Annotated in this window: 60 protein-coding genes, 1 tRNA gene and 3 pseudogenes (2 of these 64 cut by a window edge); 32 read left to right on the forward strand and 32 right to left on the reverse strand. The window is 65.4% G+C overall.

All coding sequences use genetic code 11. The annotated features are described in order from the left end of the window. Together AC5P9L_RS12405 and thrA are read right to left on the reverse strand one after the other, a co-directional pair. A protein-coding gene (locus tag AC5P9L_RS12405; protein ID WP_062605932.1) for a homoserine kinase crosses the window boundary here: on the reverse strand, positions 1-791 show its 5' portion. 124 nt of this gene lie to the left of the window's left edge; the window shows 791 of its 915 coding nt (coding positions 1-791); its start codon is at positions 789-791; its stop codon lies off the left edge, out of view. Next, positions 788-3,292, reverse strand: a complete 2,505-nt coding sequence (thrA, locus tag AC5P9L_RS12410) for a bifunctional aspartate kinase/homoserine dehydrogenase I (protein WP_279915485.1) — start codon at positions 3,290-3,292, stop codon at positions 788-790. Before thrA ends, AC5P9L_RS12405 begins: the two co-directional genes overlap by 4 nt. Before the next feature lie 27 nt (positions 3,293-3,319). Between thrA and AC5P9L_RS12415 the strand changes: the two genes are divergently transcribed. Continuing rightward, a complete protein-coding gene (locus AC5P9L_RS12415) occupies positions 3,320-3,640 on the forward strand; it encodes a hypothetical protein (protein ID WP_162292024.1) in 321 nt (106 codons plus the stop codon). Positions 3,641-3,649: 9 nt separating this feature from the next. Here the strand turns inward: AC5P9L_RS12415 and AC5P9L_RS12420 are convergent, their stop codons facing one another. Both AC5P9L_RS12420 and AC5P9L_RS12425 read right to left on the reverse strand, forming a co-directional pair. Beyond that, complete coding sequence (locus AC5P9L_RS12420) at positions 3,650-4,600, reverse strand: DMT family transporter (RefSeq protein ID WP_099485200.1); 951 nt, start codon at positions 4,598-4,600, stop codon at positions 3,650-3,652. A 133-nt stretch (positions 4,601-4,733) separates the two neighbouring features. After that, positions 4,734-5,426: pseudogene (locus AC5P9L_RS12425) on the reverse strand (helix-turn-helix transcriptional regulator); the annotation flags it as partial. Positions 5,427-5,507: 81 nt separating this feature from the next. Between AC5P9L_RS12425 and AC5P9L_RS12430 the strand changes: the two are divergent. Then, positions 5,508-6,287 carry a DUF6491 family protein gene (locus AC5P9L_RS12430; protein ID WP_099473053.1) on the forward strand — a complete coding sequence of 260 codons (780 nt, stop codon included), beginning with the start codon at positions 5,508-5,510 and terminating at the stop codon, positions 6,285-6,287. On the opposite strand, the gene AC5P9L_RS12435 is transcribed toward AC5P9L_RS12430, so the two are convergent. From AC5P9L_RS12435 to AC5P9L_RS12445, 3 genes are all read right to left on the reverse strand, one after another. Continuing rightward, positions 6,284-7,336, reverse strand: coding sequence for a linear amide C-N hydrolase (locus AC5P9L_RS12435; protein ID WP_227415218.1), 1,053 nt, complete (start codon positions 7,334-7,336; stop codon positions 6,284-6,286). The two genes, AC5P9L_RS12430 and AC5P9L_RS12435, sit on opposite strands and share 4 nt — an antisense overlap. 69 nt (positions 7,337-7,405) lie before the next feature. Continuing rightward, positions 7,406-7,819 carry a DUF6691 family protein gene (locus tag AC5P9L_RS12440; RefSeq protein WP_227415219.1) on the reverse strand — a complete coding sequence of 138 codons (414 nt, stop codon included), beginning with the start codon at positions 7,817-7,819 and terminating at the stop codon, positions 7,406-7,408. Further along, positions 7,816-8,253: a YeeE/YedE family protein gene (locus tag AC5P9L_RS12445; protein ID WP_227415220.1), complete on the reverse strand. Its 438-nt coding sequence runs from the start codon at positions 8,251-8,253 to the stop codon at positions 7,816-7,818. The genes AC5P9L_RS12440 and AC5P9L_RS12445 overlap by 4 nt, the downstream gene beginning before the upstream one ends. Before the next feature lie 86 nt (positions 8,254-8,339). On the opposite strand from AC5P9L_RS12445, the gene AC5P9L_RS12450 reads away from it, so the two are divergent. Next, positions 8,340-8,660, forward strand: coding sequence for an ArsR/SmtB family transcription factor (locus tag AC5P9L_RS12450; protein ID WP_005409412.1), 321 nt, complete (start codon positions 8,340-8,342; stop codon positions 8,658-8,660). A gap of 204 nt (positions 8,661-8,864) precedes the next feature. On the opposite strand, the gene AC5P9L_RS12455 is transcribed toward AC5P9L_RS12450, so the two are convergent. From AC5P9L_RS12455 to AC5P9L_RS12470, 4 genes are read right to left on the reverse strand one after another with little or no spacing between them, the layout of a single operon-like run. Next, positions 8,865-9,998 (reverse strand): hybrid sensor histidine kinase/response regulator, encoded by a 1,134-nt coding sequence (locus AC5P9L_RS12455; RefSeq protein WP_005409410.1) that lies wholly within the window; start codon positions 9,996-9,998, stop codon positions 8,865-8,867. Next, the gene (locus AC5P9L_RS12460; RefSeq protein WP_227415221.1) at positions 9,995-10,570 is read right to left on the reverse strand and encodes a chemotaxis protein CheB; all 576 of its coding nucleotides are present in this window, start codon (positions 10,568-10,570) and stop codon (positions 9,995-9,997) included. The genes AC5P9L_RS12455 and AC5P9L_RS12460 overlap by 4 nt, the downstream gene beginning before the upstream one ends. Next, a complete protein-coding gene (locus tag AC5P9L_RS12465) occupies positions 10,570-11,394 on the reverse strand; it encodes a CheR family methyltransferase (protein ID WP_005409408.1) in 825 nt (274 codons plus the stop codon). Before AC5P9L_RS12465 ends, AC5P9L_RS12460 begins: the two co-directional genes overlap by 1 nt. Continuing rightward, positions 11,391-14,492 carry a hybrid sensor histidine kinase/response regulator gene (locus AC5P9L_RS12470; protein WP_099479024.1) on the reverse strand — a complete coding sequence of 1,034 codons (3,102 nt, stop codon included), beginning with the start codon at positions 14,490-14,492 and terminating at the stop codon, positions 11,391-11,393. Before AC5P9L_RS12470 ends, AC5P9L_RS12465 begins: the two co-directional genes overlap by 4 nt. 151 nt (positions 14,493-14,643) lie before the next feature. Between AC5P9L_RS12470 and AC5P9L_RS12475 the strand changes: the two genes are divergently transcribed. Together AC5P9L_RS12475 and AC5P9L_RS12480 are read left to right on the forward strand one after the other, a co-directional pair. Then, positions 14,644-15,807 carry a two-component system sensor histidine kinase NtrB gene (locus tag AC5P9L_RS12475; protein WP_414715599.1) on the forward strand — a complete coding sequence of 388 codons (1,164 nt, stop codon included), beginning with the start codon at positions 14,644-14,646 and terminating at the stop codon, positions 15,805-15,807. Beyond that, positions 15,797-16,156: a response regulator gene (locus AC5P9L_RS12480; protein ID WP_005409405.1), complete on the forward strand. Its 360-nt coding sequence runs from the start codon at positions 15,797-15,799 to the stop codon at positions 16,154-16,156. Before AC5P9L_RS12475 ends, AC5P9L_RS12480 begins: the two co-directional genes overlap by 11 nt. Positions 16,157-16,187: 31 nt before the next feature. Here the strand turns inward: AC5P9L_RS12480 and AC5P9L_RS12485 are convergent, their stop codons facing one another. After that, positions 16,188-16,754 carry a TetR/AcrR family transcriptional regulator gene (locus tag AC5P9L_RS12485; RefSeq protein ID WP_005409404.1) on the reverse strand — a complete coding sequence of 189 codons (567 nt, stop codon included), beginning with the start codon at positions 16,752-16,754 and terminating at the stop codon, positions 16,188-16,190. 172 nt (positions 16,755-16,926) lie between these two features. On the opposite strand from AC5P9L_RS12485, the gene AC5P9L_RS12490 reads away from it, so the two are divergent. Continuing rightward, positions 16,927-17,757: a universal stress protein gene (locus AC5P9L_RS12490; protein ID WP_005409403.1), complete on the forward strand. Its 831-nt coding sequence runs from the start codon at positions 16,927-16,929 to the stop codon at positions 17,755-17,757. On the opposite strand, the gene AC5P9L_RS12495 is transcribed toward AC5P9L_RS12490, so the two are convergent. The 4 genes and pseudogenes from AC5P9L_RS12495 to AC5P9L_RS12510 form a co-directional block, all read right to left on the reverse strand. Further along, the gene (locus tag AC5P9L_RS12495) at positions 17,705-18,598 is read right to left on the reverse strand and encodes an AraC family transcriptional regulator (protein ID WP_181453521.1); all 894 of its coding nucleotides are present in this window, start codon (positions 18,596-18,598) and stop codon (positions 17,705-17,707) included. The two genes, AC5P9L_RS12490 and AC5P9L_RS12495, sit on opposite strands and share 53 nt — an antisense overlap. A gap of 117 nt (positions 18,599-18,715) precedes the next feature. Next, positions 18,716-19,180, reverse strand: a pseudogene (locus AC5P9L_RS12500) (GNAT family N-acetyltransferase). 383 nt (positions 19,181-19,563) lie between these two features. Continuing rightward, complete coding sequence (locus AC5P9L_RS12505) at positions 19,564-20,016, reverse strand: hypothetical protein (protein ID WP_049430985.1); 453 nt, start codon at positions 20,014-20,016, stop codon at positions 19,564-19,566. A gap of 584 nt (positions 20,017-20,600) precedes the next feature. Further along, complete coding sequence (locus AC5P9L_RS12510) at positions 20,601-21,023, reverse strand: hypothetical protein (protein WP_065183935.1); 423 nt, start codon at positions 21,021-21,023, stop codon at positions 20,601-20,603. An 858-nt stretch (positions 21,024-21,881) separates the two neighbouring features. Here AC5P9L_RS12510 and AC5P9L_RS12515 point away from each other — a divergent pair. Further along, complete coding sequence (locus AC5P9L_RS12515; RefSeq protein WP_143568313.1) at positions 21,882-22,847, forward strand: hypothetical protein; 966 nt, start codon at positions 21,882-21,884, stop codon at positions 22,845-22,847. Between the two features lie 333 nt (positions 22,848-23,180). Here AC5P9L_RS12515 and AC5P9L_RS12520 read toward each other — a convergent pair whose 3' ends face one another. Then, positions 23,181-23,609 (reverse strand): hypothetical protein, encoded by a 429-nt coding sequence (locus AC5P9L_RS12520; protein ID WP_180849171.1) that lies wholly within the window; start codon positions 23,607-23,609, stop codon positions 23,181-23,183. A 607-nt stretch (positions 23,610-24,216) separates the two neighbouring features. Here AC5P9L_RS12520 and AC5P9L_RS12525 point away from each other — a divergent pair. After that, positions 24,217-24,867, forward strand: a complete 651-nt coding sequence (locus tag AC5P9L_RS12525) for a hypothetical protein (protein ID WP_146257112.1) — start codon at positions 24,217-24,219, stop codon at positions 24,865-24,867. Between the two features lie 5 nt (positions 24,868-24,872). On the opposite strand, the gene AC5P9L_RS12530 is transcribed toward AC5P9L_RS12525, so the two are convergent. From AC5P9L_RS12530 to AC5P9L_RS12540, 3 genes are all read right to left on the reverse strand, one after another. Next, positions 24,873-25,406 (reverse strand): hypothetical protein, encoded by a 534-nt coding sequence (locus tag AC5P9L_RS12530; RefSeq protein ID WP_062605940.1) that lies wholly within the window; start codon positions 25,404-25,406, stop codon positions 24,873-24,875. A gap of 57 nt (positions 25,407-25,463) precedes the next feature. Continuing rightward, the gene (locus AC5P9L_RS12535; RefSeq protein ID WP_227415237.1) at positions 25,464-25,817 is read right to left on the reverse strand and encodes a phage major capsid protein; all 354 of its coding nucleotides are present in this window, start codon (positions 25,815-25,817) and stop codon (positions 25,464-25,466) included. A gap of 259 nt (positions 25,818-26,076) precedes the next feature. Beyond that, positions 26,077-26,760, reverse strand: a complete 684-nt coding sequence (locus AC5P9L_RS12540) for a hypothetical protein (RefSeq protein ID WP_062605942.1) — start codon at positions 26,758-26,760, stop codon at positions 26,077-26,079. A 61-nt stretch (positions 26,761-26,821) separates the two neighbouring features. Between AC5P9L_RS12540 and AC5P9L_RS12545 the strand changes: the two genes are divergently transcribed. Both AC5P9L_RS12545 and AC5P9L_RS12550 read left to right on the forward strand, forming a co-directional pair. Next, complete coding sequence (locus AC5P9L_RS12545) at positions 26,822-27,031, forward strand: hypothetical protein (protein WP_227415223.1); 210 nt, start codon at positions 26,822-26,824, stop codon at positions 27,029-27,031. Next, on the forward strand, positions 27,028-27,831 hold the full coding sequence (locus AC5P9L_RS12550; RefSeq protein ID WP_146257106.1) for a hypothetical protein: 804 nt from the start codon (positions 27,028-27,030) through the stop codon (positions 27,829-27,831). The genes AC5P9L_RS12545 and AC5P9L_RS12550 overlap by 4 nt, the downstream gene beginning before the upstream one ends. 521 nt (positions 27,832-28,352) lie before the next feature. On the opposite strand, the gene AC5P9L_RS12555 is transcribed toward AC5P9L_RS12550, so the two are convergent. The 3 genes from AC5P9L_RS12555 to AC5P9L_RS12565 all read right to left on the reverse strand — a co-directional run bounded on the left by AC5P9L_RS12555 (position 28,353) and on the right by AC5P9L_RS12565 (position 30,259). Then, positions 28,353-28,652: a hypothetical protein gene (locus tag AC5P9L_RS12555; protein ID WP_188246264.1), complete on the reverse strand. Its 300-nt coding sequence runs from the start codon at positions 28,650-28,652 to the stop codon at positions 28,353-28,355. Between the two features lie 147 nt (positions 28,653-28,799). Next, positions 28,800-28,985 carry a hypothetical protein gene (locus AC5P9L_RS12560; protein WP_146257105.1) on the reverse strand — a complete coding sequence of 62 codons (186 nt, stop codon included), beginning with the start codon at positions 28,983-28,985 and terminating at the stop codon, positions 28,800-28,802. A gap of 317 nt (positions 28,986-29,302) precedes the next feature. After that, positions 29,303-30,259, reverse strand: a complete 957-nt coding sequence (locus tag AC5P9L_RS12565; protein WP_146257174.1) for a hypothetical protein — start codon at positions 30,257-30,259, stop codon at positions 29,303-29,305. 243 nt (positions 30,260-30,502) lie between these two features. Here AC5P9L_RS12565 and AC5P9L_RS12570 point away from each other — a divergent pair, with 243 nt between their 5' ends. Genes AC5P9L_RS12570 through AC5P9L_RS12585 form a run of 4 tightly spaced genes read left to right on the forward strand, consistent with a single transcriptional unit; the run spans position 30,503 to position 31,507 of the window. After that, complete coding sequence (locus tag AC5P9L_RS12570; RefSeq protein WP_062605950.1) at positions 30,503-30,745, forward strand: hypothetical protein; 243 nt, start codon at positions 30,503-30,505, stop codon at positions 30,743-30,745. Continuing rightward, positions 30,745-31,035, forward strand: a complete 291-nt coding sequence (locus AC5P9L_RS12575) for a hypothetical protein (protein ID WP_049431006.1) — start codon at positions 30,745-30,747, stop codon at positions 31,033-31,035. Before AC5P9L_RS12570 ends, AC5P9L_RS12575 begins: the two co-directional genes overlap by 1 nt. After that, entirely contained in the window at positions 31,032-31,253 is a 222-nt protein-coding gene (locus AC5P9L_RS12580) for a hypothetical protein (protein ID WP_049431011.1), read from the forward strand. Before AC5P9L_RS12575 ends, AC5P9L_RS12580 begins: the two co-directional genes overlap by 4 nt. Continuing rightward, a complete protein-coding gene (locus AC5P9L_RS12585; RefSeq protein ID WP_049431013.1) occupies positions 31,250-31,507 on the forward strand; it encodes a hypothetical protein in 258 nt (85 codons plus the stop codon). Before AC5P9L_RS12580 ends, AC5P9L_RS12585 begins: the two co-directional genes overlap by 4 nt. A gap of 5 nt (positions 31,508-31,512) precedes the next feature. Here the strand turns inward: AC5P9L_RS12585 and AC5P9L_RS12590 are convergent, their stop codons facing one another. Both AC5P9L_RS12590 and AC5P9L_RS12595 read right to left on the reverse strand, forming a co-directional pair. Then, on the reverse strand, positions 31,513-32,202 hold the full coding sequence (locus AC5P9L_RS12590) for a hypothetical protein (RefSeq protein WP_111118520.1): 690 nt from the start codon (positions 32,200-32,202) through the stop codon (positions 31,513-31,515). A gap of 199 nt (positions 32,203-32,401) precedes the next feature. After that, complete coding sequence (locus AC5P9L_RS12595; protein WP_049431021.1) at positions 32,402-32,995, reverse strand: hypothetical protein; 594 nt, start codon at positions 32,993-32,995, stop codon at positions 32,402-32,404. Between the two features lie 197 nt (positions 32,996-33,192). On the opposite strand from AC5P9L_RS12595, the gene AC5P9L_RS12600 reads away from it, so the two are divergent. The 5 genes from AC5P9L_RS12600 (at position 33,193) to AC5P9L_RS12620 (ending at position 35,244) form a co-directional block, all read left to right on the forward strand. Next, a complete protein-coding gene (locus AC5P9L_RS12600; RefSeq protein ID WP_171968965.1) occupies positions 33,193-33,333 on the forward strand; it encodes a hypothetical protein in 141 nt (46 codons plus the stop codon). A 4-nt stretch (positions 33,334-33,337) separates the two neighbouring features. Continuing rightward, the gene (locus tag AC5P9L_RS12605; RefSeq protein WP_196757850.1) at positions 33,338-33,757 is read left to right on the forward strand and encodes a DNA N-6-adenine-methyltransferase; all 420 of its coding nucleotides are present in this window, start codon (positions 33,338-33,340) and stop codon (positions 33,755-33,757) included. Positions 33,758-33,866: 109 nt separating this feature from the next. After that, a complete protein-coding gene (locus AC5P9L_RS12610; protein WP_062605956.1) occupies positions 33,867-34,049 on the forward strand; it encodes a hypothetical protein in 183 nt (60 codons plus the stop codon). Between the two features lie 11 nt (positions 34,050-34,060). After that, complete coding sequence (locus AC5P9L_RS12615; RefSeq protein WP_227415225.1) at positions 34,061-34,396, forward strand: hypothetical protein; 336 nt, start codon at positions 34,061-34,063, stop codon at positions 34,394-34,396. An 8-nt stretch (positions 34,397-34,404) separates the two neighbouring features. Beyond that, positions 34,405-35,244, forward strand: coding sequence for a tyrosine-type recombinase/integrase (locus AC5P9L_RS12620; RefSeq protein WP_495230629.1), 840 nt, complete (start codon positions 34,405-34,407; stop codon positions 35,242-35,244). A 111-nt stretch (positions 35,245-35,355) separates the two neighbouring features. On the opposite strand, the gene AC5P9L_RS12625 is transcribed toward AC5P9L_RS12620, so the two are convergent. Continuing rightward, positions 35,356-35,432, reverse strand: a tRNA-Arg gene (locus AC5P9L_RS12625). A 183-nt stretch (positions 35,433-35,615) separates the two neighbouring features. Between AC5P9L_RS12625 and amaB the strand changes: the two genes are divergently transcribed. From amaB to AC5P9L_RS12660, 7 genes are all read left to right on the forward strand, one after another. Further along, complete coding sequence (amaB, locus tag AC5P9L_RS12630) at positions 35,616-37,148, forward strand: L-piperidine-6-carboxylate dehydrogenase (RefSeq protein WP_005413146.1); 1,533 nt, start codon at positions 35,616-35,618, stop codon at positions 37,146-37,148. Continuing rightward, the gene (locus AC5P9L_RS12635) at positions 37,148-37,987 is read left to right on the forward strand and encodes an SDR family NAD(P)-dependent oxidoreductase (RefSeq protein WP_495230630.1); all 840 of its coding nucleotides are present in this window, start codon (positions 37,148-37,150) and stop codon (positions 37,985-37,987) included. Before amaB ends, AC5P9L_RS12635 begins: the two co-directional genes overlap by 1 nt. Positions 37,988-38,166: 179 nt before the next feature. Beyond that, a complete protein-coding gene (locus AC5P9L_RS12640; protein ID WP_005413144.1) occupies positions 38,167-38,451 on the forward strand; it encodes a DUF4190 domain-containing protein in 285 nt (94 codons plus the stop codon). Positions 38,452-38,455: 4 nt separating this feature from the next. Beyond that, complete coding sequence (locus tag AC5P9L_RS12645) at positions 38,456-39,226, forward strand: class I SAM-dependent methyltransferase (protein WP_049396305.1); 771 nt, start codon at positions 38,456-38,458, stop codon at positions 39,224-39,226. Between the two features lie 8 nt (positions 39,227-39,234). After that, positions 39,235-40,290, forward strand: a complete 1,056-nt coding sequence (locus tag AC5P9L_RS12650) for a quinone-dependent dihydroorotate dehydrogenase (protein WP_005409365.1) — start codon at positions 39,235-39,237, stop codon at positions 40,288-40,290. Positions 40,291-40,298: 8 nt separating this feature from the next. Next, on the forward strand, positions 40,299-41,360 hold the full coding sequence (gene murB, locus AC5P9L_RS12655) for a UDP-N-acetylmuramate dehydrogenase (RefSeq protein WP_005409364.1): 1,062 nt from the start codon (positions 40,299-40,301) through the stop codon (positions 41,358-41,360). A 32-nt stretch (positions 41,361-41,392) separates the two neighbouring features. After that, the gene (locus tag AC5P9L_RS12660; RefSeq protein ID WP_032966688.1) at positions 41,393-42,280 is read left to right on the forward strand and encodes a DMT family transporter; all 888 of its coding nucleotides are present in this window, start codon (positions 41,393-41,395) and stop codon (positions 42,278-42,280) included. A gap of 153 nt (positions 42,281-42,433) precedes the next feature. Here the strand turns inward: AC5P9L_RS12660 and AC5P9L_RS12665 are convergent, their stop codons facing one another. The 3 genes and pseudogenes from AC5P9L_RS12665 to AC5P9L_RS12675 all read right to left on the reverse strand — a co-directional run bounded on the left by AC5P9L_RS12665 (position 42,434) and on the right by AC5P9L_RS12675 (position 45,195). Next, positions 42,434-43,474, reverse strand: coding sequence for an aminoglycoside phosphotransferase family protein (locus AC5P9L_RS12665; protein ID WP_171968863.1), 1,041 nt, complete (start codon positions 43,472-43,474; stop codon positions 42,434-42,436). Between the two features lie 99 nt (positions 43,475-43,573). Beyond that, a pseudogene (locus AC5P9L_RS12670) lies at positions 43,574-44,608 on the reverse strand (DUF418 domain-containing protein). Beyond that, entirely contained in the window at positions 44,605-45,195 is a 591-nt protein-coding gene (locus tag AC5P9L_RS12675; RefSeq protein ID WP_024956902.1) for a TetR/AcrR family transcriptional regulator, read from the reverse strand. The pseudogene AC5P9L_RS12670 and the gene AC5P9L_RS12675 overlap by 4 nt, the downstream one beginning before the upstream one ends. Before the next feature lie 143 nt (positions 45,196-45,338). Here AC5P9L_RS12675 and AC5P9L_RS12680 point away from each other — a divergent pair, with 143 nt between their 5' ends. After that, the gene (locus AC5P9L_RS12680; RefSeq protein ID WP_099497622.1) at positions 45,339-45,764 is read left to right on the forward strand and encodes a DoxX family protein; all 426 of its coding nucleotides are present in this window, start codon (positions 45,339-45,341) and stop codon (positions 45,762-45,764) included. On the opposite strand, the gene AC5P9L_RS12685 is transcribed toward AC5P9L_RS12680, so the two are convergent. Then, positions 45,737-46,540 carry an APH(3')-II family aminoglycoside O-phosphotransferase gene (locus AC5P9L_RS12685; protein ID WP_171968861.1) on the reverse strand — a complete coding sequence of 268 codons (804 nt, stop codon included), beginning with the start codon at positions 46,538-46,540 and terminating at the stop codon, positions 45,737-45,739. The genes AC5P9L_RS12680 and AC5P9L_RS12685 overlap by 28 nt on opposite strands. 40 nt (positions 46,541-46,580) lie before the next feature. Beyond that, positions 46,581-47,084 carry a DUF2938 domain-containing protein gene (locus tag AC5P9L_RS12690; RefSeq protein WP_012479998.1) on the reverse strand — a complete coding sequence of 168 codons (504 nt, stop codon included), beginning with the start codon at positions 47,082-47,084 and terminating at the stop codon, positions 46,581-46,583. 55 nt (positions 47,085-47,139) lie between these two features. Between AC5P9L_RS12690 and AC5P9L_RS12695 the strand changes: the two genes are divergently transcribed. The 3 genes from AC5P9L_RS12695 to AC5P9L_RS12705 are packed head-to-tail and all read left to right on the forward strand — an operon-like array spanning position 47,140 to position 49,293. Next, complete coding sequence (locus AC5P9L_RS12695; RefSeq protein ID WP_005409356.1) at positions 47,140-47,805, forward strand: ArsR/SmtB family transcription factor; 666 nt, start codon at positions 47,140-47,142, stop codon at positions 47,803-47,805. Positions 47,806-47,819: 14 nt separating this feature from the next. After that, complete coding sequence (locus tag AC5P9L_RS12700) at positions 47,820-48,548, forward strand: GNAT family N-acetyltransferase (protein WP_065184102.1); 729 nt, start codon at positions 47,820-47,822, stop codon at positions 48,546-48,548. A 28-nt stretch (positions 48,549-48,576) separates the two neighbouring features. Then, positions 48,577-49,293 (forward strand): SDR family NAD(P)-dependent oxidoreductase, encoded by a 717-nt coding sequence (locus AC5P9L_RS12705; RefSeq protein WP_495230632.1) that lies wholly within the window; start codon positions 48,577-48,579, stop codon positions 49,291-49,293. Here the strand turns inward: AC5P9L_RS12705 and AC5P9L_RS12710 are convergent. Beyond that, positions 49,287-50,714, reverse strand: coding sequence for an MFS transporter (locus AC5P9L_RS12710; RefSeq protein WP_323162949.1), 1,428 nt, complete (start codon positions 50,712-50,714; stop codon positions 49,287-49,289). The genes AC5P9L_RS12705 and AC5P9L_RS12710 overlap by 7 nt on opposite strands. 204 nt (positions 50,715-50,918) lie before the next feature. Here AC5P9L_RS12710 and AC5P9L_RS12715 point away from each other — a divergent pair, with 204 nt between their 5' ends. Both AC5P9L_RS12715 and AC5P9L_RS12720 read left to right on the forward strand, forming a co-directional pair. Next, complete coding sequence (locus tag AC5P9L_RS12715) at positions 50,919-51,821, forward strand: LysR substrate-binding domain-containing protein (protein WP_227415230.1); 903 nt, start codon at positions 50,919-50,921, stop codon at positions 51,819-51,821. A 63-nt stretch (positions 51,822-51,884) separates the two neighbouring features. After that, positions 51,885-53,350, forward strand: the 5' portion of a protein-coding gene (locus tag AC5P9L_RS12720; protein WP_005409351.1) for an EAL domain-containing protein. It continues 481 nt past the right edge of the window; the window shows 1,466 of its 1,947 coding nt (coding positions 1-1,466); its start codon is at positions 51,885-51,887; its stop codon lies off the right edge, out of view.

Here is a 53,350-nt window from a genome sequence, read left to right on the forward strand (position 1 = left end):
CAGGCGAACACGCTGGGTCCGGCACCGGAGATGCCCGCACCCATTGCATGGGCCGACAGCGCCGCATCGCGGGCTGCTTCGAAACCTGCAATCAGGCCGGCCCGCCGTGGTTCCACCAGCACATCGCGCAATCCAGCCCGCACCAGCGCCGCATCACTACGATGGCAACCACTGAGTACCAGCGCGAGGTTCGCACTCTGTGCCACGAATTCACCCAGCGCGTAGCTGCCCTGCAGCACCTGGCGCGCACGGCGTGTTTCCAGCACCGCGTGCGGATGCACCAGCAGGCTGTGCCAGGTCGCCGGCACCGGAATTGGCAGCAGGCGATCGGCCGTACACAGCGCAAGACCACCCAGCAGCAGCGGCCCCACGTTGTCGCCGTGGCGGCCACCGCTGGCCACCGCCTCGCCATCGAGCGCAAACGGATACAGCGCCTCGCGCGACAGCGGTACATCCAGCAGCGCGTTGGCGGCAACCAGCGCCGCAACGCATGACGCTGCCGAACCGCCCATGCCGGAACCGAACGGAATGCCCTTGTCGATCTCCACCGCGAATCCGAAATCCAGGCCCAGGCCTTCGCGCAGTGACATCAGCGCAGCGCCGGCGGTGTTCCCGGCGGCCTCCAGCGGCAGCTCGACCGCACTGCCACGGATCGCTTCGATGCAGACCACCGGTTCCTCGATGCGGCGCACGGTCACGGTATCGCCAACACCGGCGATGGCATGACCAAGAATGTCGAAGCCCACCGCCACGTTGGCCACCGAGGCCGGCGCGAACGCACGTGCGATCACAGGCGTGCTCCTTCACCGGCCGCGACCCGCAGCAGGTCGGCAAACACACCGGCGGCGGTGACTTCCGGGCCGGCGCCCGGACCCTGCACCACCAACGGGTTGTCGCAGTAGCGACGGGTACGGAATTGCACCACGTTGTCGGTCAACCGAAGGTTGGCGAAGGCGTGGTCGGCGGGCAGTTCCTGCAGGCCCACCGAGGCACCGTCAGCGCCCAGCTGTGCCACGTAGCGCAGCACCGCGCCACGCGCCCGCGCGTCCTGCAACCGCTGCAACAGGCTGGCATCGGACTCGCCCAGCCGCGCCATGAAGTCATCCACGCTGCCATCGCGCAGCAGCGCCGGCACCAGGCTTTCCACCTGTACCTGTTCCAGGCTGAGCGCGTGGCCGGCCTCGCGGGCGAGGATCACCAGCTTGCGCGCCACGTCCACGCCCGAAAGATCATCGCGCGGGTCCGGCTCGGTGTAGCCCATCGACCGCGCCTGCGCGACTAGCTGCGAGAACGGCTGACTGCCGTCGAAGCGGTTGAACAGCCACGCCAGCGTGCCGGAGAAGATGCCTTCGATCGCCAGCACCTCGTCGCCCGTATCCACCAGATCACGCAGCGTGGTGATCACCGGCAGGCCCGCGCCCACCGTGGCTTCGTAGCGGAAGCGCGCACCACTGGCCGCCGCAGCAGCGCGGATGCGCTGGTAGCGCGGCAGCGGGCCAGCACCGGCCTGCTTGTTCGGGGTCACCACGTGGATGCCGGCTGCCAGCCAGCCCTCATAGCGCTCGGCCACGTCGGCGCTGCCACTGCAGTCGATCACCACCGCATGCGGCAGGTGCGCGGCCAGCAGGTGTTCGGTGAATCGATCCAGGTCGCTGGACTCGCCCGCTTCCTGCAGAGCCTCCCGCCAGTCGGCGTGCAGGCCGTCCACTTCCAACCGCATGCGCGAGCGCGAGGCCAGTGCACGCAGGCGCAGGTCGACATTGGCCTTGGCCAGCAGCTGCGGGCGGGCCACCAGCAGCTGGTCCAACAGTGCGGCACCGACATTGCCCGGCCCGATCACACCCACCGCGAAGGTCTGCGGCGACAGCCAGAAACCGGCATGCGCCGCGCGCAGCGCACGGGTGGCATCGGCACTGTCCACCGCCACCGAGATATTGCGCTCGGACGAGCCCTGCGCGATCGCCAGGATGTTCACCTGCGCGCGTCCCAGCGCCTCGAACAGGCGCGCCGCCACACCGGGCTGGCCGGCCATGCCGTCACCCACTGCCGCCAGCACGCTGACGCCCTCACTGACCTGCACGCGCTGCACCTGCCCTACCGACAGTTCATGCGCGAACGCGTGCAGCAGTGCCTCACGGCCACGCGCCGCTTCGGCAGCGCGCACCACGCAGCAGATCGAATGCTCTGACGAACCCTGCGAGATCATCACCACCGACACCTGCGCCTGGCGCAGCGCCGCGAACACGCGCTCGGCGGTACCGGGCACGCCGATCAGGCCGGTGCCTTCCAGGTTCAACAGGGACAGCCCGGGGCTCAGGGTCAGGCCCTTCACCGGCCCGCGCGGCGAGCGCTCGGCGCTGATGCGCGTCCCCGGATGCGCCGGCTGGAACGTATTGCGGATGAAGATCGGCAGGCCGAGGCGGATCGCCGGCGACATCGTCTGCGGGTGCACCACCTTGGCGCCGAAATAAGCCAGTTCGCAGGCCTCGTCGTAGCTCAGTGACTCCAGTTGCACCGCCTCGGGCACCAGCCGCGGGTCGGCCGACAGCACGCCGTCGACGTCGGTCCAGATGTGCAGTTCATCGGCATTGAACAACGCGGCGAAGATCGCGCCGGAATAGTCGCTGCCATTGCGGCCGAGCGTGGTGATGCGGTCATGGCGGTCACGGGCAACGAAACCGGTGGCGACCAGGCGCATCTGCGGATGCCGCAGGCGCCACTTGGCCAGGCGGTCCGCGCTGGACTCCCAGTCGACATCCACGCCCAGTTCGCCATGCCCGACCACCAGCACGTCGCGTGCATCGAGTACCGCACAGTCTTCGCCCAAGGCACGCAGGTGGGTGCCAAGCAGCTGCGCGGAGAATACTTCGCCCAGGCCCTGCACGCGGTCGAGCACTTCGCGCGGCAGCTCGCCGATCACCGCCAGCGCCGCCAGCACTTCGGCCAGTTGATCGAAGCGGGCGTCGATCCACTCGACGGTCTCGCCCACCTGCTCGCCCAGCAGGGCCACGGCGGCGCCACGGTGACGCGCGCGCAGCGCATGCCAGGCCTCGCGCCAGGCTTCGTCGCCCTTGGCCGCCAGCTGGGCCAGCTCGATCAGCGCGTCAGTAACGCCCTTCATTGCCGAAACGACAGTGACCTGCAGCGATTCGGGACGGGCCAGCAGCAGGGCCGCAACATGGCGGTAGCGTTCGGCATCGGCCACCGAGGTGCCGCCGAACTTGTGCACGACGATGGACGGTGCAGCCAGATCGGCCGGGGCAACGGGATGAGTGGGGGCGTGGGAAGACATGCAGACCTCGGCAGGAGGCCCCGTCGCATGCAGGTGTCGAGTTTCCCCGCCACCTGTATGGTGCGGGGCCGTGGTTTTCGGGAGTTACACGAAGACGACGGGCCGCACCAGGGCAGTGGTGACGGTGGTGGTGGTAATGGTGGTGGTGGCGACCGGCGCAGTCGAACGGCCCGCGGTAGCGGGAGCGATCAGGCTGGCGTGGGCGGCATCAAGAACCATGACGCACAGAAAACACTGTGCGCCGGCCTGCTGTCAAGTGCTGCGATGCAAAAAACCAGTGCCGCGATCATCGCTCAACGTGCCGGCATTTGGTTGCATCTGAGACCAAGGCAGCATCAGCACGCTTGACGCACGCATTCAGCCGGCATGTTCGGCGATCGCCCGTGGACTACGATGGGCATGCGCGCACAGCATCACGCCGGCCACCAGGAACACGATCGCCAGCGCTTCCAGCAGCGAAGGCCAGCGCTGCTGCCAGGCGAAGGCATACGCCAGCGCGAACAGCGTCTCGAACACGATCATCTGGCCGGTCAGGGTCAGCGGCAGCAGGCGGCTGGCGCGGTTCCAGAACGCATTGCCGAGGATCGAGGCCACCACCGCCACACCGGCACTGATTGCCCAGAAACCACTCCACTGCGCCGCCGTGTGCCCGCTGGTGTGGCCGATGAAGGCCATCGGCACCAGCAGCAGGGCCAGGCCGCCGGTGGTGACGCCGGTCAGCAGCGACCAGTTGTGGCTGGACAAGTCCGGTCGACGCGCCAGCCAGCGGCTGTTGCCGATCGAGTACAACGCCCACGAGAACAGCGCGCCGAACGCGCACAGCAGGCCGATCAGGCGCTGCCGCCACGGGGTTGCCAGGTGCTCGGACATCAGTGCTTCCCAACCAACCAGGGCCACGCCCAGCACGCACAGGCCCAGTGCCGGCAGCAGCTGTTTCAAAGGCACTGCACCCTGTTCGCGCACGCCGACCAGGGTGACCACCACCGGAATCAGGCCGACAATCAGCGACGCCGCCGCACCGCCAGCCCACTGCACCGCCGTGGCCAGCAGCAGGAAGTACACCAGGTTCCCGGCCAGGCTCAGCCACAGCAGCCCGATCCATTCGGCGCGACCCAGCTGCGGTGCCAGCCGCTTCCAGCGCGGGAGCAGCAGTACTACGGCGATCAGGCCGTAGACCAGATAGCGGCCGGCCGACAATTGCAGGGCGTTGAACGACTGCAGCACGGCGGGCGCGAGGAAAACCACGCCCCACAGCGCGCCAGCGGCCACGCCATTGGCGATGCCCAGGGCCATCGGGTTGTTGCGCATTCGGGTTCTTCGGGGGGAGAGAACAGGCCGCGCAGTGTAAGCGCTGGCCAGCGGGCGCTCTTGACCGAGGCTATTGCCCTGACCGGCCGCGCGTGCGCAAAGCCGAGCGTGGCTCGACCCTACAGTCCGGCGCCCCGGCGCCCCGGCGCCACGCTGCGGGAGTCTGGCCGCACTCGCGGCGCAGCGCACGGGTCAGTGCGCTCTGCTCGGAATAGCCCGCGGCCAGCGCGATATCGCTGATCGGCGCCACGCTGGTGCGCAGCTGGTGCTTGGCCCAACGCAACCGGCTTGCACTGAGCCAGGCCTGCGGGCTGAGCCCGAACTCCTGCCGGAACAGCGCATGCAAACGGCTCTCGCTGACCCCGACGAACCCCGCCATGCGCGCCACCGGCCACGCCTGCCCGGGGTCGGCCTGCACCGCCGCACACAGACCCTGCATGCGCGCGCCACTGCCGGCAGGTGCAAATACCTGCAGCAACTGCGGCAGCAGCGCCGGCATTGACTGCCCTGCCTGCACCTCAGCCAGGCGTCGGCGCAATGCCAGCGGCAGATGCAGCCAGCGCTGCCGGCACAGATGCTCCTGCGTGCCGTCATCAAGTACGCCCGGAGGACAGTCAACGATCACGAAACCATTGGGACCATCAGCCATCTGGTCATGCGCCTCACCGGCGGCCACGAATGCCCCCTGCAGCACGTCCAGCCGACCTCCGCGACCTTCCATTTCGAACTGCAGTTCACCCTGCACTGGCAGCACCCACTGCGCGTAGTCATGGCGGTCCAGGCCGGTGGCCTGGCCGTAGTGCCGCAGATGGAAGATGGCGCCCATCCGGGCAGTGTGCGCGTGTAACAACGGCCGTGCAAACCGTTGCTATAGTCGATCCGTCATCCAACGCAGGGAGTGCAGGACATGACCCATCAGCAGGTGTCCCTGGCGCTCGCCACCGGCCTCGGCCTGGCGCTCGCCGCTTCGGTCTCCGCACAGGAGCGTACGCCACCCGCTCCGCACTGCATGGACGCTGTCGGCGTACAGGAAGTGGAGCAGGCATCACCGCGCTCGATTGCACTGCGCGCCGCCTCCGGCCAGGCCTTTCGGATCGACTTCAACGAAGATTGTCCCGGCGTCCGCGGTGCCACTTCGCTGAAACTGGAAGCCCCCGCCGGCTGGGCCTGCGGCCGCCCCAGCGAACGCGTCGTGGTCGACGGCCGCCGATGCACCATCAGCGCGGTCACTCCGCTGCAGAATCGCGACTATGCCAGCGTCGCCCGCGACAGCGACCGCCTGCGCACCGCTACCCTACCTGCCGTGACCATCCGCGAACGCAAGGAGGTGCGTCGCAGCTTCGGCGGCTCACCGTCCTACTGCTTTGCCACGCGCAACGTGCGTGCCTGGTCATCCGACCCGCAGGGCATGCTGGTGGAGACCAATCCGCGCCGCAATGGCGGCCATCGCTACTACCGGGTCGAACTCGGCAGCCACTGCCGCCAGCTCGACCGCGCGCCGCAGCTGAGCTTCCACTCGGGCCTGCAGAACGGCCTGATCTGTGGCAATCCCGGCGATCGGATCATGACTGCCGAATTCGAGACAGACGATCTGCGCGGTGAAGGCATCGCCCCGCTGCCGCAGTACACCCGCGGCAGCTGCACGATCCAGGCGGTCTACCCGGCCTCCAGCCAGGCGTCGAACTAACCGTCGACGCCGAGGAAGGCGAACGGTGCGCTGGGCACGAACTGGTCCAGTGCATCACCGGCGAAGGTATTGCGCTGGTCCTTGCCGAGGTCGAGCTTGAGCACCTTGCCGGCGAAATCGACCTTGTTCAGATCGACCCAGAAGGTGTTCGGGGTCAATGCCGATTCGAAGAAGTACAGCCGCCGCTTGTGGTCGGCCACGGTGCGCCAGCGCGTGGATGAGATGTTCGGCTCACCCGGCGTGGTGATGCCATACGGCACCGACGCGTTGCGGATCACGCTGAACACACTGGCCAGGGCCTCCACCGGATCCTCGGCCTTGGGAATGGCGTTGATGTAGAACGAGGCGCGCGCGAAACGGTCAGCAGAGCGGTTGGTGCCCGGCAGCATCACCGTGCCGCCGATCTGCTGCCAGTAGCTGTTGAGCGCCAGCTGCTGCTCGAAGATCGGCGAATTGGTCATCACCTGGTAGCGCCGGTCATGGTGGATCACCTGGCGGCCGCCGATGTACTCGACGATGGCACTGTCGCCGCTGGCATCGGACAGCGACAGGTGCAGCGTCGCCTGCCGATCTTCACCGGGCACCTTGTCGGTGACGATCGCGTACGGCTCGCGCTTCAACGCGGCGACCGCCTCTTCCACGGTAGCGAAGTTGTCCAGCACATACTGCGCCCACAGCGAAATCGCCAGGCCCGGCTTGTTGCCACGCTGCTGCGGATACTCCGATTCGACCAGCCACAGCAGGTTGGCCACCAGGCCCTTTTCGTTCATGCCATCGGTGGTCGACACGTCGTAGCCGGTGGCCACCACCGAGCCGTAGCGCGCGGTCCACGCCAGCGACTTCGGGCCGGCCTGGCCGGTGCGCGCAATGCCGCGCGGCAGTATGTAGAGGTTGGTCGCCACATCGACCTTCCAGTCCATCGAGCGCGCGGTGATCACATCGCCGTTGTCACCCAGGTACACCGCGCGCGTGCAGGCCAGTGCCGGTGCCACGGCTGCGGCCAGCGCGACCGCCAGCATTCCCCTTCCCATCCACTTCATCCGTGCCATGTCGTTGCACTCCTTTTCCCCGTGATCCGAAGATAGGACCCCAGGCAGGGTGAGACAGGGGTGAAAGCCTCAACGGACGAAGCGGTCGTGCAGCCAGAATCCTGCAAGCATCGAAGGCACGAACCACAGGGCTTCGCGCGACGCCACGGCCACCCCGGCGATGGCCGGGCCTGGGCAATAGCCCGCGCAGCCCCAGCCGATCCCGAACAGCGCGGCACCCAGCAGCAGGCGAGCATCCACACGCCGGGTAACAGGCAGCCGGAAGCGGTCTGCGTACAGCGGCTGCTGTCGCCGCAACACCCACCGCTGCCCGATCGCGCTGACCAGCAGCGCCGAGCCCAGCACCCACAGCAGCGTGGGATCGAAGTCACCGGTGATGTCGAGGACGCCGAGGACACGACGCGCGTCGGTCATTCCCGAAAGCGCCAACCCCATGCCAAACAATGCGCCCGCCGCGCCGGCGGCCCAGACTGCGCGGCTCATGTTGGGCCTCCGCCATGACGGACCAGGAAGGTGGTCAGCATCGCGCAGGCCATGAACACCAGCACGGCCGCCAGCGATCGCTTCGAAGCGCGGGCCATGCCGCACACACCGTGACCGCTGGTGCAGCCATTGCCCAGCCGCGTACCGAAGCCGACCAGCAGGCCGGCTCCCATCAACTGCCATGCCGGCAGCGCATCACGCAGCAGCGCACGCGGCGATGCCTCGGGCACCGATTGCCACCACAGCACCAGCCCCGCCGATGCGGTCAGGCCGGCCAGGAAGGCCCAGCGCCAGGCACGCTCGCCCTTGCCTGCGCGCAGGCTGCCTGCGGTGATGCCGCTGATGCCCGCCACGCGTCCGATGGTGGCGAGCAACAGCACCACGGCGGCGCCGATCAACGCACCACCTGCCGCCGCACTCCATGGCAGGTTCATGCCCTGCCCTCTTCGCTGCCGTACATGGGATTGCCCATTGGTTTAGATTATTCTAAATTAGATCATTCTAAATAAACTGGTCAACCATGGCCCGGACCCAGCTCGACAGCGCCGCGATGGCCGAACACGCGTCGCAGGCAGCCACGCTGCTCAAAAGCCTGGCCCACCCGGCCCGGCTGCGGGTGCTGTGCCGCCTGGTGGAAGGTGAAGCGCCGGTACCGGAACTGCAGGCACTGACCGGCCTGAGCGCATCGGCATTGTCACAGCATCTGGCGGTGCTGCGCGGACTGGATATCGTGGCGACCCGGCGCGAAGCGCAGGCGATCCACTACCGGATCCTTGAAGGGCCCGCACTGGGCGTGCTGCAGGCGCTGCATGCGGCGTACTGCGGTGCTGCTTCGCGCTGAATCCGGCGCAGACCATCAGCCTGCGTGCAGCGCCGGCTGCACCACCTGATCGAGCAGGTCCACTGGCGTCGGTGCCGAACGATCGCCCTGCAGGCGCCGGGAGAATCCGGACCAGTCACTGCAGGAAAGCTGGCGAGAATAGGCGCCCACGCTGGCAGTTGCGGACCAGTCCGTCTCAGTCCGCCGGGATGCTGGCTGAAGCGTTCAGGTTGCCGCCAAGACCGTGCCGTCGCAGCGCCGTGGCAGCATTGCCTCGAACACCACCTGGCCCGCTTCGTTGCGGGCCGCAATGCGCCCGCCGTGCGCGCGGACGAACTGATCGACGATGTACAGGCCCAGGCCCAGGCCCTTGCTCTGGTGGAAGCTGGCCTTGAACGGTTCGAACAGTCGCGGCAACAGCGCGTCATCGATCCGGCCGGCGTTGCTGACCCGCAGCAGTACGCCGCGCGGGTCGCGCCCATCCACCTCCACCCTCGCCTCGCTGCCATGGGTCAGCGCATTGCCGACCAGGTTGGCGGCGACCTGGCCAAGGCGATCCAGATCGCCCTGCAGCCGCGTGTCTCCCTGCAGGTCCAGGTGGATCCGGTCCGCCCCATGCGCGCTGCCCGCCTCGGCGACTACCGCGCGCGTCACGTCGGCCAGATCGCAGGCACTTGCCTCCAGCCTCAGGCCACCGCTGCGGATCCGCGAGAAATCCAGCAGCTGCTCGACCATCCGCGCCATCCGCAGGGTGCTGGCTTCCAGGTACTGCAGGGTCTGCTGCGCGCCTGCGTTGTCTTCCGGAAGCTCCAGCGCCAGCTTGTCGGCACACAGCAGGATCGCCGACAACGGCGTGCGCAGGTCGTGGGTCAAAACGGCAGCCATCGTCTCGTTGAGCTTCAGCGCCCGCTCCAGTGCCTCGTTGCGCGCCTTCAGCAGCTGCCGCTGCTGGTACAGCTCGATGAAGACGTTGACCTTGCTCAGGATCACCTGCGGCGCCACCGGCTTGTGCAGGAAATCGACCGCACCGCTTTCGTAGCCCTTGAACACGCGCAGGGGATCATCCGGAGAGGCGGTCAGGAAGATGATCGGCACGTCGCGGCTGCGATGCGAACCGCGCATCAGTTCGGCCAGGGTGAAGCCATCGATCTCCGGCATGTGCACGTCAAGCAGGGCCAATGCCACCTCGTGCTCGAGCAGCAGCTCCAACGCCTGCGCGCCCGAGCCGGCCAGCAGCAGGTTGACCCCTTCGCGCTGCAGCAGGGCCTGCATGGCTACCAGGTTCTGCGGCACGTCATCGACGATCAGCAGGTTGACCGGGGTCTGCGACTGCGCAGGTTCCGGTGGCAACAGGTTCATGCAAACAACTCCTTCAGGCGGCGACACATCAGTTCAAGGGGCAGCACGGCATCGGCGCCGGCGTACTGCAGGGCGGAAGCGGGCATCATCGACGCCTCGGCTTCCTCGGGACATTGCAGCCAGGCATGGCCACCGGCACGGCGCACGGCGGCAACGCCCTCGCTGCCATCACTGCTGGCACCGGTCAGCAGCAGGGCCAATACCTGCGCGCCGAACACCGCAGCAGCGGAATCGAACAGCGGATCGATGGCCGGACGGGAAAACAGCACCGGTGCATCCACCGACAACGCCAACGCCCCCTCGTCCTCCACCAGCAGGTGGTAATCCGGCGGCGCGAACGTCACCGTGCCCGGCTGCAACGGCTGCTTGTCTTCGGCTTCGCGCACCGGCAACGCGCAGTGCGGCGCCAGCACCTCGGCGATGCGGCTGGTGCGGTCTCGCGGCAGGTGCAGCACGGCCAGTACCGGTACCGGCAGCTTCGCCGGCAGTGCGCCGAGCACCGCCTGCAGGGCCGCCACGCCACCGGCGGACGCGCCGATCACCAGCACGGCCGGGCGCACCGGCAGCGTCATCAGGCCACCTTCCGGTACAGGCGGTGCTCTCGCGAACAGACCTCGAAGGCATCGTGGTGACACCCGAACTGCAGCGACTCCTTGCTGCCCAGGCCAAGGAAGCCCCGGTGCACCAGCGCTTCGCGGAACAGGCCGACGGCACGATCCTGCAGGTCGCGGTTGAAATAGATCAGTACGTTGCGGCACGACACCAGGTGCACTTCGGAGAACACGGTATCGGTGGCCAGGCTGTGGTCGGCGAACACCACGTTGCGGCGCAGTTGGCGGTCGAACACCGCACCATCGTAGGCGGTGGCGTAGTAGTCCGACAGCGACGCGGTGCCACCGGCGGCCAGGTAGTTGCGGCTGAACTGGGCCATCCGGTCGATGCCATAGGCGCCCGCCTCGGCGGTGGCCAGCGCGGCCGGATTGATGTCGGTGGCATAGACGATGCTGCGCTCGAGCAGGCCTTCCTCATGCAGCAGGATCGCCAGCGACCACACTTCCTCGCCCGTGCTGCAGCCGGCCACCCACAGCTTCACCGAGGGATAGGTACGCAGCACTGGCACCACCTGCTCGCGCAGCTCACGGAAATACGCAGGGTCACGGAACATCTCCGAGACCTGCACAGTGAAGAACTGCATGGCCTGGGCGAACAGGTCCGGCTCGTGCAGCAGCCGGTACTGCAGGTCGACCAGCCGCTCGCACTCATAGCGCTGCATCGCCTGGCGCATGCGTCGGCGCAGCGACGACACCGCATAGCTGCGGAAATCGTAGTGGTAGCGCTGGTACAGCGCCTCCAGCAGGACCTTCAGTTCGAGGTCGAACAGCGCCTGTTCGTTCATTGCCGCGAGCACCAGACCCGGCACAGCGAGACCAGCTTGTCGACGTCGATGGGCTTGGCGATGTAATCGTTGGCGCCCGCCTGCAGGCAACGCTCACGGTCGTCCGGCATGGCCTTGGCAGTCAGCGCGATGATCGGGAGGTCCTGCAGGTGACGCTGCGCGCGGATCTCGCGCATCGCGGCCAGGCCATCCTTCTCCGGCATCATGATGTCCATCAGCACCAGGTCGACTTCGCGCTCGGCCAGGCGGTCCACTGCCTCCTGCCCATTGCGCGCGATCTCCAGCGTCACGCCCAGCGGCTCGAGCACGCTGGACAGCGCAAAGATGTTGCGCACGTCGTCCTCGGCCAGCAGCACGGTGCGTCCATCAAGCACGGTGTCGCGACGGCGCGCCTCGCGCAGCAGGCGCTGCTGGTCGGTGGGCAGGCTGGCTTCCACGCTGTGCAGGAACAGGGTGACTTCATCCAGCAGGCGTTCGGGCGAACGTGCGCCCTTGATGATGATGCTCTTGGAATAGCGACGCAGGCGCTGTTCTTCCTCGCGACCGAGCGCGCGACCGGTATAGACGATCACCGGCGGGAAGCCGACGTCATCGTTGCCGGCCATGTGTTCGAGCAGGTCGTAGCCGCTGCCGTCAGGCAGTGACAGGTCCATCACCATGCAATCAAAGGTGACCGTGCTGAGCTGCTCCAGCGCGCCAGCAAGCGTTCCCACGGCGACGATCTGCAGCTGATCACGGCCCAGCAGCAGTTCCAGGTTGTGGCGCAGTTCGCTGTCGTCCTCGACGATCAGCAGGCGCCGCACGTCGCGCTGGCTGGTCTGTTCCAGCTGCTCGATGGCGCTTACCAGGCGCTCGCGCGTGGTCGGCTTGATCGCAAACCCGATCGCGCCAAGCTCGCGCGCCACCTGGCTGCGGTCCGTTGCCGAGACCACGTGCACAGGAATATGGCGGGTATCGGGGTTGCGCTTCAGGCGCTCCAGCACGCTCAGGCCGGACACGTCCGGCAGGCCGATATCGAGCAGGATGCCGTTCGGTCGAAGTTCGCCGGCCAGGGCCAGCGCCTCTTCGGCCGTCCCGGCCACCACGCAGTCGAAATCCAGTTCATGGGCCAGGGCCACCAGCGCTTCGGCGAACGTGGCGTCGTCCTCGACGGCCAGGATCAGGCGGCCCGGGTGCTGGCGACGACCGCGGTCGTCGGCCACGCTGGGCACCGTCGTCGTCGGCGCCACCGGAGCCCTTGCTGGCACCTGCATCGCCGGCACAGCGGCCGCGACAGGCGAAGCCACGGGGGCTGCGGCGATGTCAGCGGCGTTCGAGGCGGGCGCGCCCTGCAACGGCAGTTCCAGAATGAAGCAGCTGCCACGGCCCGGTTCGCTGTCGACCTGGATGCTGCCGCCCATGCGCTCGGCCAGATCGCGCGAGATCGACAGCCCCAGGCCGGTGCCACCGTAGCGGCGACGGGTGCTGCCATCGGCCTGGCGGAAGGCTTCGAAGATGACCTGCAGCTGCTCGCGGGCAATGCCGATACCGCTGTCGCAGACCTCGAAACGGATGCGCCCCTGGCCGGCCGCGCGCACGTGCAGGCTGACCTTTCCATGCTCGGTGAACTTCACCGCATTGGCCAGCAGGTTCTTCAGGATCTGCTGCAGGCGCTGGCTGTCGACCACCAGCTGGCTCGGCGCCAGCGCGTCGGCCTCGATCTGCAGGGCCAGGCCCTTCTGCCGCGCCATCGGCTCGAAAGTCTCGCGCAGGCGCTGCAGCACGCTGTCGGTCACCACCACTTCATCGGCCAGCTCGACGTGGCCGGCCTCGATGCGCGACAGGTCCAGGATGTCGTTGATCAGCGCCAGCAGATCGTTGTTGGACGACAGGATCGCACGCGCATACTTCACCTGTTCTTCGGTGAGCGTGCCGTCCTTGTTGTCGGCCAGCAGCTTGGCCAGGATCAGCGAGCTGTTCAGCGGCGTGCGCAGTTCGTGCGACATGTTGGCCAGGAACTCGGACTTGTAGCGCGATGTCGCGGCCAGTTCGTTGCTGTTGCGCACCAGCTGGCTCTGCGCGACCAGCAGTGCCTGCTTCTGCGCCTCCAGCTCGTGGGTCCGCTCTTCCAGCTGGACGTTGCTCTGTTCCAGCTCGGCCTGCTGTTCTTCCAGATGGCTCTGCGACTGCAGCAGGCTGCGGCTCTGCTCTTCCAGTTCCTCATTGGCCACGCGCAGCTCTTCCTGCTGGGCCTGCAGCTCCTCGCCCTGGCGCTGCGATTCCTCCAGCAGCACCACCAGTTGTGCGCGCAGCAGCGATGCACGCAGCGCCATGCCGATGGTCTCGGCGCAGCGCTCCAGCAGCTCGCGATCCAGGTCGCGCTGCGCACCCGCCCGGGCGCGTCCCAGCTCGACGATGCCTACCACGGTGCCGTCACTGCTGATCGGCGCCAGGATGCGCTCGCGCACCGGCAACCGCCCCAGGCTGGTCTGCAGTTCAAGTACGGCGTCGTCGCTGCCCTCCAGGTGACGGATGCACTCATCCCGCGCCACCTGCCCGGCTACGCCCTCCTGCAATGCCAGCGACGCCGGCATGCCAGACGGCAACGCCAGGCCGCCGGTCAGCTGCAGTCGTCCGCCTTCCAGCCGGTACACGGCGCCGACGTCGGCCTCCAGTTGCGCGCCCAGGCTGGTGGCTGCCGCCTCGGCAATCTGCTCCGGGCCGAGGTCGCCGCGCAGGCTCATCGCTACCGCGTTCTCGGCCTCCTGCAGCCACAACGCCCGCATTGCGTCCCGGCGTGCCTGGATCGCGCGGGAAACGATCAGCGCGATCATCAGGAACGCACAACCACCGATGCTTCGGTTGACCAGCGAGAACGCCGAGTTCGAGCTGGCCGGGGCGATGTTGAAACCGATGACCAGCAGGACGCAGGCGAGCACAGCCACGATGAACGGCGCGCGCGCACTGCGCTGGAACACCGTGACGCCCACGGCCAGGAAATACGCCAGCCATACTGCATAACCGAGCGGTACCACCAGCTCCAATGCGATGGTCGCAGCCAGCAGCACGGCGGAAGTCATCCAGATCCAGCGGTCACGCGTAGTCGCACCAGGACGCATGCAAGTCGGTTCCAGAACAAAAAGGGTGGGTGATGGTACTCCGTGTCGTATTCAGCCGCACAGGACAAATGGCACGTGTCCCGCCTCCACACCTCCTTCACACTTGAATGCCTAGCTTCACGTCCCTCACAGGGGTAACACTTATTTTTACGTGGACGCTGCCGCCTCTACGACGTCCGTGCTGACGGACCCTTCCCGCCAACTGCGACTGCTGATCGACAGCGTGCGCGACCATGCGCTGTACCTGCTTGATCCGGATGGCATCGTCTGCAGCTGGAACCCGGGTGCGGAGCGCATCAAGGGCTATTCAGCCGATGAAGTGGTGGGCACCCACTTTGGTCGCTTCTACCTGGCCGCCGACCGCGAGGCAGGAGAACCGCAACGCCTGCTCCGTCATGCAGCGCAGCATGGCCACGTTGCCAATGAGGGCTGGCGGGTACGCCGCGATGGCTCGTCATTCCGTGCCAGTGTTGTCATCGAGCCGGTGGTTGAAGCGGGTGAGCTGCTCGGCTTCGTCAAGATCACCCGCGACATCACCGAGCAGTGGCAGGCACAGCGCCTGCTGCGTGATGCCCAACGAGCGCTGCGCAATACCCAACAGTTCGAGACCGTCGGCCGACTCAGCCGCGGCCTGTCGCACGAGTTCAACAACCTGCTGACCACCATCGGCAACGCACTGGACCTGCTGTCCCTGCGCGTTGGCGGTGACGATGCGCGCGCCGCCGAGCTGCTCGATGCCGCGCAGAGCGCGACCGATCGTGGTGCGCTGCTGACCCGCCAGCTGCTGGCGTTCAGCACTGGCCAGACCCTGATCCGCGAACCACTGGATATCAATGTGCTGATACAGCAGTGGCTGCCGGACCTGCAACGCGCCTGCCCGTCCACGGTGATGCTGGATGCCCAGCTGGCACCCGGCCTGCCTGCGGTCAACACCGATGCGCTGCAGCTGCAGACGGCGCTGGCCAATCTGGTCGCCAATGCCGCCGATGCTACCCTTGAAGGCGGCCGCATCCTGATCGGCACCGCGCTGGAGCATCGCCTCGACCCGGACGCGGACTCCACGCTGCAACGTGGCTATGTCACCCTCAGCGTCTGCGATGAAGGCCACGGGATGGCGGCCGACATCGCCGAACGGGCCACCGAGCCCTTCTTCACCACCAAGGACATCGGCAAAGGCAGCGGCCTGGGCCTGAGCCAGGTGTTCGGATTCACTACCCAGAGCGGCGGCTTCGTCGACGTGTCCACCACGCCCGGTGTCGGCACCACGGTCAGCCTGCTGCTACCCGCAATGGAGGACCCTGCCGATGACCGATGACCCGATCCGCGTACTGATGGTGGAAGACCAGACCGATCTGCGTGAAATGATCGGCCTGGCCCTGCGCGACCTCGGCATCGATGTGGCCACGACCGCCGATGGCCACGAGGCGGCGGAACTGCTCAAGGGCGAAGCACGTTTCGACGTGGTGTTCAGCGACGTCAGCATGCCCAACGGCATGTCCGGCATCGAGCTGAGCGAGCATGTGGCACGCGAACAGCCGCAGGCAAGGATGATCCTCTCGTCCGGCTATGCCCGTTCGCAGCTGCCGCCGCTGCCCGAGCAGGTGGAGTTCCTGCCCAAGCCCTATCGCCTGCGCCAACTGGTGCAGTTGCTCAGGCAGGCGTAAGCCACGGCGCCCCCGCAGGAAACCCCTGCGGTCAACCCATCATCGCCCCCCGCTGGAACGACGCCAGCAGCGTAGAGGCTGCCGCTGCCGGCGCAAGCCGACCGCGTGCCAGTGACCAGGTGATGCCGTAGAAACAGCTCCAGTAGAAGTCCGCGAGCCACACCGCGGTGAAACCGACGTTGAACTCCCCGGCCGCCTGACCCCGCAGGAAGAAGGCCTCGAAGCGCTCGCCGATCGGCGCCCAGCGCTCCGGCAGCAGGTGCAGGTCGCCCAGGCGCTGCTGTTCTTCCATCATCCGTGCGAACAGCAGCGTCACCAGCTCCCAGTCCGCCAGCAGCGTGGCGGTGACCTGCTCCAGCACGTGGCGTGCATCACCGCCCTGGTCGAACCAGGCCGCCGCCGCTTCCACGCGCTCGAAACCGGCTGCGAACAGGGCCTCGTCGATCGCCTCCCGGGTAGGCGCAAACCGGTACAGGGTCGCGCGGCTGATGCCCGCCCCGCGCGCGAGTTCGCTGAGGGTGCAGCGTGGATGGCTGACCAGGGTGGCCGCCAGCGCATGGGGCAGGTCGCGTCGTGTACGTGCTGCGGCAGGTCGCATGAAAAGCGAGGGGGTGTGGGCTGACCCTCACGCTAGCATGAATCATCAATTAATAAACTGAATCAAATATGATTCACACGAATCACGAATGCGCTACAACAGCGGTGCGTCCGGTGCACCCGGGTCGGTGCACGGCAGGGAACGCGTCACAGGCATCGAGGGAGACAACGCCATGCTGCACCCACTACGCGATATCGCCGTGCTGTTCGACGCCAGCGACACCGGGCACCGCGTTCTCAACATCGCCGCCGACCTGGCGCAGGCCCAGCAGGCGCATCTGGTCGCAGTCTCCACGGCCCTGCATCCCACCGACATCGCCAACGGCTTCGCGCGCGGTGCCGGCATCGCCGCCGCGCTGGACCACGAGGCCCGCGCGGATGCCGCCTGCACCGCACAGCTGATGCAGAACCTGCGTGCCGTGTCCGAGCCGCTGCAGATCAGCACCGAACTGCGCATCGTCTCGGACTACCTGGGTGGCGCCGACCTGGCGCTGCAGTCGCTGTACTGCGACCTGATCATCGCCGGCTATCCGCACACACCAGGCGCGCCCTCCGGCTGGCATCCACTGGGCACGCTTCGCCAGACCGGGGTACCGATGCTGCTGGTGCCGCCGCACTGGAAGGGCGAGCAGGTCGGCCGGCGTATCGTGGTGGCCTGGAATGCCAGCAAGCAGGCCCGTCGTGCGGTGGCAGATGCCCTGCCTCTGCTGGCCCGGGCGCAGGCCGTGCACCTGCTGATGGTCGACACGCCCAAGGCTGAAGCGGCACCCGGCGCTGAAATGGCCCAGCATCTGGCGCGGCACGGCGTTGAAGTGGAGATCCAGGCGATCAGCTCCAGCCAAGGGGGCGTAGCTGCCACCATTCGCCAGCATGTACTTGATGCCGAAGCCGATCTGCTGGTGCTGGGGCCCTACAGCCGCAGTCGCGTGGTCGAACGCGTGCTCGGCGGGGTCACCGAGGATCTGCTTGCCGAAGTACCGGCGCCCTTGTTCGTATCGCACTGATACCGCCCTGCCCCGCCCGGCGGTAGCCGGTCAGCGATTGGCCGGTGTGCCGCCGGAAATAGCGGCACAGGTAGGACGCGTCCTCGAAACACAGGCGTTCGGCGATGCGTCCGATCGGCAGTTCGCTGTAGTTCAGCAGCGCCTTGATCTCCAGCACCACCTGGCGGTCGATCAACGCCTTCGGCGTTTCGCCGAAGCATTCCCGGGTCACCTGCGAGAGATAGAACGGGGTAATGCACAGCGCCTCGGCGTAGGACTGCACGTCGCGTTGGCGCGTGCTGCGCTGGCCGACCAGTTCCCAGAAGCTCCAGGCCAGGCGCTCGCGCCGGCCGACCTGCGGCGCCGCCTCGTAGTATGCCGGGAGCAGTGTGGCGAACTTCAGGAAAAAGGTCTGCAGCAGGTTGCGCAGCATCACGTGCCGATGGCGGCCACCGTTGTGCTGGGCATCCATCAACTGCTGCAGCCAACCCTGCAGCAGCGGCACCTCCAGCGGTGACGGCACACAATGGGGGTGCTCGTGCAGGAACTTGAACAGTGCATTGGGCAGCACATAGGCCACCTCCGATGCCAGCGCTTTCGGCACCAGGCAGGCCACCGCAAGGAAGCGGCGCGAACGCTGCCGCAGCAGCGCCAGCGTATCCTCCGCCAGCACCAGTACGTCGTGCCGCTGCACCGCCACTTCGCGGAAGTTCAGTGCGAACCGCGCACGCCCGGACACGCACACCAGCACCGCCAGATACGCGTGCCCGAACGACAGCGGAACACCCAAGCCTTCCGCCAGCGTGCTGACCTCCAGGCGCATGGATTCGTCCTGTTCCAGAAGCTGGGGAATGCGGTCCACGGGCTGATCCGGCGGGATTCCGGGGCCCAGCATATCGGGCCCGGCGCCAGACCTGTGAAAAGTACCGGAATGATCAAGATACCGCCCCCACCCGCAGTAGCCGACGCTGAAGCTGGATCAGACCCCGCTGCGCTGCATGAACAGCAGTTCCGGCGTCGAAGCGTCTTCCACCGGCTGGAAGCCGAGATCGCGGTAGAGGGCCACCGCTGCGACATTGTCACGGTAGACGCGCAGGGTCAGGCGCTGCACTCCAGGCGACCGCAGGCCCTCGGCACTCAACAACTGCACCAGCACCCGCCCCAGGCCGCGCCCACGCGCCTGCGGCGAAACAATGATGCGGCCCAGGCGGGCGGTGCCGGGCGCGGTCAACCAGTACTGGCCGAACCCCAAGCACGCGCCCTCCCCGTCCAGCAGCACCTAACCCGGTCGCTAGGCCAGTTCAAGCGTCTGTGCGAACGCTTCGGGCAGCAGCGGAAAGGCAACGCCTGGGCCGGCCCAGCGTTGCGTCGCTGCAAGCGAATCGAGCCAGCCAGCGATACGTGGGTAGTGCAGTGGTTGGACCGGTTGCAACTGTGCGGGCATGAGGATGCCTGTGTGGTCTGGTCCACTGATCGTGAGCGGCCCGCACAGCGCCGTCACGCTGCGCGGCAGCCGTTGAATGTTGTACGGCGACAATGCCCTTGCACCATCACAGTCGCAGCTTCAGCCCTGCAGGTAGATAGGGCCGTCCCAGCCATCAAGGTACTTCGGCAACTCATCGCGAACCTCAATTACGCGTTGCCGGTAGTAGAGATGCATTGTGGGCGCCATGGCAACGTCCAGCCATCCGCCGCCGGCGCGGGCGCGGGCGAGCCCAGCAAGGTATCCAGCATGTCGTACCGCATGACCCGGAGCAAAGTGACGGCAGCGAACTTAACGCGGGGTGTAGAAGAGAAGGGCCCGTCGGAGAGCGGGCCCTTCCTTGTTCATTTGCCGGTTGTTGACGACTGGATGGGCTTCGGGGTGGTCAGATCGTAGGCAAAGCATGCAGCCTGCATTTCCGTAAGCGCCTTCCGTCGATCGTGCGACGCCTCTCTGCGATCCGTGATCACTGGGAGCTTCAGACGAATCACGTCAGCGACGGCTCTACGATCAGCAATTGCCGCGGATCCCCCAAAGCCAGAGTCCTCCAGCGCCTTTCCCGCCATACCAGAGGCGCCCCCCAATGCACTTAGTCCCGCTATTGCACCGGCGTGCTTGGCAGCGTTCGCCGCCGTAAGTGCAGGTGCGATGACCGTGCCCGCGACCAGCCCGATCCCGTACACCCAGAGGGACGCCTTTCGCTGATCAACGGATTTGTTCTCCATCCCGAGGATGAGCTTCTTGCATTCCGCCAGTACCGCTGGCAACGCCTCCTCAACGTCCGAGGCGTCATCCACCTCCTCTCCAGGCTCATACCATCCGTCGCGGGGAAGCCTCCTCGGAGGCTTGACTCCGCTGGGATCAGGCGCCTGGGCCTGACCGTCAACGGGGGGCGGCGGAGGTGGAGGTAGAGGTGGTGCTACGGCGGCCCGGGAAGGATGGCCAACGAAAGAGACGTTGTAGGGTGCAGTGGAACCCCCCTTGGTTGAACAACCAACGCAAAGCACAGCCGCAACCAGAACAGCGGTCATCGCCTTCATGTTGCCCCCTGTCGGCGGCGTCATGCCACCGCTGGGGCCTTTACTACCACAGGATTGCGGTTTTCACGGGACCGACAATCCGACGCTGCCTACATTTTGCCGGGCCCAGCTTGGCGGACACCGGTTGCATGGCCTGCGGCCGCGTGAATCCAGCCTCTACCTGGGCCAGGTACCCAGCCCGGACGCACTGCGCCAGTAGTAGTGCTGGTCGACACGGGGTACACCGGGTTCGTCGAAGATGGCCTCTATCCGTCATTCCGCCTGATTGACGATTCGATCATCGGCGGCCGAGTCCGCCTCACCCAGCACCTGCATGGCGTTGCATGACCTGCCGCGCTTGGTTATTGCTCGCGGGTCAGGCGAAGGCTCCCATCGGACGGCAGCAGGATTCGATAGACCTGCCTTTCGCCCGCGTTGATGGTCAGGTTCTGAGACGTTGAAATGTTCGGGCAGGCGCCACCACCTGTGTCGAGCTTCACGAAGTAGGAGCCTGGTGATACATACAGCGTGGCGGCTTCGGACTGGCGAATGTCCATCACCTTCTCATTGTTGAGAGAGATGGCATGCGTGCAGGCAGATCCATGGAAACCCTTGTCCCGCATGATGTAGATCTGCGCACTACGGTCCGGTGACGGCGCCAAGCGTTCGGCCTTGTAGATACGATCAGGAGGCACCGGCCTGGCGGTTTCCTCCGTGACGGGGACCGTGGAACAGCCGATCAACGTGGCCATTGCGGCCGCAGCACCAAGCATTCCTTTCCGCATGATCCCCTCCGTTATTGTTGGCTGATTCTACTGCGCGTCCGCCCTTGCGCAATTCCGAACGGATTGGCAGAAATATTACCTTACGGCATTGCGATTCAATTGCCGCGCGGCAATCCAACTCCAGCCGCCCACCAAGCCTCCCGGCAGAGGTGGGCCGCCGAAGTGTTGAGGGCGATCCAGACGAAGATGGCCGGGGGCGCACGAAGTCGGCAAGTGGCGCGAGGTGCCGCTGGGCCGGTATGCGCGCTGTGTACTTCGCTGTCTATCCGATCCGCTTGTCGCCGTGCACAAGAACACGGTATGGCCATCACCGGAGTGCCGTTGCGACAGGTGCAGATCCTGGCCGGGCATGCCGACTAGGCCACTACTGGAAGTGCTACGAGCACCTCTCCCCCTGAGGGCGATGACGGTGCGGTGGCGAAGCCAACCTATTGATTCGCCATTACCACCACTGTGACCAAATGGCGCCTTTTGATGGCCCGATATGGCCTGTGGCGATATAGCGGCTTTCGCAAGTTGTTGATTCTGGCGACCCCGGCCCGATTCGAACGGTCGACCTTCCCCTTAGGAGGGGATTTCGTCGCCCGCTCAATCAGCAACTTACGAAGTGCCTGGGACCAGCGTGGGTCCATTGCCACTCGATCACACGACGCTGGTGATTACTGCCCCATCAGGGAACCCAAGAGGCAGGGCTGGCAAATGTCCACCTTTCCCAACAACCCATGCTACGTGACCAAAGAGTTCTCCCGCCAAAATCGGCAAAAGCTCGCGCTTGGTTGAAGAGTATAAGTGAAGCGCCAGCACGTTCACGCTGCGCTTACATTGCACGCCAATCTACAACTCCAGGAAGGAACTGAAATGCGTTTGAAGGCTGCAAAGGTCATTCTCGGAATATCGCTTTTCACAAGTGCCCTCTCCGCACACGCAATCGACTCAATAACCTGTGATGACTGCACTTTGACAAAGCGTCAGATGCAGTCAAAGGCAGGAGGAGACGGAGACTACTACTTCTGGGATTTCAAGAATCGACGCCTGTACCACATGAACGTATCCGGTAGTGGCGGCCCGCTTTATCGCGCAGCTGCCGCTCCAGGCGGAACAAAAGTAAAGGAAATCATGCTGACTGCGGACGAACAAGCAATGTTCAATGCGGGCATGCAGCTCTACGACGCGAATGGCCGGTCTGAGACGGTTAGAGTCCAAGCGCCTGTATATGACAGCCGCGCTGCGCTCAACTCATTCGGTGGCGCGATCGCCGCAGCGCCCACCCAGGCTATACCACTCGCCGATCCACCTCAGACCTACCCGATGAATGCAATGGATGCGGTGACGACACCGGCTTGGCGTGAGGCGGCTATTGCGAAAACACTATCCTACGACAATCTCGGGCCTTTGCGGTTTGTGGGAGAGACCCTTCGTGTTCTCGTTTCAGGCTTCTCTCAAGCCGTCAACATCACAAAGCTGCCGAGCCCCTTCAGCATCGTAACCACTATTCCCTTCCCTGACGGCTCTTACATTCTCGTGCAATACACCTATCAAGATCACGGGTACAGATACATCCGTGGATCCGGGCGAGACGCAGCAGGCAATGTGATTCCTGACGGGCAGAAGGATATTGCGAGCCCCGATCAAGCTTCCCAAACGTACATTTATCCGACGGGCCCACTTGCGGCAGGCCCGGGTGGTGAGATGATAAGACACCTCGACAACCTGGGTGTCCGTTGGATCGGCGCAAACTCTCCACCGGTATATGTTGGTTTCCGAATCGGCTGTTCCTACACTCCCTCAGGTGCACAATGCCAAGTGAACTCCCTAACCCCATAGAACGTGGATCAGAGCGACTGATCCACGGAAACGGCATTCTTATCCGGGCATTTTTGATCCTGACGATGAGCTCTGCAGTATGGATGCTGGCCGGACTGTCGATCGGAAGGGGTGCCAAGGGCGCTCTTGTCTGGCCGTACATCATTCCATCCCTCGTCTTCATCGCGCTCATCGTTTCCTATAGAGCGAGGGTGCGGAATGCCGAATGGTTCACCAATAAGCCACGGACGCTGTTCCTGCTTACTCTGTCTTGGATTGCCTGCGCAGTTGGGCTTGTTCTTTCAGTAGCACCCTTCTGATGACTGAGCCCTGCCGTCGTGATGGCGGTGGGGCTCACATTTCCTCATGAGGGCTGCGCCCTACAGCACCAGTGCTCTCTCGCCTGAATCGACAGGTCACCCTCGCACGCGCCTCCAGCCGATACTCGATGGAACCGTCGGCGCGTTCCACCTTGAACGCATAGGCGTCCGGCACATTGGGGTCGCCCGCAGCGCGAAGGGCAACCTGGCCCGGGTCGGTCAGGTCCTCGGCCACCTCCACCTGAGGGTCACCGGCGTTAGTGATGCCCTTGCCCTTCAGCGCCACCAGGGTGTCCAGCGTGTCGTACTGGACGATGTTGGTGCTGATGCCGCGCTCACCGATGCTGCCGACCTTCTTCACCTGCGCGAAGGTCAGGGCCTTGAACTCGGTCTCGGGCAGATCGGTGTGCAGGTTGTTCTCCAGGTACCGCTGGATGATAGTCTTGTCGCTGTGCTCGCACATCTTGCGGGTGGCGAGCAGGTTGAACTTCGACCAGGCAGCAGCAGCGTGTTGGCGATCAACGCCGTGTTCGTGCCGTTGAACACGTTGAGCAGCGCCTGATTGAGCATACCCACGATCAGCTCGGAGTCGGTAAAAGCTGTCCAGCTGCCAGTCGGGGCAGCAGTCGGAATCACGCCAGCGGCATTGAACAGGCCGGTGAAGCCCTTACGGCAGGGTAAGGTGAATCATCGTGCGGCCTCCTTCAGCTGCAGCCGGGAAAGGGTGACGTTCAGGGCGGCCAGCTCGTCCATCTTCATGACGAGCCACATGCGGCGTTGCTCGTGGATGCCGTTGAAACTGCCCAGGTGGCAGCCCTTGCACAGGCCACGGTGGTGTAGTGCTGCCCCTACTTGATGTGGTGGGCGTCGCTCGGTCCTGGTCGGCTACAGACACTGCATGGCAGCAGCTTTACTGCTTCCACGTGCCGCTCCTCTGCAGGAGTGAACGCCTTCTAGTTCTTCGAGCGCATCAGCAGCCCTCCCAGATCGGCAGGGGAGTGCGTATCCTCCCGCCATGGATAGGGGGAAATATCGACATGGGCTCGAGGAATCGGATCAACTGGATCACGGTGCTGCTGTACGTCGCGCTGATCACGGCGGGCTTCGGTGCAGCTCTTGGGCTGCTGTCCCTGACCGGACAGATATCGCTTGGCAAAGACGCGCCCGCGTGGGTTCAGGCCATTGGTAGCATCGTGGCCATCCTTATCGCTGTTGCAGTTCCTTCGGCTCAGCACTATCTGACTGAGAGAAAACAAGAGCGCGAGATGGCCGATAAGGCGCGCAGCCTGGGGCTGATGCTGCTGCCACACATCCAAGAGTTTGCCGAAAGAAACAATGCTGTGTGGACCGACGAGGATCCGGACGAACACGCGCAGTCTCTCGGTGAAGATGCCTGCGTGATCGGTCCGCTCGCTGAGAGTGCACTGAACATTCCACCAGCTATCACCGCAGTGATTTCGCGAATTCATGAACTTGGCCCTGCAGCCGAAGGCCTCCAGCGCGCGATCTACAACGTCACACGCGCTCGCGAGCTGATGATCGTCACCGGCGCCACCGTCGAGCACCTTCAAAGCGGCCCTCTGTATAAATCTCGAATGGCCACCTACAGCAAGAGCAAGTTCTATGGCCTGCTCTGGGACACGCTGGCGGCTCTGACCACTTCGCAGAATCGCATCGAGGCGTTTTTCTTCCGCCCTTCCGCGCTTAATCCCTCTGATTGATTCTTTCACGCCACTCTCCTGTTCTGCCCGGCCATTTTCCAGAACTCGGCGCGCACGTCGTCGAGCATCACATGGGTGTAGCGGCGGCCGATGTACTCGGTCAGACCGTCGAACAGCTCCTGGAACCGGGCCTGTTCCATCTCGCCGAATGACAGGCTCTCTGCGCGCTTGACCGGGATGGTGCGGATTTCCGGCAGCGCGCCGGCCGGCACCTTGCGGGCGCCTGCACCCAGAGGCGCCTCGCAGGCGTCCAGCACCGCGGCGATCACTGGGGTGGCGTCCATTTCCACGATCTCGCAGCAGACGTCAGCGTCCAGCTGCAGACGCTTCACCGCATCGTGCGCGCCCAGCTGCTCCCCGCCTTCGACGATGTCGACCATCAGGTGTCCGATCTTGTGGATGAGGCGGTGCTGCGATTCCTCGCGCGGCTGCTTCAGCTCGCCGCGGGTCTCCCGGCCCGCGCGGAACTTGCGATCGCGTAGCAGGCGCTGGTCGACGGCATTGGCCGCCTGCGCGGAGGTGTTCTTCTGCTTTGCCATGATGGTCTCCGAGGGACGCCCGCGCTGGGGCGTCCCTCCGTTCGTGGGCCGAGGCAGTTAAGCCGCAGCGCCGTGCTTGAAGGTCTTCACCGCGCCGCCCACGTCAACCAGGTTGCCGCCAGAGCGCATCCAGGCCATGAAGCCCACCTGGCCCTTCTTCACATAGGCCGAGTCGTTGAAGCGGAACAGGGTCACTGCCATCACGTCGCGGATCTCGTAGTAGCTGAAGTCGCCGAACGCGATCGAGGTGGCGCCTGCGGCCGGGGCGGGGCGTGCTGGTTGATCTGGATATCGCGGTTCAGCAGACGATCCGGCGCACCGCCCGGATTGTCCTGCTCGTAACCCGGCACGAAGATCGGCCGGCCCGTCGAAGTCGCCGGCAAGCCGAGCGTTCGCGTTATAGGCGGCCAGCCGTGACCGACTACGACTTCTTCGCCGCCATGGCCGGCGGCACCCCGCCCATCACCCCACCCACTGCCCCCCTGCCCTGCGCTCTCCCCCTGTAGCGCAGGGAGCCCGCGCCGGCCGGGCTCCACCGGCCGGCAACCCATCCCAGGAGTCCAGCGTGCGCAACCACCTCGACATCTTCGATCACGACCTCGCCCGCATTGCAGCAGCGGTGCGCTTGCCTACTGCCGCCACAGCATGCTGCGGTCTGAGCGCAGGAACCTCAGGCGGGGTCCTGCAGCGCAACTTCGAATGCGGCGGCAGAGCAATGCTCTGCGTCGGATCGGATCCGTCGAAGCCTGGACAGGGTGAGATTGAACGAGACTTGCCACTCCGCTCGCCTCACAGTGAACCCATCCTCCGTTTGTCCAACGTCGGGCCAATTGCTGTAGGAAGAAAACGAGCTCCTTTGAATGTAGAGGTCGCCCAGCAACCGTCCAAGCCTCAGCCCTATGGCGGGGCTACAAACGTGGAAACTCGGAAGCATCCGCCCAGCATTCTCGACACTGAGGCTATGCGCCTGATCGGACATTGTCTTACGTGCAGATTTGCTCGCAATGAACTCTTCGAAAGCGAAAGCTCTCCCGTCTTCCATCAAGCTAATACAAGCCGTCGACCATCGGACGACGGCTTCGAGCTCAGCAGAAAGAAAGGAAAGAATGACCCGCTCCTGACGAGCTCTCTCTTCCATTTCACGTTGCTCAGCAGTCGCCGCCTTTTCCCTAGCCTCTCGTTGACTAGTCTGAGAGAGCTCGTTGGCCTGATAAGCGAGATACGCAACCGCGATAGCGCCGAGGAGAGCAATTTCCGCAGCACCCATTGCCACACCAACAGCCCAAGCGTCCCACCACACCTCACAAGTACTGCTAAGCGGCCAGCACTGAATTACGCCGTCCAGCATGCTCATTCCCTGATCCCCCTTTGGACTCGGCCGCATTCTGCCATGGCCCGGTGCCCGGAGGCGTGCTGTGCATAGCCAGCTCGACATCCTCGATCACGACCCAGCCCGCATGGCAACGGCCAACCGAGCAGCCGCCGAGCGCGGACTGCACCACGTGCAGTTCACCGCCACCGTCCGACAGGAACGCCATGAGTACTACCTGGGCGAAGCCGAACGCTGGGAACACCTCCCCGCGCACAGCGAGCGCTCCACCCACAGCAAGGACATGCATGCATGAGCAACCACAAGACGACCCAAGCGGACGTGTGGCTCGGTGGGACGGCCAGGCTGGAGCATGTGCTGCCACCGCTACCGTGGACGACCTACAAGGCCTACAGCGACGCAAGCGACCTTTCTTCCGTATGGCTTCAACGGCTCTCACCAGCGCCGCCATGGAGCCCACCGCGGCCTCTTCTTAGGCCCCGCGAATATACGTGCGTTGATCTCTTCGAGGGCTTTCTCCAGCTCCGTGTCCGCAATCTCCAGATGCGTGTCCAGAATGTTCAAAATCAGAATCCGATCTTCAGCGCCAGGTCGCAGCGCACTTCTAACTTGGTACTTCATTTTCCTGGCCGCGACAGCGCAGGCCACCGCGACCGCAAGTCCTTGGGCCGCTTTGTGCAGCTCGTGGATGCGATGGAGGTTTTCTCGTACGGAAGCCGGAGCTTGAAGAACGTCACCGCCCTCTGCCTCAAAGCTTTCATTAATCGCTTGGGCGTGATCGTGTTGGATGTGGTGCCGCAACTTCCGAATGCGTTCGTGCCACTCCTGAACATCGGGCTCCAAGAGCGTGGACAGGCCAAGGGCTCGTTCCAGCGCTTCTTCCCGTCTGCGTCTCTGTTCTCGAAGCGATATTTGCAGCGCCAGAAACGCGGCAAAGAACGTCCCAATTGCCGACCATGCATCCCAGTCAACCAGACATTTACTGCCGAGCCACCAGCACTGACTGACGCCATCCAGCATACTCATTCGCTGATCCCCCTGTGGATTCGCCGGCATTCTGCCACGCCATGGCGCGTGGAGAGCTGCCATGGGTGACCGGCTGCTCACCGCTGTACAGGCCAAGCACACAGCGCGCGTCTTCCTCAGCGAGGCGCGAGCGCGGCGGCATGGCCTCGGGGCTACTGGTTCTCGTTCAACGCCGCTCAGCGCGCGCGTTTGCGCGCCACCGCCCCGCCCCACTGCCGGAGCCGCCGCGCGCACCGGCACTGCCGGCCCAACTGGATCTGTTCGCATGAGCGCTCTAGCGTTTCCGCTCAGCCTCAAGCTCCCCCAGCACAGCCGCCAAGCCGCGATTGCTGGCAATCGCTCGATCATGCCGGGTCTCCCCAGGCTTTCCCGAGTTGAGCCATTCCATCGCCCACGTCCGAAGCACCAGGTTTGCCGCTTCCAGAACTACCTAGTGGCGAGCATTCCTCTACCCATTCGCGAGCCGAGGGCCGAACACCATGAGCAGAGTTGCGCCCGGCTCCAGAAGCTGTTGCGCCGCATCCCCCTCCAGATGCTCACCGTGGTGAACCTGCCTAGCCAGTGCATCCAACAAATCGGCGAGCGACCGGTCAGCGCCAGGAGCCACGGTGCTCGGATCTGCTGCCTTTCCCCACAGTTTCCTTTGCCGCCTTGTCGTCTAGCAACCTGGCCTCGTACCAGTCCAGATACCACTCCAAGTAGTCGCGGACCTTTGGCAGGCGCGCCGAGATCCGCCCCCCCCCTTGGGTCAGTTCTGCTTCTTTCGCGGCACGTATTCTCTCCGCCTCACGGGCGTCAGGTTGCCCAATGGACCAACGAAAGCGCTCGCCGCCTTCCGCCCAGTCGAGGTGGGCCTTGCTGCCGCGCCAGTAGAGTCGAACCTTTGCCATTCCTCTGCACCTTCGATCGCGGCATAGAGCGCCGCCTTTTCGTACAACTGCTTTCCCATGAAGCGGCGGGAGTGAGCCCATAGCACATGGCGTTCTTCCTGAACTGGCTATTGGAGACGCCGCAGTAGTGGGCGGCTTCGTCAACGGTCAGCCAATCCTCCACTGATAAATCGAGCCTTTCAGCGGCGCCCATTGGCGCCTCCTGCGGCCTTCCTGAGCCAAGAAGTGCGCCTTCTGAAGCACGGTCACAGTACCGAACTGGATGCACGCATCCCCCAGCGGCTGCGCGTACTGGCCGGCGCCCATGGCGGCCGCTACGGTTTCGGTGCTCACCATGGTCTCTCCTGCATAGGTGCCCGCCCCGCAACCGGCTGATGCGCGAGGATGTGGTTGGTCCGGGGGGGCTGCGGGCGCAGAGGGCCGATCACCACCGCTGCCTAGGCGCTGCCCGGCCTCTAAAGGCCGTGCGCAGACCGCACGCCTGCGTTGTCGCCAACCCCAATCGCCTCACGGCGAGCGGAGGGGCTTTCGGCGCGGAGGTTGATCGGTGTTCGGGTCCCGGAAACGCAGAAGCCCCAGCGCAGGGCCGGGGCTTCAGGGACAATTATTGACAGTTGCAGAATTAGTTCATTTCCTAACGTCACTGTCAATCACTTCGGGATGGGGCGACCCAGCTCCTCATGCAAGCCGGCCTTCTCGCCAGTCTCGTTCATCGGGAGGATGGCTTGCGAAAGATCTGTAATCTCAGAACGCTGGTTTCTGACCTTGCGCGAATTCTCCACTCGATTCAAGTAATCGCCCAATGTCAGCATATTCATGACGCTGGTGGACTGCGACCCCTGGGTGGCGGCTTGCTTGAGCGAATGCATCTGATTTGCTAGCCCGGCCTTGTCGCGCTCAAGCTCACGAATGCGGTTTTCTGCATGTTTGAGTGCCTGCGTGTCAGTCTCACCTTTACTCTCGAGCCGCTCTTTGCTTTCCACAGCTTCGCGGAGCTGTTCGTCCTTCTGGGTCAGCTGGTCACGGAGCTCCCCTACCGCCATGAATATCTTCGAAACATCAGCATCGGGGACGACATCCACCCAATTCTCGATCGACCCAACTACTTCTAGCTGGAGCGTCCGGATTGATTCGAGCACTTCATCAAGGTTGCGCATAGCGACTTGAGCTCGGACCTCTGGAACCTGCTGCTTCTGAGAGTCAGCAACGAAAGTGGCGACCCTTCGCTCCAGCGCAAGCGTTTTGGTCAGAATCAAACGCAGACCACGCACAGCCATCCGGCCACTTGCATATAGCTTACCGTCTTGGTTGATAGCTGCCATCGCTGTCGAGATCCTCGCCCCGACCACGCCCGTTACCACAGCGACAACGATTTGCAGCAAGGCATTGTAGTTCTCACCTACAGCTTTGGGTCCGAACCAGCCCAGCACGACGCCGACGGCTATGAGTAGAAAAGTATAGGGGTCCAGAACGACCTTCAGGAATACTCCCCAAGGTCTAACCACTCCTACGAGCCAACGGCCAAAACCATAGAATGCCCCTCCACCGGACGTTGGAGTGCCACTCTTCACATTTGCTGCATTCTCCGCCGCAGGATCGCCTGCCATGATCTTCCCCTGACGTCACACCGCCATTCGGCCCCGGATCCAGTCTAGGGCCTTGACTAGCTCATAGCGATACTGTCGAATCGTTAACGAACCGCCATACCTCTCAGCCACCATACGCGCCTTGCCCGCGCACAGAAGGCGGCAGCCGACGCCGCGGCAGAGGCAGCGGCCCAGCAGCAGACCGAACCGGTGGCAGCCGCGCCGGCAGCGACTGCGGCACCGGCGCGAAGCGCTCCGACGGCAATGGCCAGCACCCCGGCACCGAACGCCGCGCCGCGCGAGGTCGCCAAGATCAAGCCGGGCGACATCAACGCGCGCATCGCCCCGCTCTTGATCAGCGCCGACGGTCTGGCCCTGCTGGGGTTCAAGCCGATCAATCCCACCGGTGCCACTAAGCTCTACGACCAGGCGCAGTTCCCGGACATGTGCCGGGCCATGATCCACGGTCTGCAGGATGCGGCCGACCAGTACCCGCTGGCCGCGTGATGGAGCTCTGGCGCACCAGCGAACTGCAGGCCCTGCGCCAGATGGAGGGCCGCGACGCGATGACCGTCGCGGATGCCCTCGGACGCTCGCCCCGTGCGGTTCAAGACATGGCCCGCTGCCAAGGGATGCCGGTACCGCGCCAGCGTCATGCCCGGTACTGGCCGGCCACCACTAAACGCCGCGCCCGGCAGCTCCGGGCCAGCGGCAACACCGTCAACCAGATCAGCGCCGCGCTGGGTGTCCCGTTCGGGACGGTGCGCCGCTGGGTCTACGAAGGAGCAGCAGCATGACCAGCATCCACGTGAAGCCCGTCTTCAGTGGCGCGACCGACCGCGAAAAGGACCAGGCCCGGCAGAAGCTGGCGAGTGACATCGCACGCTTCAAGGCCGCCGGCGGCAAGGTCGAAATCTCGGGCACAAGCGGCATCGACAAGAGCACGATCAGCCGCAGGCAGGTGGTTGAGGCTCGACACGGTCGCCGCGGTGGTAAGAAGGCAGCAAAGGCATGAGCCGCCACATCGAACGCCGCGCGCCCAAGGAGACGCTGGGCTTCGCTTGGGGCCGGTTCCCAACCGTCGACGGCAGCGCAATCACCTGGCGCCTGTACCGCCGCGACCACCGCCGTGCGCTGCACATGCACGCAGAGACCTTCTTTGCCCAAGAAGACCGCGCAGTGATCGCCAGGCACCTGCGCCGCGCGCGCCGCCACCTTCGCGACCAGGTGGATGAGATCGACCTAGTTGCGATGGGGCTGGCAGAGTAAGCAATTTAAGCGACCGGGATTCTTTCCTGTCCCTCGGTGCGCTCGCTTTCGCTGAGAACCTCCTCGCGGAAGCGATCGACCAGATCAGGAGCGATGCTAGCCACGAATTGAAGTTGCTGCCGCAGCACCTCCAAAGCCATCCGCCTGCCGGTGTACGAGACGCTGATACGTGTAGCCATGATCGTCGGTATCGGCTGGTGCTCGTGGATGTGCGCGGCGATGTGGCAGGCAGCCGCGTTGATATCCCTGCTGTGGCTGATCATCGTCGCCAGGTCCGCGCCGAGATCTACGGACAGGTAGTGGATCCGCTCGGCGATGGCTTCCGCGCTGGGCAACAAAGGTTCGGCGAGGCGCTCAACTGCGTTTTTCACGGCGCGCCAATCTTTGACCCTGCTCGGGTCGAGTGTGGGCAATGCGTCAAGTTCAGCCGCGTAGGTCTGGATCTTCTTCGGCACAGCGGTCACTTCGTGAAGCAAAAGGCGTCCAACGATTCGGGCTTGTGCCTTCCACAGAACCTGAGAGTCCAGGTGTTGCCTCGCAGCGATAGTTGCGGCTTGCCGGGATGTGCGCCACGCAAGGAAAGCAACCAGAACAGTCACCAGACCCACGGCTGCGGTGGCGATGGCTCCCCACCCCGCCCAGAACGTCGCGCACTCCGCCTTCATCGAAAGGCATTCACTAAATCCCAGAGCCATCCCATGGTCCCCCTCTCTGTGCTGGAGCCGATTCTGCCATGACCTTCATCCATCGGAACGAGCGGGTCTAAGTGTAGGAACGGCTCTGACGAACTACCGTCGTCTGGAGCGAGACCAGCAACCGCGACATGATCCTGACCGACCGCCGCGGCGCGCGATCATGCGATCCAATCAATGCTGATCGCTGAACCACAGACACTCAACTCCCTTGTTCGTGGCCTCCAAGGTCAATACCGGTGAGCTTCTTTATCGCGAGCAAGACGTTCTGGGCGGCGAGCTCCACGTTGTCAAGAGCCGTCGTGTAATCAGAGAGTCTATGAAAAGGATGATTACCATACATATCAATCTCCTCGCCGGCGTCCAGAAAGGCATTCAGCACATCAAGGCTGGACTGCAAATTGGAGACACCAATAGAGATCATTTCCAGGCCATCAGAGAGGATGACAAATGGAACTTGCCCCTTAACCCTCAGAAGACCTGAGACAGTCTTGGCGTCGGCCCCAGCGGCCAAGGCCTTCGGTATTTCAGGCAGGATCTTGTTCTTAATCGTCTTAGTTTGATCCCGCACGTCGAGGATTTTCGGAAGAAGACGATTGATTTCGATAAACGAGATCTGACGCTCTCGCGTGGCACGCCTCTCGTTATCCACCTTGTAGTTGCGAGCGGGAACGTACACCGCGAGAAATGTGGCAATGGCAGCAGCCCAACCACCGATAGCAGACACGGCCGTCCAGTCAAGTCGACAGGTGGGCGCGAAATTGAAGCAAGGAACCATGACTTCAGCAACGATCATCTGGCCATTTCCATATGGTGGAGACGCCATTCTGCCATGGAGAGCCGCCGTGTCTGACACGGCGCTCAGCGCTAAACCAGATAACGGCGCGCTTTCGGCGACGGGCAACCATCGGAATCTGCACATTGGGGCTGCCCACTGCTCCATCCTGCCTAGTAATCCATTTGCCACGACTGCGCGTCTCTCGGAGATTGCCCATGACTGACCAGCTGCTCACCGCCGCAATGGTCCACGTGTTCGCCCTGGCCGGGTTTGCGGCCGGCATCGCCACCCTGTGGGCGATCAGCCGCGCATGCCTTGCCGCGCGCGCCGGGCTGCGCTGGTGCTGGCGGAGGTGAGCTCATGGCCAATAAGTTTGGAAACGCCGACGGCGGCGGCTTCAACAAGGAAACGTGGCTCACGCCGCCACACATCCTCGCCGCGCTCGGTCCCTTCGACCTCGACCCCTGCGCAGCCCCTTCGCCACGCCCTTGGCCGTCGGCCGCCAGGCACATCGAGTTGCCCGGGGACGGCCTGACGGCGGAGTGGCAAGGTCGGGTGTGGTGCAATCCGCCATATGGGGCCCAAGCCGTTCGCTGGCTTCAGCGGATGGCGGAACATGGGAACGGTGTGGCTCTGGTTTTTGCACGAACCGAGACGACCATGTTCCAGGATCAGGTCTGGCCACGGGCCCACGCAGTTCTGTTCTTGCGCGGCCGCATCGCGTTCTGTTCACCAGACGGCAAACCAGCAATGAGCGACGGGCACCGTCCGTCCTCATAGCCTACGGGGAATCCAACGCGCGGCAGCTGGCCGCCTGTGGGCTCGAAGGGTATTGCATGAAGCTCGAACCGGCATTTCGAAAGAACGATGACCTGTTCGGGGCTGCCGCATGAACGCCCAGCTCTTCCCCCGCGAACCGCGCCGCATGAGGCAGCCGGCCAAGGACGTGCTGCGCGAGCAGCTGGTGGTCGCGGCCGATGAAGTGATCTGCCTTCGCGCAGAGGTTCTGCGCATGCGCGATGCAGCAACCCAGGCCACCGAGCAGCTGCGCGCTGCGCTGGCCGCGAACTGAAGGAGGACTCGATGGGAGCTGCTGAAAAGCTAGACATCGTCGGAAAGGACTGGCTCACCGTGGACGAGGCCGCGCACTACTGCGGGGTTTCACGAAGCCAGTTCGATTCGAACATCGCCGACTACGGCATCGAACCACGAAATTTCATGGGCAAGAAGCTCTACGAGAAGGCTGCCCTCTACTCTGCAATCTACGGCTCCAAGCAATGGTCAAGGTCACAATCTTCTGGCGCGATGTCGCCGCGTACCTCAACTGGCGGGAAGGCGGCAAGCGAAGCCGTGTCGCCATTGGTCGCGTCAGCCCACGCGAGGCTGAGCGCGTACGAGCAGCGAAAGAAGCGGAACTGACTCATGGTGTGCGCATCCTCCCCCGGCTGCCCACTGTCAGGGATTTCCTGGAGGCGTACCTGGACTGGTACAAGGCGGAACACCCGACTACGCACGGCAAGGCAAAGAGCGAGGTCCGACTGTTCATTGCTCGCTTCAGCCATCGACCGATCGACACCCTGCGCCCGATGGAAATGGAGTCATACAAGACAGATCGCCTGACCAAGGACAAGGTGGCACCAGAGACCGTGGGCAAGGAGGTGCGTAGGCTGCAGGCCGCGTTCCGACGTGGGGTGCAGTGGAAGGAACTGGACTTCAACCCGCTGGAGGAAACCAGGGCTCCGCGAGGCGTGCGTAGCGTGGCGGTGCGGTTCTACGACCGGGCCGCGATGCGCAAGCTATACCGGGCGAACCCCTCTCGGGCGCCTCTGTGGCTGTTCATGGCCCACACGGGTCTGCGCCGCGGTGAGGTGGTTGGAATGGGCAAGGATGCGGTGGCCGGGTGCAGGCTCAGGATCGAAAGCGATCCAGACGAAGGTGGCCAGGGACGCACGATGTCGGGCAAGTGGCGCGAGGTGCCGCTGAATCGGTATGCGCGCTGGGCGCTTCGCCACCTACCCGATCCGCTGGTGGCCGTGCACAGGGACACACTGTCCGACTGGTTCGCCTCAGATGCCAAACGTGCGGGAATCGGTGGCAGCCTCCACCGGCTGCGGCACACCTTCTGCGCCCACATGGTCATGGCCGGAGTGCCATTGCGACGGGTGCAGATTCTGGCCGGGCACGCTGATTACGCCACGACCGAGAAGTTCTACGCTCACCTAACGCCTGAGGGCGACGATGGCGCCGTAGCGAAGCTCAAGTACTGATCCGCAGCGCTGGGACCACTGGGACCACTGGGACCACTGGGACCAAATCCTGTGGATATGCAGGAAACAGTGGGAAATGCTCGCCACTAAGTCTGCCTAAGTGACTGATTCTGGTGACCCCGGCCCGATTCGAACGGGCGACCTTCCCCTTAGGAGGGGGACGCTCTATCCAGCTGAGCTACGGGGCCATGCAGCCGGGAAGTTTACAGGCAACACACCCTGCCCTCCAAGCATTCATGTTCCACCCGATTTCGCTGGCGCGTTGCACCATGGCCGGACAGGCCGCTCTGCTACCATCGGCGATTCAGTTCATCGCGCCCCCCACCTGCCCGCGATGGCACCAAACAACGTAACGAAACACAGGAGTCTGCATGTCTTCCGAGCTGCTCAAGTCCCTTGGCCTGGACGCGATCAACGCTGGCACGTACCTGGGCAACGGGGAGTGGTCGAGCGCGACCAGCGGTGAGCTGATCACCCCGGTCAACCCGACCACCGGCGAGCCGATCGCGCAGGTCCGCGCGACCACCGAGGCCGAGTACGAGACCGTCGTCGCCCGCGCCCAGGAAGCCTTCAAGGTCTGGCGCACCACGCCGGCCCCGCGCCGCGGTGAAGCCGTGCGCCTGTGCGGTGAAGCGCTGCGCAAGCACAAGGACGCCCTGGGCTCGCTGGTCGCCCTCGAAATGGGCAAGAGCAAGCCGGAAGGCGATGGCGAAGTGCAGGAGATGATCGACATCGCCGATTTCGCCGTGGGCCAGAGCCGCATGCTGTACGGCTACACCATGCATTCCGAGCGCCCCGGCCACCGCATGTACGAGCAGTACCACCCGCTGGGCCTGGTCGGCATCATTTCTGCCTTCAACTTCCCGGTCGCGGTGTGGAGCTGGAACTCGTTCCTGGCCGCCATCTGTGGCGACGTGTGCATCTGGAAGCCGTCCAACAAGACGCCGCTGACCGCCATCGCCTCGCTGAAGATCTGCAACGACGCCCTGCGCGAAGCCGGCTTCCCGGACATCTTCTTCCTGATCAACGATGCGGGCACCGCGCTGTCGGAAAAGATGGTCGATGACCGTCGCGTGCCGCTGATCAGCTTCACCGGCTCGACCCAGGTCGGCCGCACCGTCAACGAGAAGGTCGCGCGCCGCCTCGGCCGCTGCCTGCTGGAACTGGGTGGCAACAACGCCATCATCCTGGACGAAACCGCCGACCTGAAGCTGGCCGTGCCGGGCATCGTGTTCGGCGCTGTCGGCACCGCCGGCCAGCGCTGCACCACCACCCGCCGCCTGATCGTGCACCGCTCGATCTACGCCGACGTGCTGGCCACTCTGGTCAAGGCCTACAAGCAGGTCGAAGGCAAGATCGGCGACCCGACCGATGCGGCCAACCTGATGGGCCCACTGAACAGCGACGGCGCCGTGCAGCAGTTCCTCGATGCCATCGCCCAGGCCAAGGCTGCAGGCGGCACCATCGAAACCGGCGGCACCCGCATCGACCGCGCCGGCAACTTCGTGCTGCCGGCGATTGTCTCCGGCCTGAAGAACAGCGATGCCGTGGTCCAGCACGAGACCTTCGCGCCGATCCTGTACGTGATGCCGTACGACACCCTCGATGAAGCCATCGACATGCAGAATGGCGTGCCGCAGGGCCTGTCGTCCTCGATCTTCACCCAGAACCTGAAGACTGCCGAGAAGTTCCTGTCGGCCGCTGGCAGCGACTGCGGCATCGCCAACATCAACATCGGCACGTCCGGTGCGGAGATCGGTGGCGCCTTCGGTGGCGAAAAGGACACCGGCGGTGGCCGCGAGTCCGGTTCGGACGCCTGGAAGGTCTACATGCGCCGCCAGACCAACACCATCAACTATTCGGACTCGCTGCCGCTGGCCCAGGGCATCAAGTTCGATCTGTGATGGCGGACGTTTCTGCCATGGCTGCGGGTCAGAGCGCCTCCGGGGATCTGACCCCTGCCCAGGGCCGGATCCCCAATGGGGCTCCGACCCTCGATTTCACCGGTCGCCGCGTGCTGATCGCTGGCGGCAGCAAGGGCATCGGTCGTGAAATGGCGCTGGCATTCGCCGGCGCCGGTGCGCAGGTCTCGGTCTGCGCCCGCGGCCAGGCCGGACTGGATGCCCTGCGTGCCGATGCGCAGGCACAGGGCACCCCGCTGCATACCGTCTCCGCCGATCTGGCCGACGCCGGCCAGATCCAGGCCTGGCTGCAGGCCGCTGCTGATGCACTCGGCGGCATCGATGTACTGATCAACAACGCTACCGGCTACGGCATGGCCGACGACGAGGATGGCTGGGCCGCCAGCCTGCAGATCGACCTGATGGCGGCGGTACGGGCCTCGCGCCTGGCACTGCCATGGCTGCGCGCATCCAGCGATGCCTGCATCCTCAACCTGTCCTCGATCGCCGCACAGCAGCCGCGCCCCGGTGGCGCGCCCTACGCCGCCGCAAAGGCCGCGCTGTCGCACTACACCACGTCGCAGGCATTGGCGCTGGCCAGGGACCGGATCCGGGTCAATGCGATCGCGCCGGGCTCGATCGAGTTCGATGACGGCCTGTGGGATCGCCGCCGCACCGAAGATCCGGCGCTGTACCACGGCACCCTGGCGAAGATTCCGTTCGGCCGCTTCGGTCATCCGCGCGAAATTGCCGACGCCGCCCTGTTCCTGTGCTCGCCGCTGGCGCGCTGGGTCACCGGCAGCGTGCTCAACGTGGATGGCGGCCAGGTGTTGATGGGCTGATACCGGCACTCCGGTAGCTGCCAACCTTGGTTGGCATGCCTTTCGTCGACCAAGGTCGGCGCCTACCAGGGCTGGCACCTCGTTCGCCCACCAGGGTCCACGCCTGCCATCGCATCCGCCGGGCATGGGATTGCCCGGGCAGAGGCACTATCATGTGCACACTGCCAAGGAGGACCCCGATGAGCGTGGCACCCCGACAGACAAGCGCCCTGGCCGTGGTCAGCCTGGTCATGGGCATCGCCAGCTGGACCGTCCTGCCCTTCGTGGCCAGCATCGTGGCCATCATCACCGGCCACATGGCCCGCGCCGAGATCCGCCGCCGCCCGCACGAACTGGAAGGTGATGGCCTGGCCGTTACCGGCCTGGTGCTGGGCTGGGTGATGGTCGGCGCGGTACTTGCCGCCATCCTGGTCTTCATCCTGTTCTTCGGTGGCCTGGCGTGGCTGGCCGCGGTGTCGAACTGACGCCATGACCACCTCCGACAGCACTGAACGCTTCAGCAGCCGCGTCGCCGACTACGTCCGCTACCGGCCCGATTACCCGCCCGCGCTGCTGGAATGGCTGCACGGCCCGATGGATGTCAGTCACCAGGCCCGTGTCGCCGACATCGGTGCTGGCACCGGCATTTCCAGCCGTCAGTTTCTGGCCAGCGGTCATCCGCTGGTGGCGGTCGAGCCGAACGCCGCCATGCGCGCCGCCGCCGAAGAGTGGCTGGCACCGCAGTATCCGGGCTTTTCCGCCGTCGATGGCCGCGCCGAGGCCACCGGCCTGGACGATGCCAGCATCGATCTGGTCAGCGTCGCGCAGGCGTTCCACTGGTTCGACACCGTGGCAGTGCGCGCCGAGTGGCAGCGCATCCTCTGCCCCGGTGGCCTGGCACTGATCTACTGGAATTCGCGCCTGCTCGATGCCAGTCCATTCCTGATCGGCTATGAACAGCTGCTGCTGGACTACGGCACCGATTACACCGCGGTGGCCGAGCGCTACCAGGACGATGCCACCATGCAGGCCTGGTTCGGCCGCGGCCTGCGCGGCATGGTGGAGTTGCCGAACGTACAGCATCTGGACTTCGACGCCCTGCGCGGGCGCCTGCTGTCCTCCTCCTACGCACCCCAATCCGGTCATCCTCGCCACGCGCCGATGATCGACGCTCTGCAGGACCTGTTCGCCGCCCACGCGGTCGACGGCCAGGTCGCTTTTGAATATCGAACCCGAGCCTTCCTCGGCACGCTGGACTGAACCGACGCATGTATTCGCTTGCCCGCCCCTTCCTGTTCTCGCTCGACGCCGAGCGCGCCCACGGCCTCGGCCTGTCCGCACTGGACCTGGCCTACCGCACCGGCACCACGCCGCTGCTGGCCGCACGCATCGCGCCGATGCCCAGCACGGTGTTCGGGCTGACCTTCCCCAATCCGGTCGGCCTGGCCGCCGGCCTGGACAAGAATGGCGAGCACATCGATGCGCTGTTCGCGCTCGGCTTCGGCTTCGTCGAGATCGGCACCATCACCCCGCGCCCGCAGGCCGGCAACCCGCAGCCGCGCCTGTTCCGCCTGCCGGAACACAACGCGATCATCAACCGCATGGGCTTCAACAATGCGGGCGTGGACGCGCTGGTGCGCAATGTCGAGCGCGCGCGCAACCGCCGCGGCCTGCTCGGCATCAACATCGGCAAGAACAAGGACACCCCGAACGAACAGGCGGTGGACGATTACATCGCCTGCCTGGACAAGGTGTATCCGCTGGCGGACTACATCACCGTCAACATCTCCTCGCCCAACACCGCCGGCCTGCGTGAATTGCAGGAAGAGACCGCGCTGCGCCAGCTGGTCAGCCAGTTGCGTGACCGCCAGGAAGACCTCGCGGCGCGCCACGGCCGCCGCGTGCCGATGCTGGTCAAGGTGGCACCGGACCTGAGTGACCGCGACATCGATGCCGCCGCGCGCGTGCTGGGCGAACTGCAGGTGGACGGCGTGATCGCCACCAACACCACCATCGACCACAGCAAGGTGGCCGGCGATCCGCTGGCCAACGAGGCCGGCGGCCTGTCCGGTGCGCCGGTGCTGGAGCAGTCCACCCTGGTGCTGCGCCGTCTGCGCTCGCGCCTGCCCGAATCGGTACCGCTGGTGGGTGTCGGAGGCATCCTGTCCGGTGCCGATGCGGTGGCCAAGATGGCCGCGGGCGCGGCGCTGGTGCAGTGCTACAGCGGCTTGATCTTCCGTGGCCCGGCGTTGGTCTCCGAATGCGTGGAGGCGATCCGTCGCCGCCGCGAAGCGCCGAGCCGCGGCGCGGTGGCCCCACTGTGAGCGCGCCCATGGATACCGTCGACGGCAACGCCCCGCTGCGCTGGACGCTCACCCGCAATGCGCCACTGCAGGCGCTGAACACCTTCCACGTGCAGGCCAGCGCCGCGCAGCTGCTGGAACTGCACGATGCCGCACTGCTGCCGGAAGTGCTGGCATTGCCCGAAGTGGCCAGCGGTCCCCTGTTGGTACTGGGTGCCGGCAGCAACGTACTGATCGCCGAAGACCTGCCGGGCACCGTGCTGGTGTTCGGCAACCGTGACATCAGTTTCCTGGAACACCGCGCTGACCACGCAGTGATCCGCGCCGGGGCCGGCGTCCCCTGGCATGGCCTGGTGATGTGGTCGCTGCAGGAAGGCTTGTCCGGGCTGGAGAACCTGGCCCTGATTCCCGGCACCGCCGGTGCCGCGCCGATCCAGAACATCGGCGCCTACGGTGCGCAGGTCGGCGAGTTCATCCAGGCGGTCGAGGCCTGGGACTGCCAGGAACAAACCTGGGTACGGCTGGACAACGAGCAGTGTCGCTTCACCTACCGCGACAGCGTGTTCAAGCAGCAGATGGACCGCTACCTGATCACCGCCATCGAACTGAAGTTGCCGCTGCTGCACGACCTGCGCATGGACTATGCCGGCATCCGCGAGGAACTGCAGGCACAGGGCGTGGAGCTGCCGAGCGCAGTGGACGTGGCCAACGCGGTGATCGCGATCCGCCGCCGCAAGCTCCCCGACCCGGATGTGCTGGGCAACGCCGGCAGTTTCTTCAAGAACCCGGTGCTGCCGCTGGAACAGGTCGACGTCCTGCTGCAGCACTTCCCCGACCTGCCCGTGTTCCCGGCCGAGCAGGACGACAAGCGCAAGGTCTCGGCGGCATGGATGATCGAGTCCTGCGGCTGGAAGGGCTTCCGCGAAGGCGATGCCGGCGTGGCCCCCAGCCACGCGCTGGTACTGGTCAACCATGGCAATGCCAGCGGTGCTGAACTGCTGGCGCTGGCGCGACGCATCTCCGCTTCGGTGCTGGAGAAGTTCGGCGTGCCGATCGAACCGGAGCCCCGCCTGCTCGGCGCACAGTGGTGAACACCCCCGCCCTCTCCCCCAGCGCCACCCCGATGCGGGCGGCGCTGCTGATGCTCGGCAGCACGATGGCATTCGGCCTGATGGCCGTCGCCATCCGCTACGCCACCCGGTACGTACCAACCCAGGAAGTGGCGTTCTTTCGCAATGCCTTTGGCCTGCTCGCGTTGCTGCCGATGCTGCTGCGCCCCGGCCATGCACCACTGAAAACGCAGCAGCTGCCGCGTTATTTCGTGCGCAGTGCAATTGGCTTGGGTTCGATGCTGTGCGCGTTCTGGGCACTGGGCCATCTGCCACTGGCGCAGGCGGTTTCCCTCTCGTACTCCACGCCGTTGTTCGTCACCATCGCCGCCGTGCTGTGGCTGGGCGAGACCGTGCGTATACGCCGCTGGGCCGCGGTGGTGGTTGGATTCATCGGTGTGCTGGTGATCGTGCGCCCCGGTACCGCCGGCTTCACCGCCGGCAGCCTGGTAGCGGTGGCAGCCGCCGTGCTCAGCTCATTGGTGGCGATCCAGATCAAGCAGCTGACCCGTGTCGACAGCGCTGACACCGTGGTGCTCTACACCTACGTGTTCTGGGTGCCGCTGTCGCTGGTCCCGGCACTGTTCGTCTGGGTCTGGCCCTCCGGCATGGCGTGGCTGTGGCTGCTGGCCACCGGCGTGCTGGGCACCGTCGGTCAGCTGCTGTGGACGCGGGCGTTGCGCCTCGGTGAAGTCTCGGCGCTGACCCCGATCAGCTTCCTGCAGCTGCCGCTGGTAACGCTGCTCGGCTGGCTGCTGTTCAACGAAAGCGTGGATCGCTGGACGCTCATCGGTGCCGGCATCATCCTCGCCGCCAACGCCTACATCGCCCACCGCGAAGCCGTGTTGTCGCGCCGCGCCGCAAGCGCGGCGGCCTCGGCAGCGGCCAAGCCCGCCGAATGAAAACCATCTGCATGGACAAGCCATGGGGCCTGCACAGGCAAGCCACGGGTCGTGCATGGACAGGCCATGGGTAGAGTCGACTGTTAGTCGACTGCTTTTCGTTCGGAGCGGGCAGAAACCGCGCTGCGCGCGATAGTCGACCAACAGTCGACTCTACTCGGGGCGATGCTGGCAACGGCCTGGAACCTGATCCAGCGCGCGATATACCCGCTCCGCCGCATCGAACACATTGCCCGGTGCGAACTGCTCCCCCAGGTAGTGCAGCGACTGCCGGCGCAACTGCGGCGATCGGTCCTCTCCGTCACTGCCCAGCAGCACCTGCTGGAACTCGATCAGGTCCTGCAGAATGCGCCAGTGCCGGTACCCGGCGATCCAGCGCGGGTCACCGCGATCGCTGCCGTAGCCCTCCTCGAACCCCAGTGGATTCTCGCGACCCCAGCGCCCGCCAACAGCGGCACCGATGAACATCAGGTCACGCTCGCGTGGGGCCAGCGACAGACCATCCCAATCGATCAGGTGCAGGCCCCCGTCATTGCCCATCAGCAGGTTGCCGGCATGCAGATCGGTGTGGCACAGATGCAGGTCTACCGGCGCGTCCTGCAACGCCGCGAGCAGCTCCCGTGCCTGCGCATGCAGCGCCGCGATGCGCGCATGCTGCTGATCCCATACCGAAACGAATGCGCGACCCAGCCCGTCCTTCGCGGCCGCCAGGCCCTCGCCGGCCAACCATTGCCCGACGGTCTCCAGCGCCGCGGTTTCCAGCCGTACGATCGGCAGTGCCTGCTGCAGTTCCGCCGGCAACTGCGCGCCATGCAGCCGCCGCAGCACCTCCCCCAGCCGTTTCCACTGCGTGCGGCTCAACGCCGCCTCGAACCCGGACTGGCCTTCCACATACGGGAACAGGGTGAACTGCAATCCCCAGCGCTGCACAGACGCACCACCGGTCAACGCCGGCCACGGCGCGACGATCTCATCGATACCCAGCGTGCCGCGCATCCAATGCAGGCTGTCCCACACCGCTGGGGCGACCTGGTAGGTACGGCATTTCAACCACCACTGCCCGTGCCGCGCATCGACGCGATACACGCTGGCATTGGCGTCGGCGCCCACCGGGCGCGGCACCACGGCGGTGGGAGTGATGCCATAGGATTGTTGCAGGACTTCGCCGAGATGCTGCGCCGAAGCGAATGACATGGATGCAAGCGGAAAGTGTTACCTGCCACCACTATCGCAGATGCGTTCGCCGCGGCACAGACATGTCCGTCACAACATCGCTTCAGCACCACCAGGGAACTAGCCTGCGATGCGCCGCATCACCGTCTCCAGCGGGCCGCGTGCGAACTGCCACGACCATAGCCAGGCCGCGCCCGTCGCCAGCATCAGGAACAGCAGCGCCCACAGCAGCACCGATGCGAGCGACGCGCTGCCATCGAGCAGGCCCAGGCTTTCCAGCGTGCCCATGCCCAGCAGGATGTGGCCCACATACAGGGTCAGGGTCATGCGTCCGGCCGCGGTGAACGGCTCCAACCAGTCACCCGGTCGCACACGCGCCAGCCACAGGCAGGCGGCGATGACACTGCAGGCCGCACCCGCACCCGTAAGCACATAAGCCGGTCCCGGCGGCATCGGCTGCGTTCCCAGCCACACCTGCCAGGGCGTTCCCTGCGCAAGCTGCTGCACGCCATGTCCAGCCCCGATCAGCAGCAGCCCCAGCACCAGCAATGCATGCTGTACCCGCGGCTGCGACAACTGAAGCCGTGCCAGCAGCATCCCCAGCAGGAAGAAGCACAGTCACGGCATCAACGGGTGGAAGCCATTGAACAGCAGGTTGCGGGCTGCGCCCGGCCATTGCCACAGGCCGGCATATTCCAGCGTCTGCCAGTTCCATCCCTGGCTGTAATCCCAATGCAGCAACGCCCAGAACGAACAGGCCGCCAGGCCCACGATGCTGGCCAGCAGCACGCGCGGCGAGGCACGCAGCCACACCACGGCCAGCGCGAAATACACCGCGTAGTAGTGCAGGATATCGGCCGGGAACAGGGTCAGGTTGAGCAGGCCCAGCACCAGCAGGAACAGCGCGCGCCGCCAGGTCTGCACACTGGCCGGCCACCATTGCTGCCGCTGCGTAGCCAGCACCAGGCCAAGACCGGCCAGGGTGACGAAGGTCGCCGACGCCTTGCCTTCCAGCAGATGGAAGAATCCTGCCAACCAACCCTCACCCTCTGCCGGCACGGCCATCGCCAGGCGGAAGTTGACCAGCACCATGCCGGCCAAGGCGAGGTAGCGCGCCAGATCAAGGCCGTGCAATCGCCGGTCAACGGCACTCATGCGCGCGCCCCGAGCAGCAGCGCGAGCAGGCCAAGATCCAGCGATGCCTCATCGCCGCCACCGGCCTCGCCCAGCCCCCGACGCAGTGCATCGCTTTCAATGGCATCCAGCAGCACCTGCGCCTGCAATGCGGGGGCCAACACGGGACGCCGGCGTTCGCGCTGTGCCACCTGCTGCAGCGCTTCGGCCAGGACCGCCTGCAACTGCCTGCGATTGGCCGCAAATGCCTCGGCTACGGCCGGATTGCGTGCGCTCTCGGCCAGCACTTCGACGGCGAGCGTCGCCCATTCCGGCTGCCGGCACAGTGCGTGGAAGTCCCGAAGGAAAGCCAGCACCTGTGCGCGCTCGCCTTCGGACGCGGCCAGTCGCTGCAGCAACGGTGCCAGTTCTTCGCTCTCAGCCACCGCCACGGCAAGGATGATCGCCTCCTTGCCCGGGAAGTGGTTGTAGAGATTGCCCAGGCTGACACCGGCCGCCTGCGCGATGTCACGCATGCTGGTCTGGTGGAATCCCTTCGCGAGGAAGCACTGCAGGGCGGCCTGCAGGATCTGCGCGATGCGTTGCTCGTTGCGGTCGGCTCGCTTCATGGCGCAAATAGTGAACGAACGTTCGTCCAATTAGAAGGCAACAACCCGACCACCATTGGGCTTCGTTCAGCCAGCCTTGACCTCAACCGCGGTTGAGGCCCGATGCTGCCCGGCCCGCCCCACGCTCAACCCGGAGTTCCTGCATGCCACGGATGATCGCCACCCTGCTCGACAGCCGCGTGCTGTGGTTCCTCGCCCGGCTGCTGCTGGCCGTGGTGTTCCTGTCCTCGGGCCTGGCCAAGCTGCTGGCGTGGGACAACAGCGTGGCCGAAATGCAGGCCGCCGGGCTGCAACCGCCTGTGCTGTTCAACCTCGCCAGCGCCGTGGTGCTGCTGGGTGGCTCACTGTGCCTGCTGCTTGATCGCCTGCTCTGGCTGGGCAGCGGCGCGCTGGCAGTGTTCATGCTGCTGACCATCGTCGTCGTGCATACCTTCTGGACCAAGCACGGCGCGGAACAGCAGCTGGCCCTGTTCTTCGCGCTGGAACACTTGAGCGTGGTGGGTGGCCTGATCTGCGCGGCCATCGCCAGCCACGCGCGGGCTCAGAAGAACTCGTCGAGCAAGCGGTAGAACGCAAGCCGGCGCTCGTCGGCCACCGCGCCGTAGCGCTGGAACAACGGCGCCACCCAACGCGTGTCGCCGAAGTTGTGGACCAGGCTGCGCGCGGCCAGCGCCAGGTCCTGGTAGCGGTCGGCAACACCCAGTCGCCCACAGTCGATGAAACCGCTGAAACGCCCCTCGACCACCATCAGGTTCGGCAGGCAGGCATCGCCATGGCTGACCACCAGATCTTCATGATCGGGCCGGGTGCTGCACAGTTCAGCGAAGACCTGCTGCGGACTCTGGCCCAAGCGTTCGTCATCGAAATCATCGGCATCCACCAAGCCCGCTTCGACGCGGGCCTGCGCGGCCTGCAGGCGCGAGGCCAGTCGCTGGTCGAACGGGCAGGCTGCCAGCGGCAACGCATGCAGCCCGCGCAGCGCGTCGGCCAGCAGTTCCACCAACTGCTGCGGCGCGAGTTCCGGCGACGAAGCCAGGTCGCGGCCGGGCAGCGCGCTCATCAGCAACCAGCGCCGGCCCGCTTCTTCGGCGGTGGCAATTACCGTTGGTGCCGGTTGTCCCTGTTCCTGCAGCCAGCGCAGGCGCGCGATCTCATCACCGAGCTCACTGAAGGCGTCGATCACTTCCGACTTCACGAAGGCATCGGCCTGCCCCGGCCGTTGCACACGGGCTACATCCGCGCGCGACACGCCGATCGACTGCCGCTCGACGCGCGCATCGGCCAACGCTTCCTGCCATGCCCACGGTAGCGGCATGCCATCAGTGAAGGGATTGGGTGCTTCCATGCCGGGGGTTCCTGTTGCCGGTGACCCCGCCGATTCTCGCTCATGCTGCACGAACCGCAGCCAACAGCAGCGCGGAAAGGTACATGCCCACGCCGAACACGCTGTGCGCCACCAGGCTGCGCAGGCGTGCCTTGCCCGGCGCCGGGGTCTTCGAGGCGGCAATGCCGGCACCCATGCCCGGCTGCAGGATGAAGAACGGCGCGGCAACACTGAGAATGCCGAAGGCCAGCGCCGGCCACAGGGTGGGTGCCTGCCCCCAATCGCTCCCGACCACGACCAGCAACAACGTGGCGAACACCACACCGATCACGTAATGCGCGGTCCAGCCCAGCGCGCGCTCGCCACCGACCGCTGCCGAGCGGCCGATGCCATCGTGGCGGAAGCGCCCGCGTGGCAGGTGCCCCAGCCAACGCCCGACCATCGCAAAATCCAACGAGGGAATGCCGAACAGCCGCCGCTGCACCACCGCCCACAGGTCCATTACTGCGGTCGCTCCCACGCCGACTACCACCGCATCCATCACGAATGTTGCCTGGCCAGACATATCGCAAACCTTCAATTATTTGCTTGAATGATAGAGCGATGCTAGCGTGCCGCGCATGAACGCTGCAACAGAGCCACCACCCTCACCGCTTGAGGCCTTGGCCGAGATCGCCCGCACGCTCGGCCATGCCCATCGCCTGGCCCTGCTGGAGCACATCGCCCAGGGCGAGCGCGCCGTGGAACGCCTGGCCGAACTGACCGGCCTGTCTGTGGCCAATACCTCCCAGCATCTGCAGCAGCTGCGCCGTGCCGGCCTGGTACAGACCCGCCGTGACGGCAAGCGCATCCTCTATCGCAGCGGTGATGGCCCGCTGGGCAACCTGCTGGCCGCACTGCGCGACTATGCCGACCACCAGCGCAGCGAAATGCACGGCGTGATCCACGACAGCCTGCAGCGCCGCGATGCGCTGGAAGGACTGACCGTGGAGCAGCTGCTGGAACAACGCAGCAGCGTGGTGCTGCTGGATGTGCGGCCGCGCGAGGAATTCGATCTGGGCCACCTGCCCGGCGCGCTGAACATTCCCGTTACGGAACTGCGTGCACGGATGGACGAACTGCCGCGTGCCGTCCACATTGTCGCGTACTGCCGCGGCCCCTACTGCGTGCTGTCCAACGATGCGGTGGCGATGCTGCGCGAGGCCGGACTGACCGCGCAGCGGCTCGCCGCCGGTTACCCCGAATGGAAGGCCGCCGGCCTGCAGGTGGACCTGCCCCGGCACTGAGCGAGACACCGGTCATGGATGATGTGTTTGCCCCGTTGATCGATGCGACCTGGCGCGGCGTGTTCTCCGGGCAGCGCACGCTGCGGGACGATCCACAGCTGCAGTTGGCGTGCAGCGATGATTTCGACGAGGGCGAGGACGGCATGCTGCTGCAGCCGGTCGTGGGCCCCGCTCGCGCACTGTTGCGCCCTGCCCTGGCGGCTCGCCTGCACCTGCACGCGCAACTGCACTGGACGCTGGCACAGCTGCAACAGCGCCTGCAGCAGCTCGGCCAGCGCACGCATGGTGCGGATCGTGTCTTCTACTTCCCTGCCGCAGAACTTGCGGCCCTGGCCGCGCGCCCTGCACCACCACTTATCCGCCGTCTCGACCCGGCCGACGCAGCCGCGTTCGAGGTGTTCCAGGCCAACGCCAGCGAAGAGGATCTCGATGCCGCCTGGGTCGAGCTGGACCACTGGCAGGTGTTCGGCGCCTTCGATGGCGAGCGGCTGGTTGCCGCGGGAAGCATGTACCCGTGGAGCCTGGATCCAGCCCTGGCCGACATGGGCGTGCTGACCCTGCCCGAGGCCCGCGGTCGCGGGCACGCACGCCAGCTGGTACACGCCATGGCCGTGTCCGCGCAGGCGGCCGGGCTGCAGCCTCAGTACCGTTGCCAGCTCGACAACACTGCCTCGATCATTACCGCCGAGCGCAGCGGCCTGCGCGCGTTCGCCGACTGGGACACCATTCTGGCTGCCGACTGAGGCCGCCGCAGTACAACAAGGAAGCAACATGAAATTGATGGTCATCGGCGCCAGCACGGGCCTGGGTCGGGCGTTCGTGGAAGGCCTGTGCAGTGCGGGCGACACCGTCATCGGCGTTTCGCGCAGCCGTCCGCGCGACCTTGAATGCCCCGAGGGTGTCACCCTGCAGTGGATCGAGGCCGATCTGTCCCAACCCACCCTGGCTGCCAATCACATCGCAGCGCAGGCACCGGCCGATCTGGATGTGCTGATCCACAACCTGGGCATCTGGGAAGAGACCGCCTTCAGCGACGAGTACGCCTTCCTCGACGAGAGCGATGCCGCGCTCACCCGGCTGGTCGACGTCAACATCACCGCGACCCTGGTGCTGCTGCAGCGCCTGCTGCCGCGGGTGCTGGGCGCGCCACGCCCGCAGCTGGTGCTGACCGGGTCGACCTCGGCACTGCCGCGCAGCGGCCGCCCGGAAGTGGCGTTCGGTGCATCCAAGTTCGCACTCAACGGCATCGCCGATGCACTGCGCGAGGGTTTCCGCGATCGCCGCCTGGCGGTGACCAGCCTGCAGCTGGGCTACCTCAACACCGACGATGCGCTGTCGGTGCCGGTGGCAGAGGCCGCAGCGCGCGGCGACGGCGAGCTGGTGCCGGTGCACGACGTCGTTGTGATGGTGCGCGCGCTGCTGCAGTTGTCACCGTCCGGCTTCGTGCGCGAACTGGTGCTGCCGGCCATCGCCGACCCGCGCTACTGACTGCCCCTGCTCAGGCCAGGCTCGACCTCTTCGCGCAACAGGTACCCAAGCACGATGGCGGTCAGCACGGTCGCCATCGCCAGGACAAACAGCTGGCCACGGACGGCCTCCACGTATGCCTGGGCAAGCGCCGTTCTCGAAAGGCCGGGCAATGCCTCCACCGCTCCGCCAAGGTCGCCCATGGACAGCCTGTGCACGGCGGCACGGGCCACGACGCCGGCCTCCAGCATCATGTTCCCGCCAATCCGGGCCGAGAGCATGATGCCGACAAGCGCGAGGGCAATGGAATCGCCTGCCAGTCGCATCGCATTGAAGATGCCAGCGGCCATGCCGGCCTGCTCCTTGCCGACCACGCTGACCGCCAGGCCATCCATGATCCCCCAGGGAAGGCCGATGCCGATTCCGATGACCAGCATCGGCATCCAGCGCACCGACGGGAACTGGAACACCTGCGCCAGCCATGCCAGCCCAAGCGCACCGATCAGCAGGCCCGCACAGCACAGCGTCCGCGCCGGAATCCAGCGCAGCAGGTAGCCGGCAACCAGGGGAACAACCAGCAAGGGTGCAGACAGTGCTGCCATCGCCAGTCCAGCCTCGGTGGGTCGCAGTCCTTCAACACCGATGAAGCCCGCCGGCAGCACGACCAGAAGGACGACGTAGGAGAACGCAGGGGCAGCGGCCAGAATCTGCACGCCAACAAAACGCCGGTTGCGGAACAGCCCGAGATCCAGCAGCGGTGTTCGATGGGAGCGCTCAACGGCAATGAACACGCCCAGCAGCACCACCGAGAGCGCCAGCAGTACCAGCGTCTGCGGATGCAGCAGGCCACGTTCCGGCAGCACGATCATGGCGTAGGTGAGTGAGCCCAGCGCCAGCATGAAGGTGATGGCCCCCAGCCAATCCAGGCGTGGCGAACCGGCGTTTCTCGATTCGGCGGATGACAGGGCGACCAGCGGTACGGTCAGGGCCGCCAGCAACGCAGGCAGGAAGAACACCCATTCCCAGCCCAGCGCATCGATCAACCCGCCCGCCAGCAGCGGACCGCCTGCGGCCCCTGCACCAAAAGTGGTGCCGATCAGGCTGAACACCCTTGCCCGCGCCTGGCCGTCGAACACCTGCGCCAGCGACGCCATCGCGCCGGCAAACGCTGCCGACGCCGCCATCCCCTGAAGCAGTCTCAGGACATTGATCCACGCCACATCGGGCATCAAGGGAATCAGGCCGGTGACGAGTGCAAACAACGCGCCGCCCAGAATCCAGATCCGGCGCCTGCCATGCAGATCGGCCAGTCCACCGGCCACCAGCGTGGTGCAGCCGTAGGTCAACAGATAGGCGTTGATGATCCAGGACAACGCCGCAGGGGAACCGCCCAGCGCGTCCCGGATGGCAGGAATGCCCACGGCAGGGCTGGCAATGCTCAAGGGAATGGTGAGCGCCGTCAGACAGCCTGCCAGCACCACGCCAAAGCGTGATGATCCGGCCGTCTTAGCAGAGGCAACAGACATGTCGATGAAACTCGAGCGTGGCCAAGCGCCACCGCATTGATGCTATCGACGACGCTATTGCGTAAGAATCCGTCATTCGCTCCATGCTTTAATGACACAAACGTCATCAATGGCCACGTCATGGACAGCTTTGCCGGTCTCAGCCTCTTCGTTCTGGTCGCCGAGGCACGCAGCTTCGCGGCCGCAGCACGACAGCGTGGCATCACCCCTTCGGCCGCAAGCAAGACCATCGCCCGGCTGGAAGAGCGCCTGGGCGCCCGCCTGCTGAATCGCAATACCCGCAGCGTCAGCCTGACTGCCGAAGGCGAGCAGTTCCTTGAACGCTGCCGCCGCATCATGATCGAGGTCGCTGCGGCAGAACGCGAACTGACCGATGCCCAGGCCGCGCCCAGCGGTCGCCTGAAGGTCAGTCTTCCACTCGCCAGCGGTCTGATGCTGCCGGTGCTTTCGGCGTTTGCGCAGCGCTTCCCCGCCATCGAACTCGACCTGCACTTCAGCGACCGCCTGGTCGATGTCATCGAGGAAGGCTTCGATGCCGTCGTCCGCACAGGCGGCCCCGCCGACTCCCGGCTGCACGGCCGCAACCTCGGCAGTACCCGCCTGCTGTGCGTGGGCGCCCCTGCGTACTTCGCCCAGCGTGGCACGCCGCAGCACCCGGAAGAGCTGAGCGGCCACGCATGCCTTCTCCATCGCTTTCCCGGCACCGGCCTGATCGAACGCTGGCCACTGCCCGCACGTGAGGGAGGCGCTGAAACCCGGCTGACTGCCGCAATGACCGCCAATCATCTTGAGACGATCCTGCACATGGCCATCGATGGCCATGGCATTGCGTGCCTGCCCGACTTCGCCACGCGTGATGCGCTGGACCGCGGTTCGCTCGTCAGCGTTCTGGACCCATGGAGCACTGAGCGAAGCACCTTCTGGGCCCTCTGGCCAAGCCATCGCCATCAGCAGCCGCGTGTACGCGCGTTCGTGGATTTCATGGCCGAACACCTCCTGCCCGAACGCAGCCAGCGCAATTGAACCTGCGCGCTGCTGCGACTACGCTGCTCGTCACCGGCCGTCGGTCACAGGCGGGAACCTGCTATGGATGCGCTTTCACGGGTCTCGGCCCAGGTCCTGGACAGCGCCCTGCCCAGCCTGCCGCTGTACCTGCTGCAGGCCACGGCGGTGATCGGCATGATCGGCGTGCTGCTGATCGCCACCCGCCGCGCCGGCCACGCCATTGAAGGCCGCCGCCTGTACGTGGGCGTGGCGCTGGGCCTGATCTACCTGTTCAATTCCTGGTTCGTGGCCCGCTACAGCCAGGGCGTGGTCAAGCTCCACCTGGGTTTCGACATCCTGCTGGTCAGCGGCCTGCTCGGCGGCTGGCGCGGTGGCCTGGCCTGCCTGGGCGCCAGCCTGCTGGCCCGCTACCAGTTCGCCGGCACCCAGTATTTCCTGCCTGCCGGCCTCGAGGCCACGCTGCAGATGCTGGCCGGCGTCTGGCTGCGCAGGCGCCTGCACCCACGCATGCTCAATGAACTCTCGCTGCGCCTGATCCTGCAGGCCTGGGGCGTTCGTATCGTCGTCACTGCGTTGGGCCTGGCACTGGGGGTAGCAATCATCGGCGCCCATCAGCTGCCCGTGGAGGAGTTGGCAATCCAGCGCCTGCTGGCACTGCCACTCTCACTGCTGATGCTCGGCGCGGTGTTCGCACTGGTCTACAACGATGCGCAGATCGATGCACAACGCCAGCGCGAACAGGCCTGGCTGCGCATCGATCCGATCAGTGGCCTGCCCAACATGCGTGCGCTCGGCGAACGCCTGCAGCATTACTGGCGCGACAACGACGGCATCGGCAAGGCCTGCCTGATCGTGGCCGAGATGGGCAACCTGCGCGATCTGCGCCTGCGCTATGGTCCGCTGCAGGACAACGGTATCTGGCAGCGCGACAGCACCGAAGAAGTACATCGGCTGCTGCCCTCGCTGCCGGCCACGCAACTGGAGATCTACCAGTTCGGCGATGCCGCGCTGGCGATCCTGGTGCGCGACCTGGCCTTGTCCGAACTGCGCACGCAACCGCAGATCACCGAGCTGGCCAGCAACCTGGCCGAGCAGGTCGGCCGCGATTGGCCCGGTTTCCGGCCGCTGTTCCGCTGTGCAGTAGTCGAATTGAAGCCCCCCGTAGATGCCGACGAAGGACATCTTCCGTTCCGTGCGATCACCGTTGCACTGAGTGCGATCGAATCCGGCGTCGTGTTCTTCGACGACCCGATCCAGCGCGACAGCGAGATCGACGCCCTGATCGAAGTCGCTCTCGAACGTTGGCTGCAGCAGGGCGACGCACCGCTGTGCTACCAGCCCAAGCATCGCCTGCAGGATCGCAAACTGGTCGGCGCCGAAGCACTGCTGCGCATGCGCGACGGCGAGGGCCGGCTGATCGCGCCGATGCGGGTGATCTCCCTGCTGCGCCGGCAGGGGCGATTGGCTGAACTGGAATGGGCCACGCTGCAGTCGGCCATCCACTTCCTGCAGCAGTGCCGACGCGATGGCACGCAACTGAAGATCGC

The organism is Stenotrophomonas sp. YJH_SMC_64 (genome assembly GCF_059371375.1).

Excerpts from the sequence above, each read along its gene's own strand:
- thrA (WP_279915485.1), bottom strand. The coding sequence starts at position 3,292 with ATGTCTTCCCACGCCCCCACTCATCCCGTTGCCCCGGCCGATCTGGCT.
- AC5P9L_RS12415 (WP_162292024.1), top strand. The coding sequence starts at position 3,320 with ATGCAGGTGTCGAGTTTCCCCGCCACCTGTATGGTGCGGGGCCGTGGT.
- AC5P9L_RS12420 (WP_099485200.1), bottom strand. The coding sequence starts at position 4,600 with ATGCGCAACAACCCGATGGCCCTGGGCATCGCCAATGGCGTGGCCGCT.
- AC5P9L_RS12430 (WP_099473053.1), top strand. The coding sequence starts at position 5,508 with ATGACCCATCAGCAGGTGTCCCTGGCGCTCGCCACCGGCCTCGGCCTG.
- AC5P9L_RS12435 (WP_227415218.1), bottom strand. The coding sequence starts at position 7,336 with ATGGCACGGATGAAGTGGATGGGAAGGGGAATGCTGGCGGTCGCGCTG.
- AC5P9L_RS12440 (WP_227415219.1), bottom strand. The coding sequence starts at position 7,819 with ATGAGCCGCGCAGTCTGGGCCGCCGGCGCGGCGGGCGCATTGTTTGGC.
- AC5P9L_RS12445 (WP_227415220.1), bottom strand. The coding sequence starts at position 8,253 with ATGAACCTGCCATGGAGTGCGGCGGCAGGTGGTGCGTTGATCGGCGCC.
- AC5P9L_RS12450 (WP_005409412.1), top strand. The coding sequence starts at position 8,340 with ATGGCCCGGACCCAGCTCGACAGCGCCGCGATGGCCGAACACGCGTCG.
- AC5P9L_RS12455 (WP_005409410.1), bottom strand. The coding sequence starts at position 9,998 with ATGAACCTGTTGCCACCGGAACCTGCGCAGTCGCAGACCCCGGTCAAC.
- AC5P9L_RS12460 (WP_227415221.1), bottom strand. The coding sequence starts at position 10,570 with ATGACGCTGCCGGTGCGCCCGGCCGTGCTGGTGATCGGCGCGTCCGCC.
- AC5P9L_RS12465 (WP_005409408.1), bottom strand. The coding sequence starts at position 11,394 with ATGAACGAACAGGCGCTGTTCGACCTCGAACTGAAGGTCCTGCTGGAG.
- AC5P9L_RS12470 (WP_099479024.1), bottom strand. The coding sequence starts at position 14,492 with ATGCGTCCTGGTGCGACTACGCGTGACCGCTGGATCTGGATGACTTCC.
- AC5P9L_RS12480 (WP_005409405.1), top strand. The coding sequence starts at position 15,797 with ATGACCGATGACCCGATCCGCGTACTGATGGTGGAAGACCAGACCGAT.
- AC5P9L_RS12485 (WP_005409404.1), bottom strand. The coding sequence starts at position 16,754 with ATGCGACCTGCCGCAGCACGTACACGACGCGACCTGCCCCATGCGCTG.
- AC5P9L_RS12490 (WP_005409403.1), top strand. The coding sequence starts at position 16,927 with ATGCTGCACCCACTACGCGATATCGCCGTGCTGTTCGACGCCAGCGAC.
- AC5P9L_RS12510 (WP_065183935.1), bottom strand. The coding sequence starts at position 21,023 with ATGCGGAAAGGAATGCTTGGTGCTGCGGCCGCAATGGCCACGTTGATC.
- AC5P9L_RS12515 (WP_143568313.1), top strand. The coding sequence starts at position 21,882 with ATGCGTTTGAAGGCTGCAAAGGTCATTCTCGGAATATCGCTTTTCACA.
- AC5P9L_RS12520 (WP_180849171.1), bottom strand. The coding sequence starts at position 23,609 with ATGTGCGAGCACAGCGACAAGACTATCATCCAGCGGTACCTGGAGAAC.
- AC5P9L_RS12530 (WP_062605940.1), bottom strand. The coding sequence starts at position 25,406 with ATGGCAAAGCAGAAGAACACCTCCGCGCAGGCGGCCAATGCCGTCGAC.
- AC5P9L_RS12540 (WP_062605942.1), bottom strand. The coding sequence starts at position 26,760 with ATGAGCATGCTGGACGGCGTAATTCAGTGCTGGCCGCTTAGCAGTACT.
- AC5P9L_RS12550 (WP_146257106.1), top strand. The coding sequence starts at position 27,028 with ATGAGCAACCACAAGACGACCCAAGCGGACGTGTGGCTCGGTGGGACG.
- AC5P9L_RS12555 (WP_188246264.1), bottom strand. The coding sequence starts at position 28,652 with ATGGCAAAGGTTCGACTCTACTGGCGCGGCAGCAAGGCCCACCTCGAC.
- AC5P9L_RS12565 (WP_146257174.1), bottom strand. The coding sequence starts at position 30,259 with ATGGCAGGCGATCCTGCGGCGGAGAATGCAGCAAATGTGAAGAGTGGC.
- AC5P9L_RS12570 (WP_062605950.1), top strand. The coding sequence starts at position 30,503 with ATGGCCAGCACCCCGGCACCGAACGCCGCGCCGCGCGAGGTCGCCAAG.
- AC5P9L_RS12575 (WP_049431006.1), top strand. The coding sequence starts at position 30,745 with ATGGAGCTCTGGCGCACCAGCGAACTGCAGGCCCTGCGCCAGATGGAG.
- AC5P9L_RS12580 (WP_049431011.1), top strand. The coding sequence starts at position 31,032 with ATGACCAGCATCCACGTGAAGCCCGTCTTCAGTGGCGCGACCGACCGC.
- AC5P9L_RS12585 (WP_049431013.1), top strand. The coding sequence starts at position 31,250 with ATGAGCCGCCACATCGAACGCCGCGCGCCCAAGGAGACGCTGGGCTTC.
- AC5P9L_RS12590 (WP_111118520.1), bottom strand. The coding sequence starts at position 32,202 with ATGGCTCTGGGATTTAGTGAATGCCTTTCGATGAAGGCGGAGTGCGCG.
- AC5P9L_RS12595 (WP_049431021.1), bottom strand. The coding sequence starts at position 32,995 with ATGATCGTTGCTGAAGTCATGGTTCCTTGCTTCAATTTCGCGCCCACC.
- AC5P9L_RS12600 (WP_171968965.1), top strand. The coding sequence starts at position 33,193 with ATGACTGACCAGCTGCTCACCGCCGCAATGGTCCACGTGTTCGCCCTG.
- AC5P9L_RS12605 (WP_196757850.1), top strand. The coding sequence starts at position 33,338 with ATGGCCAATAAGTTTGGAAACGCCGACGGCGGCGGCTTCAACAAGGAA.
- AC5P9L_RS12610 (WP_062605956.1), top strand. The coding sequence starts at position 33,867 with ATGAACGCCCAGCTCTTCCCCCGCGAACCGCGCCGCATGAGGCAGCCG.
- AC5P9L_RS12615 (WP_227415225.1), top strand. The coding sequence starts at position 34,061 with ATGGGAGCTGCTGAAAAGCTAGACATCGTCGGAAAGGACTGGCTCACC.
- amaB (WP_005413146.1), top strand. The coding sequence starts at position 35,616 with ATGTCTTCCGAGCTGCTCAAGTCCCTTGGCCTGGACGCGATCAACGCT.
- AC5P9L_RS12635 (WP_495230630.1), top strand. The coding sequence starts at position 37,148 with ATGGCGGACGTTTCTGCCATGGCTGCGGGTCAGAGCGCCTCCGGGGAT.
- AC5P9L_RS12640 (WP_005413144.1), top strand. The coding sequence starts at position 38,167 with ATGAGCGTGGCACCCCGACAGACAAGCGCCCTGGCCGTGGTCAGCCTG.
- AC5P9L_RS12645 (WP_049396305.1), top strand. The coding sequence starts at position 38,456 with ATGACCACCTCCGACAGCACTGAACGCTTCAGCAGCCGCGTCGCCGAC.
- AC5P9L_RS12650 (WP_005409365.1), top strand. The coding sequence starts at position 39,235 with ATGTATTCGCTTGCCCGCCCCTTCCTGTTCTCGCTCGACGCCGAGCGC.
- murB (WP_005409364.1), top strand. The coding sequence starts at position 40,299 with ATGGATACCGTCGACGGCAACGCCCCGCTGCGCTGGACGCTCACCCGC.
- AC5P9L_RS12660 (WP_032966688.1), top strand. The coding sequence starts at position 41,393 with ATGCGGGCGGCGCTGCTGATGCTCGGCAGCACGATGGCATTCGGCCTG.
- AC5P9L_RS12665 (WP_171968863.1), bottom strand. The coding sequence starts at position 43,474 with ATGTCATTCGCTTCGGCGCAGCATCTCGGCGAAGTCCTGCAACAATCC.
- AC5P9L_RS12675 (WP_024956902.1), bottom strand. The coding sequence starts at position 45,195 with ATGAAGCGAGCCGACCGCAACGAGCAACGCATCGCGCAGATCCTGCAG.
- AC5P9L_RS12680 (WP_099497622.1), top strand. The coding sequence starts at position 45,339 with ATGCCACGGATGATCGCCACCCTGCTCGACAGCCGCGTGCTGTGGTTC.
- AC5P9L_RS12685 (WP_171968861.1), bottom strand. The coding sequence starts at position 46,540 with ATGGAAGCACCCAATCCCTTCACTGATGGCATGCCGCTACCGTGGGCA.
- AC5P9L_RS12690 (WP_012479998.1), bottom strand. The coding sequence starts at position 47,084 with ATGTCTGGCCAGGCAACATTCGTGATGGATGCGGTGGTAGTCGGCGTG.
- AC5P9L_RS12695 (WP_005409356.1), top strand. The coding sequence starts at position 47,140 with ATGAACGCTGCAACAGAGCCACCACCCTCACCGCTTGAGGCCTTGGCC.
- AC5P9L_RS12700 (WP_065184102.1), top strand. The coding sequence starts at position 47,820 with ATGGATGATGTGTTTGCCCCGTTGATCGATGCGACCTGGCGCGGCGTG.
- AC5P9L_RS12705 (WP_495230632.1), top strand. The coding sequence starts at position 48,577 with ATGAAATTGATGGTCATCGGCGCCAGCACGGGCCTGGGTCGGGCGTTC.
- AC5P9L_RS12715 (WP_227415230.1), top strand. The coding sequence starts at position 50,919 with ATGGACAGCTTTGCCGGTCTCAGCCTCTTCGTTCTGGTCGCCGAGGCA.